The organism is Shewanella sp. SP1S1-7, from assembly GCF_031932105.1.
Classification (GTDB): domain Bacteria; phylum Pseudomonadota; class Gammaproteobacteria; order Enterobacterales; family Shewanellaceae; genus Shewanella; species Shewanella baltica.
This window is the reverse complement of the sequence record NZ_JAUOEU010000027.1, coordinates 1-57,671: the sequence shown is the minus strand read 5'-3', so window position 1 is coordinate 57,671 and position 57,671 is coordinate 1. Positions and strand designations below refer to the sequence as shown.

General features: G+C 46.7%; 48 protein-coding genes (1 of these 48 running past the window's edge). 25 read left to right on the top strand and 23 right to left on the bottom strand.

The window, feature by feature from the left end:
* Window positions 1–201, top strand: the end of a protein-coding gene (locus tag Q4Q49_RS17785; RefSeq protein ID WP_311999999.1) for a class I adenylate cyclase. Its footprint begins 2,211 nt before the window's first position; 201 of the gene's 2,412 nt are visible here — the last part of the coding sequence; its start codon lies off the left edge, out of view; its stop codon occupies window positions 199–201.
* Window positions 202–284: 83 nt separating this feature from the next.
* Here Q4Q49_RS17785 and cyaY read toward each other — a convergent pair whose 3' ends face one another.
* Window positions 285–614, bottom strand: coding sequence for an iron donor protein CyaY (gene cyaY / locus Q4Q49_RS17780; RefSeq protein ID WP_006083426.1), 330 nt, complete (start codon window positions 612–614; stop codon window positions 285–287).
* Window positions 615–693: 79 nt separating this feature from the next.
* Here cyaY and lptM point away from each other — a divergent pair, with 79 nt between their 5' ends.
* From lptM to Q4Q49_RS17745, 7 genes are all read left to right on the top strand, one after another.
* Complete coding sequence (lptM, locus tag Q4Q49_RS17775; protein ID WP_006083425.1) at window positions 694–885, top strand: LPS translocon maturation chaperone LptM; 192 nt, start codon at window positions 694–696, stop codon at window positions 883–885.
* 63 nt (window positions 886–948) lie between these two features.
* Window positions 949–2,193 (top strand): diaminopimelate decarboxylase, encoded by a 1,245-nt coding sequence (lysA, locus tag Q4Q49_RS17770; RefSeq protein ID WP_311999998.1) that lies wholly within the window; start codon window positions 949–951, stop codon window positions 2,191–2,193.
* 76 nt (window positions 2,194–2,269) lie between these two features.
* Entirely contained in the window at window positions 2,270–3,097 is an 828-nt protein-coding gene (gene dapF, locus Q4Q49_RS17765; RefSeq protein WP_107402801.1) for a diaminopimelate epimerase, read from the top strand.
* Window positions 3,094–3,723, top strand: coding sequence for a DUF484 family protein (locus tag Q4Q49_RS17760; RefSeq protein WP_011848049.1), 630 nt, complete (start codon window positions 3,094–3,096; stop codon window positions 3,721–3,723). The genes dapF and Q4Q49_RS17760 overlap by 4 nt, the downstream gene beginning before the upstream one ends.
* Window positions 3,724–3,780: 57 nt before the next feature.
* On the top strand, window positions 3,781–4,701 hold the full coding sequence (gene xerC / locus Q4Q49_RS17755) for a tyrosine recombinase XerC (RefSeq protein WP_311900583.1): 921 nt from the start codon (window positions 3,781–3,783) through the stop codon (window positions 4,699–4,701).
* Window positions 4,701–5,432 carry an HAD-IA family hydrolase gene (locus Q4Q49_RS17750; protein ID WP_012588728.1) on the top strand — a complete coding sequence of 244 codons (732 nt, stop codon included), beginning with the start codon at window positions 4,701–4,703 and terminating at the stop codon, window positions 5,430–5,432. Before xerC ends, Q4Q49_RS17750 begins: the two co-directional genes overlap by 1 nt.
* Window positions 5,433–5,555: 123 nt before the next feature.
* Window positions 5,556–6,134 carry a HupE/UreJ family protein gene (locus tag Q4Q49_RS17745; RefSeq protein ID WP_311900582.1) on the top strand — a complete coding sequence of 193 codons (579 nt, stop codon included), beginning with the start codon at window positions 5,556–5,558 and terminating at the stop codon, window positions 6,132–6,134.
* Between the two features lie 17 nt (window positions 6,135–6,151).
* On the opposite strand, the gene Q4Q49_RS17740 is transcribed toward Q4Q49_RS17745, so the two are convergent.
* From Q4Q49_RS17740 to prmA, 6 genes are all read right to left on the bottom strand, one after another.
* Window positions 6,152–6,655 carry a helix-turn-helix domain-containing protein gene (locus Q4Q49_RS17740; protein WP_012090404.1) on the bottom strand — a complete coding sequence of 168 codons (504 nt, stop codon included), beginning with the start codon at window positions 6,653–6,655 and terminating at the stop codon, window positions 6,152–6,154.
* 131 nt (window positions 6,656–6,786) lie between these two features.
* On the bottom strand, window positions 6,787–7,596 hold the full coding sequence (ric, locus tag Q4Q49_RS17735; protein ID WP_311999997.1) for an iron-sulfur cluster repair di-iron protein: 810 nt from the start codon (window positions 7,594–7,596) through the stop codon (window positions 6,787–6,789).
* A 228-nt stretch (window positions 7,597–7,824) separates the two neighbouring features.
* Entirely contained in the window at window positions 7,825–10,815 is a 2,991-nt protein-coding gene (locus tag Q4Q49_RS17730; RefSeq protein WP_311999995.1) for a UvrD-helicase domain-containing protein, read from the bottom strand.
* Between the two features lie 343 nt (window positions 10,816–11,158).
* Complete coding sequence (gene fis / locus Q4Q49_RS17725; protein WP_006083371.1) at window positions 11,159–11,464, bottom strand: DNA-binding transcriptional regulator Fis; 306 nt, start codon at window positions 11,462–11,464, stop codon at window positions 11,159–11,161.
* Between the two features lie 16 nt (window positions 11,465–11,480).
* The gene (gene dusB / locus Q4Q49_RS17720; RefSeq protein WP_312000004.1) at window positions 11,481–12,449 is read right to left on the bottom strand and encodes a tRNA dihydrouridine synthase DusB; all 969 of its coding nucleotides are present in this window, start codon (window positions 12,447–12,449) and stop codon (window positions 11,481–11,483) included.
* A gap of 174 nt (window positions 12,450–12,623) precedes the next feature.
* Window positions 12,624–13,505, bottom strand: a complete 882-nt coding sequence (gene prmA, locus Q4Q49_RS17715; RefSeq protein ID WP_311891999.1) for a 50S ribosomal protein L11 methyltransferase — start codon at window positions 13,503–13,505, stop codon at window positions 12,624–12,626.
* Window positions 13,506–13,889: 384 nt separating this feature from the next.
* On the opposite strand from prmA, the gene Q4Q49_RS17710 reads away from it, so the two are divergent.
* From Q4Q49_RS17710 to Q4Q49_RS17695, 4 genes are all read left to right on the top strand, one after another.
* Entirely contained in the window at window positions 13,890–14,612 is a 723-nt protein-coding gene (locus tag Q4Q49_RS17710; protein WP_311906481.1) for a fumarate reductase cytochrome b subunit, read from the top strand.
* 172 nt (window positions 14,613–14,784) lie between these two features.
* Window positions 14,785–15,456, top strand: a complete 672-nt coding sequence (locus Q4Q49_RS17705) for a fumarate reductase cytochrome b subunit (protein ID WP_311999994.1) — start codon at window positions 14,785–14,787, stop codon at window positions 15,454–15,456.
* A 108-nt stretch (window positions 15,457–15,564) separates the two neighbouring features.
* Window positions 15,565–17,571: a fumarate reductase flavoprotein subunit gene (locus tag Q4Q49_RS17700; RefSeq protein WP_311999993.1), complete on the top strand. Its 2,007-nt coding sequence runs from the start codon at window positions 15,565–15,567 to the stop codon at window positions 17,569–17,571.
* The gene (locus Q4Q49_RS17695; protein ID WP_311999992.1) at window positions 17,571–18,302 is read left to right on the top strand and encodes a fumarate reductase iron-sulfur subunit; all 732 of its coding nucleotides are present in this window, start codon (window positions 17,571–17,573) and stop codon (window positions 18,300–18,302) included. The genes Q4Q49_RS17700 and Q4Q49_RS17695 overlap by 1 nt, the downstream gene beginning before the upstream one ends.
* Window positions 18,303–18,352: 50 nt before the next feature.
* Here Q4Q49_RS17695 and Q4Q49_RS17690 read toward each other — a convergent pair whose 3' ends face one another.
* Together Q4Q49_RS17690 and Q4Q49_RS17685 are read right to left on the bottom strand one after the other, a co-directional pair.
* Window positions 18,353–18,637 (bottom strand): putative quinol monooxygenase, encoded by a 285-nt coding sequence (locus tag Q4Q49_RS17690; protein ID WP_006084381.1) that lies wholly within the window; start codon window positions 18,635–18,637, stop codon window positions 18,353–18,355.
* Entirely contained in the window at window positions 18,634–19,656 is a 1,023-nt protein-coding gene (locus Q4Q49_RS17685; protein WP_311999991.1) for a zinc-binding alcohol dehydrogenase family protein, read from the bottom strand. Before Q4Q49_RS17685 ends, Q4Q49_RS17690 begins: the two co-directional genes overlap by 4 nt.
* Window positions 19,657–19,790: 134 nt before the next feature.
* Here Q4Q49_RS17685 and Q4Q49_RS17680 point away from each other — a divergent pair, with 134 nt between their 5' ends.
* Window positions 19,791–20,717, top strand: coding sequence for a LysR family transcriptional regulator (locus Q4Q49_RS17680; protein ID WP_311999990.1), 927 nt, complete (start codon window positions 19,791–19,793; stop codon window positions 20,715–20,717).
* Window positions 20,718–20,770: 53 nt separating this feature from the next.
* Here Q4Q49_RS17680 and rho read toward each other — a convergent pair whose 3' ends face one another.
* Together rho and trxA are read right to left on the bottom strand one after the other, a co-directional pair.
* On the bottom strand, window positions 20,771–22,036 hold the full coding sequence (gene rho, locus Q4Q49_RS17675; RefSeq protein WP_006083361.1) for a transcription termination factor Rho: 1,266 nt from the start codon (window positions 22,034–22,036) through the stop codon (window positions 20,771–20,773).
* A gap of 209 nt (window positions 22,037–22,245) precedes the next feature.
* Window positions 22,246–22,572: a thioredoxin TrxA gene (trxA, locus tag Q4Q49_RS17670; protein ID WP_006083360.1), complete on the bottom strand. Its 327-nt coding sequence runs from the start codon at window positions 22,570–22,572 to the stop codon at window positions 22,246–22,248.
* A gap of 152 nt (window positions 22,573–22,724) precedes the next feature.
* On the opposite strand from trxA, the gene rhlB reads away from it, so the two are divergent.
* Window positions 22,725–24,041: an ATP-dependent RNA helicase RhlB gene (rhlB, locus tag Q4Q49_RS17665; RefSeq protein ID WP_311999989.1), complete on the top strand. Its 1,317-nt coding sequence runs from the start codon at window positions 22,725–22,727 to the stop codon at window positions 24,039–24,041.
* Window positions 24,042–24,968, top strand: a complete 927-nt coding sequence (locus Q4Q49_RS17660) for an exopolyphosphatase (RefSeq protein ID WP_006084375.1) — start codon at window positions 24,042–24,044, stop codon at window positions 24,966–24,968.
* A gap of 64 nt (window positions 24,969–25,032) precedes the next feature.
* Here Q4Q49_RS17660 and Q4Q49_RS17655 read toward each other — a convergent pair whose 3' ends face one another.
* The 10 genes from Q4Q49_RS17655 to nadC all read right to left on the bottom strand — a co-directional run bounded on the left by Q4Q49_RS17655 (window position 25,033) and on the right by nadC (window position 34,083).
* Window positions 25,033–25,569 carry a thioredoxin family protein gene (locus tag Q4Q49_RS17655; protein WP_311906475.1) on the bottom strand — a complete coding sequence of 179 codons (537 nt, stop codon included), beginning with the start codon at window positions 25,567–25,569 and terminating at the stop codon, window positions 25,033–25,035.
* A gap of 230 nt (window positions 25,570–25,799) precedes the next feature.
* On the bottom strand, window positions 25,800–26,192 hold the full coding sequence (gene mutT / locus Q4Q49_RS17650; protein WP_107402786.1) for an 8-oxo-dGTP diphosphatase MutT: 393 nt from the start codon (window positions 26,190–26,192) through the stop codon (window positions 25,800–25,802).
* 77 nt (window positions 26,193–26,269) lie between these two features.
* On the bottom strand, window positions 26,270–26,479 hold the full coding sequence (yacG, locus tag Q4Q49_RS17645) for a DNA gyrase inhibitor YacG (RefSeq protein ID WP_006083355.1): 210 nt from the start codon (window positions 26,477–26,479) through the stop codon (window positions 26,270–26,272).
* Between the two features lie 73 nt (window positions 26,480–26,552).
* Window positions 26,553–27,287 (bottom strand): cell division protein ZapD, encoded by a 735-nt coding sequence (gene zapD, locus Q4Q49_RS17640; RefSeq protein ID WP_311999988.1) that lies wholly within the window; start codon window positions 27,285–27,287, stop codon window positions 26,553–26,555.
* A complete protein-coding gene (gene coaE / locus Q4Q49_RS17635; RefSeq protein WP_311999987.1) occupies window positions 27,280–27,897 on the bottom strand; it encodes a dephospho-CoA kinase in 618 nt (205 codons plus the stop codon). The genes zapD and coaE overlap by 8 nt, the downstream gene beginning before the upstream one ends.
* A 39-nt stretch (window positions 27,898–27,936) precedes the next feature.
* Entirely contained in the window at window positions 27,937–28,863 is a 927-nt protein-coding gene (locus Q4Q49_RS17630) for an A24 family peptidase (RefSeq protein WP_311999986.1), read from the bottom strand.
* A gap of 27 nt (window positions 28,864–28,890) precedes the next feature.
* Window positions 28,891–30,159 (bottom strand): type II secretion system F family protein, encoded by a 1,269-nt coding sequence (locus Q4Q49_RS17625; RefSeq protein WP_311999985.1) that lies wholly within the window; start codon window positions 30,157–30,159, stop codon window positions 28,891–28,893.
* 150 nt (window positions 30,160–30,309) lie between these two features.
* Window positions 30,310–32,022: a type IV-A pilus assembly ATPase PilB gene (pilB, locus tag Q4Q49_RS17620; RefSeq protein ID WP_311999984.1), complete on the bottom strand. Its 1,713-nt coding sequence runs from the start codon at window positions 32,020–32,022 to the stop codon at window positions 30,310–30,312.
* 73 nt (window positions 32,023–32,095) lie between these two features.
* Complete coding sequence (locus tag Q4Q49_RS17615) at window positions 32,096–32,521, bottom strand: prepilin-type N-terminal cleavage/methylation domain-containing protein (RefSeq protein ID WP_311999983.1); 426 nt, start codon at window positions 32,519–32,521, stop codon at window positions 32,096–32,098.
* A 680-nt stretch (window positions 32,522–33,201) separates the two neighbouring features.
* Window positions 33,202–34,083: a carboxylating nicotinate-nucleotide diphosphorylase gene (gene nadC / locus Q4Q49_RS17610; protein ID WP_311999982.1), complete on the bottom strand. Its 882-nt coding sequence runs from the start codon at window positions 34,081–34,083 to the stop codon at window positions 33,202–33,204.
* A gap of 272 nt (window positions 34,084–34,355) precedes the next feature.
* Between nadC and ampD the strand changes: the two genes are divergently transcribed.
* The 9 genes from ampD to Q4Q49_RS17565 all read left to right on the top strand — a co-directional run bounded on the left by ampD (window position 34,356) and on the right by Q4Q49_RS17565 (window position 52,553).
* Window positions 34,356–34,904 (top strand): 1,6-anhydro-N-acetylmuramyl-L-alanine amidase AmpD, encoded by a 549-nt coding sequence (gene ampD / locus Q4Q49_RS17605; RefSeq protein WP_311999981.1) that lies wholly within the window; start codon window positions 34,356–34,358, stop codon window positions 34,902–34,904.
* Window positions 34,905–34,988: 84 nt separating this feature from the next.
* The gene (gene ampE / locus Q4Q49_RS17600) at window positions 34,989–35,840 is read left to right on the top strand and encodes a beta-lactamase regulator AmpE (RefSeq protein WP_311999980.1); all 852 of its coding nucleotides are present in this window, start codon (window positions 34,989–34,991) and stop codon (window positions 35,838–35,840) included.
* A 239-nt stretch (window positions 35,841–36,079) separates the two neighbouring features.
* Entirely contained in the window at window positions 36,080–36,832 is a 753-nt protein-coding gene (gene pdhR, locus Q4Q49_RS17595; protein ID WP_311991062.1) for a pyruvate dehydrogenase complex transcriptional repressor PdhR, read from the top strand.
* Between the two features lie 81 nt (window positions 36,833–36,913).
* A complete protein-coding gene (aceE, locus tag Q4Q49_RS17590; RefSeq protein WP_311999979.1) occupies window positions 36,914–39,580 on the top strand; it encodes a pyruvate dehydrogenase (acetyl-transferring), homodimeric type in 2,667 nt (888 codons plus the stop codon).
* Between the two features lie 12 nt (window positions 39,581–39,592).
* Window positions 39,593–41,590 (top strand): dihydrolipoyllysine-residue acetyltransferase, encoded by a 1,998-nt coding sequence (gene aceF, locus Q4Q49_RS17585; protein ID WP_107402777.1) that lies wholly within the window; start codon window positions 39,593–39,595, stop codon window positions 41,588–41,590.
* Window positions 41,591–41,737: 147 nt separating this feature from the next.
* Complete coding sequence (gene lpdA, locus Q4Q49_RS17580; RefSeq protein WP_006084361.1) at window positions 41,738–43,165, top strand: dihydrolipoyl dehydrogenase; 1,428 nt, start codon at window positions 41,738–41,740, stop codon at window positions 43,163–43,165.
* Between the two features lie 139 nt (window positions 43,166–43,304).
* Entirely contained in the window at window positions 43,305–47,777 is a 4,473-nt protein-coding gene (locus Q4Q49_RS17575; RefSeq protein WP_311999978.1) for an EAL domain-containing protein, read from the top strand.
* A gap of 297 nt (window positions 47,778–48,074) precedes the next feature.
* The gene (locus Q4Q49_RS17570) at window positions 48,075–50,291 is read left to right on the top strand and encodes a patatin-like phospholipase family protein (protein WP_311999977.1); all 2,217 of its coding nucleotides are present in this window, start codon (window positions 48,075–48,077) and stop codon (window positions 50,289–50,291) included.
* A gap of 219 nt (window positions 50,292–50,510) precedes the next feature.
* Window positions 50,511–52,553 (top strand): M13 family metallopeptidase, encoded by a 2,043-nt coding sequence (locus tag Q4Q49_RS17565; RefSeq protein WP_006084358.1) that lies wholly within the window; start codon window positions 50,511–50,513, stop codon window positions 52,551–52,553.
* A gap of 79 nt (window positions 52,554–52,632) precedes the next feature.
* Here Q4Q49_RS17565 and Q4Q49_RS17560 read toward each other — a convergent pair whose 3' ends face one another.
* Window positions 52,633–52,986, bottom strand: a complete 354-nt coding sequence (locus Q4Q49_RS17560; RefSeq protein WP_311999975.1) for a DUF2845 domain-containing protein — start codon at window positions 52,984–52,986, stop codon at window positions 52,633–52,635.
* Window positions 52,987–53,101: 115 nt separating this feature from the next.
* Window positions 53,102–53,761 (bottom strand): hexitol phosphatase HxpB, encoded by a 660-nt coding sequence (gene hxpB / locus Q4Q49_RS17555; protein ID WP_259528619.1) that lies wholly within the window; start codon window positions 53,759–53,761, stop codon window positions 53,102–53,104.
* 434 nt (window positions 53,762–54,195) lie between these two features.
* Between hxpB and acnB the strand changes: the two genes are divergently transcribed.
* On the top strand, window positions 54,196–56,793 hold the full coding sequence (acnB, locus tag Q4Q49_RS17550; protein WP_311999973.1) for a bifunctional aconitate hydratase 2/2-methylisocitrate dehydratase: 2,598 nt from the start codon (window positions 54,196–54,198) through the stop codon (window positions 56,791–56,793).
* The last annotated feature ends 878 nt before the right edge of the window (window positions 56,794–57,671 follow it).

Sequence of the window (57,671 nt, the reverse complement as noted above, 5' to 3'; positions counted from 1 at the left end):
CAGCTGAGTCACTATGTACAGGCGGGGTCAAACATGGCCGAGTTAGTGAATAAAGTCAGTCATCACTATGTGTTCGATGAGCATTATGCTTCACGGGCGCGATTCAATATTCCGCAGTTTTTCCATCTAGTACGAGTGGCGGGGGAGTTAACTGTGGCGCCGTTCGGCATCGATATGAGTGACCAAGACACTGAGTTTTAAGCTGTTTTTTAACATAAATAATGGGAGCCAAGGCTCCCATTATTGTTTTGCACTATTATGGCTTGCGCTACGATTCGCTTTGATTAAAAGCTAAGCTTAATTCCGCCTTGGCGCTCGATAGACTCTTGCACGAATGGCATAAACTCGCCGCCATTACGTCCGTCCATCCATTTACCTTCAACAAAACCAAAATGATATCCACCAAAACGTGTGGCTACCCAAATCTCATGCAAAGGTTCTTGCTTGTTGATCACTATCTTAGAGCCATCAACAAATTCTAATTGCAATACGTTGCCACTGGCATCGATATCAACATCGGCATCTTGCTCATCAATCGCAGTTTCAATCGCATTTTCTATGGCTTGGAACATATCATCGGCGAGCTGGTGAAATTCTGTATCTGTAATGGCCATGCATTTCTGTCCTTTGCTTTCGTCAAGATGGGTGCGATTATAAGGCCATTAGTCACCAGATGCACAGATGTTGAGAAAAATGAGACTGTTTTTATTGTTATTGCTTGGTAGCCTATTCATTACGGCATGCGGCCAGAAGGGCCCCCTCTATCGATCGCCCGCCACAGAGGTGAATCAACCTAAAAAAGTTGATGAAGCTAAAACTGTGCCTGAAGTGGAAGAGATTAAAACCGAAATTAGAGCCATCGAAGCACAAAAAACACAACAATAACAATCGCTATAACTAAAACGACCATCACTATCGCAGCGATAACGCGCAGTAAGGAATCAGACATTGGATCACTTTCTCTACCAACAAAATGCCCTGCACGCCGAAGGCTGCCAGGTTGCCGATTTAGCTCAAACCTATGGCACACCGCTGTATATCTATTCCCGCGCCACGCTAGAGCGCCATTGGCATGCCTTTAATAATGCCGTGGCAGATCATCCACATTTGATTTGTTACGCGGTTAAAGCCAATGCGAACTTGGCTGTACTGAATGTGCTGGCACGTTTAGGCAGTGGTTTTGATATCGTGTCGGGCGGTGAGTTAGCAAGAGTGATGGAAGCGGGCGGCGATCCCGCCAAAGTGGTGTTCTCTGGCGTGGGTAAAACTGCGGCTGAAATGGAACAGGCACTTAATCTGGGCATTTATTGCTTTAACGTTGAATCGAGTGCTGAGCTTGAGCAGTTAAATCTGGTCGCAGGGCGTTTAGGTAAAGTCGCGCCTGTGTCCCTGCGGATTAATCCCGATGTGGATGCGGGAACCCATCCCTACATTTCGACTGGCCTTAAAGAAAACAAATTCGGTATTGCTATGGATGAGGCTGAAATCGTTTTCGCTCGTGCCCATGCGTTGCCACATTTAAAAGTGAAAGGTGTCGATTGCCATATCGGCTCACAACTGACTGAAATCAAACCATTCCTCGATGCGATGGATCGTATGCTTGCGTTAATCGACCGTTTGGCCGAGCAGGGTATCGTTATTGAGCATTTCGATGTGGGTGGTGGTTTAGGGGTGACCTATGATGCCGAAACGCCGCCACATCCTGATGTGTATGCCGCTGCCATATTAGCGCGTTTGGGCGACCGTCAACTTAAGCTGATCTTCGAGCCGGGCCGTGCGATTGCCGCCAATGCGGGGATTTTTGTTACTCAAGTGCTGTATCTTAAAGAAAACAGCGACAAACGTTTTGCGATTGTCGATGGCGCGATGAATGACTTGATTCGTCCTGCACTTTACAGCGCATGGCAAAATATTATCCCAGTCGTGCCAAGGGACTCAGAGGTCTATGAGTTTGATATTGTTGGCCCAGTGTGCGAAACCGGAGACTTTTTAGGTAAAAATCGCCAGCTCGCGTTAGCAGCGGGTGATTTACTGGCGGTGCGTTCGAGTGGTGCCTATGGTTTTGCTATGGCCTCTAACTACAACACTCGTCCTCGTGCGGCTGAAGTGATGGTCGATGGTGAGCAGGCTTTCTTAGTGCGTGAGCGAGAAAAATTGTCTCAGCTCTGGCAAGGTGAGCAACTCCTGCCGTAAACTAGAAAAATTATATTGATTCAGGCGCTTGGTTTCATACTTTATGAGCGGCGCCTCGGCTTAAAGGATAAGTATCTTGATCCAATTCACTAAGATGCACGGACTGGGCAACGATTTTATGGTGGTCGATGGGGTCACGCAGAACGTGTTCTTTTCGCCTGAGCAGATCCGCCGTTTAGCCGACCGTAACTTTGGCATAGGTTTCGACCAACTACTCTTAGTTGAGCCGCCCTATGATCCCGATTTAGATTTTCATTATCGCATCTTCAATGCCGATGGCTCTGAAGTCGAACAATGCGGCAATGGCGCCCGCTGTTTCGCCCGTTTTGTGCGTAATAAAGGCCTGACAAATAAGAGTAAAATCCGTGTCAGTACTTCGTCTGGCAAGATGACTCTGCGCTTAGAGCGAGACGGTACTGTTACCGTGAATATGGGCGTGCCGATCCTCGAACCGAGCCAGATCCCCTTCAAAGCCAAAAAACCTGAAAAAACCTATTTACTGCAAACACCGATGCAAACCTTTTTGTGTGGCGCGGCTTCTATGGGTAATCCCCATTGCGTGCTCGACGTTGAAGATGTGGCGAGCGCTTCTGTTGCTGAAATTGGTGCCATGCTCACTAAGCATGAGCGTTTTCCACGCGGTGTGAATGTGGGGTTTATGCAGGTCGTAGACTCAGGCCACATTAAGCTGCGGGTGTATGAGCGCGGCGCGGCCGAAACCTTGGCCTGTGGCACAGGCGCATGTGCAGCTGTAGTTGTTGGTCAAGTGCAAGGAAAGCTCGGCCAGCAAGTGCGGGTGGATTTACCCGGCGGCACCTTAACCATCAACTGGGAAGGCGAGGGTAAACCTTTGTGGATGACGGGCCCCGCGCAGCACGTTTACGATGGACAAATTCAGTTATGACAGAGCCTTTGATGCCGCAGACGGATGTGCCTTTCGATGAGTTGATCATTCGCGAATATCTGCTGGATAATCCCGACTTTTTTAATCGCTATCCCGAGCTGCTGCTGGCGATGCGCTTGCCTCACATGGAACGCGGCGCCATCTCTTTGGTGGAACGTCGCCAAGAAATGCTGCGCCAGCGAGTGAGCCAGTTGGAAGAAGAAATCACCAGTCTGTTAACCATGGCGGCGCGTAACGAGAAGATTTACCAATTCAATACCGAGTTATCCTTTCAGTTATTAAATTGTGCCGATCTAGTGTCACTCAAAGAAGTGTTGGCCGACAGTTTGAAATTACAGTTTAATTTCAGCCATGTGCGTTTGATCAGCGTTCTCGATACCGATATGAAGGCAATATGGGATCAAAGGCTGCATAAAGGTCACTATTTTGGCCGACTCACGCAGCAAGAGGCTAAACGCCTATTTGGTAGCGAAGTGGGGTCGGTGGCACTGACGAAATTATCGGAAGACAACCCAGTCATTTTTGCTATTGCCAGCCAAGATGCCACCCATTTTCATCCCGATATGGATAACATGCTGCTGGAACAACTGCGGCGTTTGCTGGCGCACATGCTCGCTAAGCTGTAACGGCTATCGAGCGATTGTGCTCACTCAAGGCTTAGCAAAACCCATGAGGAAACCGATATGAGTACGCAAACAGCCGAAGTGTCGGCGCTTAATACTCAATGGTTACACACCTTTGAACGCTATCTGAGTACCGAGCGGCAGTTGTCGGCCCATACAGTACGTAATTACCTTTACGAGCTTAATCGCGGTAGTGATCTCTTGCCTGACGGCGTGCATCTACTCAATGTAAGTCGCGAGCATTGGCAGCAAGTATTGTCTAAATTGCACCGCAAAGGCTTAAGCCCGCGATCGCTTTCACTGTGCTTATCTGCGGTAAAACAATGGGGTGAATTTTTGCTGCGCGAAGGTGTGATCGAGCTTAATCCTGCCAAAGGCTTAAGTGCTCCCAAACAAGCCAAACCGCTGCCGAAGAATATCGATGTCGATGCCATCAGTCACTTGCTCGACATTGAAGGTACAGATCCGCTGAGTCTGCGGGATAAAGCCATGATGGAATTGTTTTATTCCAGTGGTTTACGTTTAGCGGAACTCGCCGCGCTTAATTTATCCAGTGTGCAATACGATTTGAAAGAAGTGCGAGTCTTAGGTAAAGGCAATAAGGAACGTATCGTCCCCGTCGGTCGTTTAGCGATTGCTGCTTTGCTGAATTGGCTCAATTGCCGAAAGCAGATCCCCTGTGAAGATAACGCCTTATTTGTAACCGAAAAAGGCAAGCGACTCTCCCATCGTAGTATTCAAGCGCGGATGGCGAAATGGGGGCAAGAACAGGCATTGTCGGTGCGCGTGCATCCGCATAAACTGCGCCATTCCTTTGCTACTCACATGTTAGAAGCGAGCGCCGATCTGCGGGCGGTGCAAGAATTATTGGGCCATGCGAACCTAGCGACCACGCAAATTTATACCAGTTTGGATTTCCAACACTTAGCTAAGGTGTATGATAACGCCCATCCTAGAGCGAAAAAAACACAGGATAAATAATGCGTTGCTATCTTAGACCTCAAAATATTCAAGCGATCAGTTTCGATCTCGACGATACCCTGTACGACAACCTACCGCATATTTTAAATGCCGAAGCTGAGCTAGCGACGTTTCTGTTGCAGACTTATCCATTGTCGCAGGCGTGGCAAACCCATGATTGGCGCAGGCTAAAACTGCAACTACTGCAGCAAAATCGCGAGCTAGCCCATGATACCAGCGCTGCCCGTTTGGCAACGCTTCGCCAAGGGCTAATACAGCTTGGGTATTCGGCCGTTGAAGCCGAACGCGGCGCCGAGCAAGGATTGGCGTGTTTTTATTTTCATCGCAGCCATTTTCAAGTATCTGACGAAGTGCTCTTATTACTCAAGCGCTTATCGCAGCATTTTAGATTAATCGGCATCACCAATGGCAATGTGGATGCCGAGCGAATTGGTTTAGGCGATGCCTTCGAGTTTGTGTTGCATCCAGGCAATGGCGTGCATATGAAACCCGCTAAAGACATGTTTGAATTGGCCTGCTCGCGACTAAATATTGCACCGCAACATTTACTGCATGTTGGCGATAGTATGAATGCCGATGTGCGCGGGGCGCGGTTGGCAGGATGCCAGTCTGTGTGGTTGAATCCGAGTTTTGGCCGAGTCGATTCCTTACCTATTGCGGCCTTGTTACCCCATTTAGAAATTAATGCTCTCGATGCATTAATCAAAGTGCTGGCTATCGACGCAAACTAACTCTGTGGGCAGCGTTGAATCTGCCTCTTTGCTAATCCAGAGTGATTGAGATCAAGGTTTGTTCCCAAAATTTGCACTAGAGTGAAGCCTAATATTACTGAAGTCACTGACTAAGGCTGTGTTATGGCGCGTATCGGGTTGTTATTACTGCTCACATTATGTTGGATCGCGCCGGTATCGGCCCATGAGATCCATTCGGGTGGCGGTTTCATGTCGGGTTTTAATCACCCCGTATTAGGCTTTGATCACTTGCTGGCTATGTTGAGTGTGGGCATGTTGAGCACCCAGCTCGGTGGCCGCGCAATTTGGACTGTCCCCTTAGCATTTGTCACCTTTATGTTGGTTGGCGGGATTTTAGGCTTATACGCCATTGCCGTTCCCTTCGTTGAAATGGGCATTGCCCTCTCGGTATTGTTACTCGGTCTTGCCATCGCTTTTGATCGTCAAATCCCATTGCTATTTGCCATGGCCTTTGTGGGCGTATTTGCGATTTTCCACGGACATGCCCACGGCGCCGAAATGCCAGCATTGGCAAGCCCGGTTTTGTATGCTCTAGGATTTTTATTTGGCACTGCGGTAATCCATTTAGGCGGCGTAATGATAGGCCTTGGAATGCAGCGGATGACAGGACAACGTAACCTAATGCGTGTCACGGGCGCAGCTATTGCGGCCATGGGCGGTTATTTGTTAGCTGGATTTTGACGTAATAACATGTCGGATTAACGCGCCTTGAGCTGCTTCATGCAAAGATGGGCGCGGCGTAACAGTAGATTGACCTGCCGACGGCTCGCATGCATGTCGGCATCTCCCACCCTAAAATAACTCCCAGTGTAAGGATCGCCGCCGACATAGATAGGTTTGAGCTGCTCTGGCGCCAGCGGTACACGGATGCGAATCAGCTTTTTATTCATAATTTCAATAATCTGTACATCTGAGATCGCCAAAATATTATGGCTAGTACGGCTAGGATTATCGAGTATCTCCCAGAACTCTTGTAAAACAGGAAGCGGATTGGGAATACCTTCAATACTGAAATGGCCACGTTCTTCGCGCACCCCTAGGATGATCTCGCCGCCTAAAGTGTTGGCAAAGGAGCTATAGGTAGCCCAAATATCTTCGGGTAATTGACCTTGGCCGTCGCGGCCACCTGCGAGTTTAAACTCTACTTGAGCCGATTCGTGTAAATCGGCAATGTCATCGAGTGCAAATGATTGAAATGTCATGGCAGCTTATCCGTCAGCGACACATGACTTGTTGTAGCACGTCAACAATTGAAAGGCCAGACTTAGGTCCGGCCTCAAGATTCTGCGGATGACCGTAATTCAGGGGCATCACAGCAGCAATATTTAATCGATTATTGAGCGAGACCTAATGCCTTAGGAAATAGAATATTGTTTTCTAAGTGGATATGCTGATGTAAGTCTGCCTCAAACTCCGCTAGCGTTGCATAACAAACACGCCATGTAGTGCAGGCATATTCAGGTGGCGTGAAATCGTTAGTGAGCTCGTGTAATTTTTGCAAGATCAAACCGACTTCTTCATGCTCATGTTGCATCGCATTGATGGGATTACCAATATGACCAAAGCAAGTTTCAACCTGCTCTGCTTGACTCAAGCCGCGGATCGCCGGAAACAGTATTTTTTCTTCTTTCATTAAATGCGGCATCAGGTCTTCAACTAAAGCACGTACCCAACCCGCAAAGGGAATAATTTCGGCATAGTGCTCACCATGGGCGCGGACCATTTTCTCAGAATATTCGACTAATAATGGCGCTTTTTCGCGCACGTATTGATGATGTGTCGACTCGATATAATCGACAAGTTGATCTAAGGGTAATTGATTCAACTCATCTTCTTTGCTACCGGTCAGTGTTACGGCATTCAGCGCAGCAACCACTTTTGCGGGATCTATGTCTGCGCGTTCACAGGCAACCGCCAGCGGTTTACCGCCTCCACAACAAAAATCGATACCAAATTGGCTAAACACATGGGCGCGGCGAAAATCTTCGGCAACTAACTCACCGACTTTTCGTGCTAGCCAGTGGCTATCTTGAGCGCTCTCACTGAGCTCTGAACCTTGACCAAGTTGTGAATCATGGCGAGGTTGATAACCCACACCATGAACTGAGGGTTGTGCATCTTGCGGGATAGAAGTAGCAGACATGAATAGCTCCAAAGCAGCAATAAATTTACATTCATATTATTTGCAGCTTTAATGCGTAGCAACTAAACCCGACTAAAATACTCAGGATTTGCTGATGGTGTCACAGTTAACCGAGCGAAATATCTCTTAAGGAGTAGGTCGCCTGACTTATTTGTAGCTGGCAAATTGGCTCTCGAAACGTTGAGATACTGAGTGACGATCACGCCAAAGCGTTTCATTTTTTATCACTTAATTCGGAAGCGACAACTTGGCCTTGTTTAGTGTATTCGTACAACTGGGTAGGTTTTGCCCGCGGTAATTGCGACAGGCCCAAAAGGGGCCGAATCGACCATCTTTCAACAGCATATCGCCGCCGCAGAGGTTACAAAGCGGTGATATATGTCCACAAGCCTCATTTAGGCACACCTTAAAGCCTGCAAAACGGTTACGCGTCATTGGGCTAGCGCAGAGTTCGCAGCCTTGCTCCTTGTGATCGCACAGGGGAAAGTGTGAGCAAGAATAAAACGATTTAAAATTCCCCGTTCTAGGCTTAAGCGTTCCCGTGCTACAACGCACGCATTTTACTTCTTTAAATAACCTTTGTACTAAAGAGGTGCTAAACTCATCTTGTTCAATTGGGTAGTTTTTTGTAAGCAGTTCAGTGACGAAAGGGCTCACATCTGTCATATCGGCAATCACATAGACACGGTGTTTTGCCCGCGTTAATGCGACATAAAATAGTCGGCGTTCTTCTGCAAATTCAAACGCTTCAGTTTTAGGTAAAAAAGCATCCAGTATCGGCGGCGTAATTTTCATCGACGGAAAGCCATGCATTCCCGTCTTCATCCCCATGATCACCACATAATCGGCTTCTTTCCCTTTCGAAGCGTGAAAAGATTGGTACTCAATCTTCACGTTGGGATATTTAGCTTTAAGTTGGTTAACTTGGGTTTTATCGGGTAACTGAAACCAGAAACGTGCCAGCAAATAGACGCTCGGTAAGCTGCTAAGTTTGTCACTTCCGGCGTTTATCCTTGCACTTATCGCCGTTAATGCTTGTTCCAATGCATTTGGGCTTGGTTCATCTTTACTGGGCGGTTCGTTTTCTCCGCGGCGTAATATTGAAACCGCGGGGGAGGTGACCTGAGTGATGGATCGAATATCCTTGCTCAATTGTGTGGGATTTTGGGTGACAAACTGGGTGGCGACTTCCCCAATACTGCTGTTAAACCTAAACGTAAGATCTAAGTCGTTTTGGGCGGTTGGGCCAAAATAGTGAGTAAATTGCGTGGTTAAACTCACATCTGCGCCGCTAAAGCGATAAATCGCCTGCCAGTCATCCCCGACACAAAATAAAGACGCCTGCGCTTTAGAATGGGGCGCACAGGAATCCCTCAAGGCACGCACTAAGCGGGCACGTGGTTCTGAAATATCTTGGAACTCATCCACCATAATAAAACGCCACGGGCTAATAAATTGCCCGCGTTGTAGATACGTCAGCGCTTTGCCAATCATGTCCTCAAAATCAATGTCGCCATTTATTGCTAAATGTTGCTCATAGCGCGTGAGTATGGGCTCAAGCAGTTCGAATGCCTTACGGGTCTGCTGAGCATCGGCGGCGCGGGCAAATATACCATCAAGGCCATGTTCATCAAGGCAAGCTGCTTTATATAGCCCAATCAGCTGACTAAACATTTTTGCCAATTCAGTCACGCGGCCTAGTTCATGCAGGGTGGCGAGTATGGCTTCATCGGGTAAAGGGGCGTATTGCACTTTAAAGGCCTGTAAAGCTTGCTCAAGCTTACCGATTAACAACCCGTTTTTATGTTGGTAATAAAATAGTTCAACACACTTAGTACCATGTTGTTTATGTAGCTGACGTTTCCATGCCATCGATTCCAAGTACTTATGGTTATCGATATAAGGGGCGGCATGCTGGTGTTCATCAATACCATAGTATTCAAGATAAACTTGGTATTCAGGCAGATAGAAATCGGGTTGATACTGACGAAAATCAATACTGCGCACATCATGCTCATACTTAGCTTCATAAACATATTCAATGCCATTGCTAAATAGCCAGTTGGCAATGTAGAGCTCACCAAAGCTTTTGACTCGCTCACCTTTAAGGGTGCGAATATCGTTATCATTCAAGTATTGAAAATACTCACCTTCCACCTCGAACTCGAATGGGCTTTTTTCAACATAATAGAAGCGGCTGAAGTACTCGAAAAGCTGCTTACGGTAAGCCTCATCTTCAATCAAAGTCTCAAGGGTATTGTGCACCCACAGCTCTTTGGCTTTGTCATCCTCTGCCCAAGGGGACAAACTGGGTTTAGCGCGCTCAACATCGGCGATAATTTTTAAGCCTAAACTGTGGAAAGTGCTCGCCTTGATATCCTCCGTGCCAAGCTTGTTTTTAATCCGTTCATCCATCTCGTCAGCTGCTTTACGGCCATAGGCTAATAGCAATATTTCATCGGCTTTTGCTTGACCACTCTTAAGCAAATATCCGGCTCGCCCGACCATCACACTGGTTTTGCCCGTGCCAGCACCTGCCAATAACAAGTTATTGTTATCATCGATAATACAAGCTCGGCGCTGTTTTTCAGTTAAGGGATTAGATTCTATATGCTCAAAATAGTCTGCAAATTTAACGAGTTGTGAAAGAACGTAATCTTCACGCAGCTGCTTTATATCGGCGCGAGTCCAGCGGTGGATTTGCTTAAGCCTCACTAACACTGTGTGTAGATTTGCCGCCAAGGGCAGGTTTTCACACCAAGGGAACCAACGCTGATATTCGCGCGCGACTCTGGCTTGTATCATTGCTAAACGTGATTCACGTAAATAAGTGTGTGCCAGTATTTTATCGACTTTCGCCACTAATTCAGCAATGCGCGCCCCATTAGCATTCGCCCAAAGCAGTGCGATTTCGTTGCCAAATTGATGCTGCGCAAAATAGCTTAGAAACGGCAGTTGATAGGCTTTACCAGATACAGTGAAACTGAGCAAGTATCCGAGCGGACTTAAGGTAAAAACCGGCGGGGAGTCGAGCTGCTGCCAAGTAAAATGTTCGTCAGCGGCAACTTCATTAGCGCTGCGAGAGTGAGCAAAAAAGCCGCCTTTAGTGCGATTAATGCTAATACCACTGGCGCTGAGTTTTACCGCATCAGCTTTGCCAATAAAGAAATGGCCAAACCAACTGTGCTTGATATCTTGTTCAGAGTGAGTCAATGACAATGTAAAACCTACGGCTAAAAAGTTTTAGAATTAACAGGCTGATTTTTAAATGCATTATAACTTAAAACCTGATAGCTCGTGTCAAGGTTGTGCTATGGGTCGGTATGGATTGTCTATTGATTTTGGTCACCAGACGCAGCCAAGCTCATAGTGTTGGTGAATGATGTCTTAGTTGGCGTGAGAGACGTGGCAAACCAAGCATGATGGTGACTGTGTAACTATGTGTATAAGAAGGGCGCACATTAGAAAGGCATACATTAGAAAACCGTATATCAGAAAGCAAAAAAGCCTGAATTTCTTCAGGCTTTTTCTTTTCTCAATACAACAGCTTAACCCTTGTGGATTAGTTCATGCCGTATTTTTTCAATTTTTTACGCAGAGTACCACGGTTGATACCTAGCATGTTTGCTGCGCGGGTTTGGTTGCCACGAGTGTGTTGCATGATGATGTCAAGCAGAGGCGCTTCAACTTCGCTTAGCACCATTTCATAAACTTCTTGTGCTTCCTGACCGTCCAACTGTGCGAAGAAGTTAGTTACGGCACGCTTTACTGCGTCACGTAATAACTGGGGCTTGATAGTGCCGTTTGCGGTTTCGATTTTGCCAACGGTAAGCTGGTGAACTTCTGTGTTAGTTGTCTGATCAAACATTCTATTCTGCTCTTTATTAATTCTGTACTAATTCATCAAAATAACATTCCACGAGGGAATACTGTTCTGCAGCGGTTTCCAGCCGATTAAAGTCAGCCCTAAATTGGCGCTGAGCTTCTTGGTCTAGGTACCATCCCATATGTTTTCTGGCGAAGCGGATACCCTTGTATTCACCATATAAGTCATACAGTTTGGTGAGGTGTTCCAGCATCACTTGACGCTGTTCGGCAACCTCAATGGGCGCTAGCTTATTACCCGTTTCCAAGTAGTGCTGGATTTCTCTGAAAATCCAAGGCCGTCCTTGAGCACCCCGTCCTATCATCAAGGCATCGGCACCGGTGTATTCCAGCACAAAGCGGGCTTTCTCCGGACTGTCGATGTCCCCATTGGCGACGACAGGAATCGAGACATTCTGTTTGATTGCTTTGATCGTGTCGTACTCAGCATCGCCTCTGTACATACATTGTCTCGTGCGGCCGTGAACGGCGAGCGAGGCTATGCCACAATCCTCTGCAATCTGGGCGATTTGAACACCATTCTTGTGTTCTGGCTCCCAGCCGGTGCGAATCTTTAACGTGACGGGCACATTCACTGCGGCGACCACGGCTTGTAAAATCTCTTTTACCAGCGGCGGGTTTTGCATCAGCGCTGAGCCAGCCAGCTTTTTATTCACTTTTTTCGCGGGGCAACCCATATTGATATCAATGATGTGAGCGCCTTGTTCAACATTGAACAACGCGGCTTGCGCCATTAAATCAGGATCGGCTCCTGCAATTTGCACTGAGCGGATGCCTTCCTCGCCAGAATGCGTCATGCGCTGGCGGCTTTTATCTGTATCCCAAACTTCAGGATTGGATGAAAGCATCTCGGAAACCGCTAGGGCTGCGCCATAACGAAGACAAAGATTACGGAAAGCTCGATCGGTGACACCTGCCATTGGTGCCACGATCAGCTGATTGTTCAGTTGATAGGGTCCAATCTGCATTTTATGTTTCACCTTAGCTCTTCAAAGGGGCGCTATAGTAGCCCTTTTTGTTGGCCGTGAAAAGGTCAATAAATGACCTAGAGGTAATTTTTTTTCTTGACTTTTAATCGGCGAGAAGTCAGAGGCTAAATAGTTGGAAGCCAGCGGTGGCGCATGTTGCGCCACCCTTTAGCGCTATTTACGCTTGCCTGTCAAGCGGCTCCAATCTTCTTTGTGAGCCGCTGCGTCCATATCGAACCATTGGCTATAAAAGTCAGAGATTTCTTGGGCTTGTTCTTTGAGGAGACCGGAAAGGGCAAGTTTGCCACCGGTTTTTACGCGTTCTGCGATCAAAGGCGCTAATTCACGCAGTGGGCCGGCAAGAATGTTGGCGACCAGTACGTCGGCTTTGAGATTGGCGGGTTGATCTTCTGGTAAGTACAAGGCTAGCTTGTCGGCGACATCATTGCGCTCGGCATTAGCACGTGAAGCGTCGATGGCTTGATAGTCGATATCGATACCTGTGACGTTTTTCGCGCCCAGTTTCAGTGCGGCTACGGCTAAGATGCCAGAGCCACAGCCAAAGTCGATCACTTCCTCATTGCTTAAATCTAAGCTGTCTAACCATTCTAAACACAATGCAGTCGTAGGGTGAGTGCCTGTGCCGAAGGCAAGACCGGGATCGAGGATCACATTGACTGCGGTTGGATCGGGGATCTCGCGCCAGCTTGGGCAGATCCACAGACGCGTGCCGAATTGGATGGGGTGGAAGTTATCCATCCATTCGCGTACCCAGTCTTTATCTTCAATTTGTTCGACTTTATGGCTGAAGTTCTCACCGAGAAAAGGCAAGGTTTTCAGCATGGCGATGGTCGGTGTCAGATCGGTTTCTGCATCGAATAAGGCAACGACAACGGTATCGCGCCACAGTGGGGTTTCGCCCAGTTTAGGTTCAAAAATAGGGGTGTCTTTACCATCTTCAAAGGTGATAGAGACTGAGCCTTCTTCCATGAGCAAGTCGCTGATGGTTTCAGCGTCATCGCTATTGGTGTTGATTCGGAGTTGGATCCAAGGCATGGGGGCATCCTGTGGCTGAGTGTGCAAACGCTAAGGGTTCAAAATATCGCGCTATTGTAAACCATGGCTTAAGGTTCTGCGACTGACTATCGCGGTGTAGCGTTTTTGTCTGCGTAGACAAAGTGTTAGCGAACACGCATCGATTGGTGCTGGAAAGCGAATTGTCAGTTTTAATTTTTTGTATAACACCATGAAATATATTGGTTAATTGGTTTTACCTTTGTTTGGTTTGGTGCGTTTTTTGTGATCTTGTTCTAAGAGTTGCACTCAATCAGGTGAGTTGGCTCACGCTTTAAATCTGTGATGCTGAAGCCGGATCTGCGTTACTGCTATGGTGTAGTTTGCCAAGAGGTGCCAACGACAAACGACATAGGTGAATCCAAGATGACAAGCATAACTCGAGTTCACAATAGGGTGAGTACATCGCAAGGTCATCCTTGGTCAGCAAAGGCTGATAGGCTACAGAGTGCGACTGGGATTATGCTCGGCAGCTTTTTATTGCTGCATATGCATTTTGAGTCGAGCATTTTGCTGGGAAAAGAGGCCTTTTATCGTGTGGTGCAGTTGCTTGAAGGTGGCATGTTCAGCAGCACAGGACACGGTTTCCCCATAGTTACTAAAGTGTTTTCAGTGTTTATGCTATTGGTGGTGATAGTGCATGCGGCGGTAGCACTGCGGCGTTTTCCCGCGCAGCTCGGGCAATGGCGCGCCCTGCGCTTGCACATGGGTAGTATCAACCACAAGGACACCCATGCGTGGTTTTGGCAACTGATCACCGGCTTTATTTTATTTTTCCTCGTCCCAGTTCACCTCTTCACTATGATTTTGAATCCTGAAATTGGCCCGCATTTATCGGCTGAGCGGGTGTATCACGATAATGCTTGGTTGCTGTATGTGCTGTTGCTGCCTGCTGTGGTTGTGCACGCCATGATTGGCCTGTATCGCGTCGCGGTAAAGTGGGGCATAACCACCAAACGCTCAGGCCTGCGAAAATTCGCCAAGGTGCTGATTATTTACTTGCTATGCCTTGGTACTGCGAGCCTAGTTTCATATCTATTTATCGGCAGTGAGCTGGGTATTCCTGTACAGCCTTTCGTGCCTGAGTAGGTTTTGAGCCGGCAGCAGGATTTTGTTTCACTGCTATTATTTAAGCGTTAGGTTAATTATTCAGCACTCAATTGATCTGGCTCACGTTTTCGTGTGGATATGTGAGCGATATTAATTTGCAGTAAGACTTAATGAGATTGGCTCGATAAGGTCAACGGTATGAGGCGAGAGGATGGCGATCAAACTAACTATTAAAAAATGGAGTGCTTGGCTGGATTTAAGTCAGAGCTTGTCTGGCGTCATCCTCGCGGTTTTTCTGTGGACCCACTTAGTCTTAGTGTCATCGATTTTACTGGGTAGCGATGCTATGAATTGGGTGGCGCGCACTATGGAGCTGAGTTTTCTTTCCGACGATGGCCACGGTTATCCCTGGGTGGTGACGGGTATTGCAATGGGCATCGCGGCTCTTGCGTTAGTGCATGTATTAGTTGCGCTGCAAAAGTTACCCATGAGTTTGCGCCAGCAAAGGGCATTGCGGCAGCAAATGCAAGTGATCAACCACAGTGATACGCGTCTGTGGCGCTGGCAAGCCATTACCGGTGTGGTGATTTTACTGCTGTTGCCAGTACATCTGTGGTTTATTGGCTCGGCTCCCGAAACCATTGGCCCCCAAGGGAGCGCCGACCGTATTTGGAACCAAGGTGTGTGGATGGTTTACCTGCCGTTGCTGCTCACGGTGGAGTTACATGCGGCGATTGGTATTTACCGTGTGGCTTTGAAATGGGGCGCGGCGCGGGATCTCAATAGCCGCGGTCGATTACGTAAGATCAAAACCATTGTGAGCGTGCTATTTATCACAGTAGGCATAGCTTCACTGCTGGCATTTTTACCCCATGCGAGTTAATTCCGCCGGCAATTAATGAATAAGTAAATCAATGAATAAGCTAATCGTGAATAGAATGTCGAACATCGCAAACTACATAAGAATAAATGACCCGATTAAGGAGCAGGCGTGAAACTGATTTATACCGATTCATTAGTGGTAGGCGCCGGACTTGCTGGCTTAAGGGTCGCCATCGCGTCAAAAGAGCGTGGACTCGATACCTTAGTCCTGTCACTCATTCCTGCAAAACGTTCCCACTCTGCAGCTGCCCAAGGCGGCATGCAGGCGAGCTTAGGCAATGCCGTAAAAGGCATGGGCGATGATGAAGACGTGCATTTTCAAGATACAGTAAAAGGTTCCGATTGGGGCTGCGATCAAGATGTGGCGCGGATGTTTGCTCACTGTGCACCCAAGGCTGTGCGTGAATTGGCGACGTGGGGCGTACCTTGGTCGAGGGTGAGTGCTGGCCCAAGAGATGTGATAGTTAACGCGCAAAAAGTGACTTTGCATGAGGCGCAGGAAGCCCATGGACTAATTAACGCCCGTGACTTTGGCGGCACAAAAAAATGGCGCACTTGCTACACGGCCGACGGTACGGGTCACTCGCTGTTGTATGCTATGGATAACAAAGCGATTTCTATGGATATTCCCGTCCATGAACGTATCGAAGCTTTGGCACTTATTCACGATGGTAAGCGCTGCCATGGGGTAATCGCTCGCTGTTTGATTTCGGGTGAACTCAGGGCTTATGTGGCTAAGTCCACCACCATCGCCACTGGCGGATATGGCCGAATTTATGAAGTGTCGACCAATGCGATTATCTGCGAAGGTATTGGCCAAGCGCTCGTGCTAGAAACCGGCGTTGCCACCCTTGGCAATATGGAGGCGGTGCAATTCCATCCCACCGCTATCGTGCCCGTGGGCATTTTAACCACAGAAGGCTGCCGTGGAGATGGCGGTTTATTGCGTGATAAAGACGGTTACCGCTTTATGCCAGACTATGAGCCCGATAAAAAAGAGTTGGCATCGCGGGATGTGGTATCGCGCCGCATGACAGAACACATACGGAAAGGGAAGGGCGTTGATAGCCCCTATGGACCGCATTTGTGGCTGGATATTACCCTTCTGGGTCGCAAGCACATCGAAACCAACCTAAGGGAAGTGCAGGAAATTTGTGAGAACTTCCTCGGTATCGATCCCGCAAAAGATTGGATCCCTGTACGTCCAACGCAGCATTATTCCATGGGCGGCATTCGAACCAATGCCACGGGTGAAAGCCCGCAGCTCAAAGGCTTGTTTAGCGTCGGCGAAGCGGCGTGTTGGGACATGCATGGTTTTAACCGTTTAGGCGGTAATTCGCTGGCCGAGACCGTGGTTGGCGGCATGATTATTGGTAAATATGTCGCCGATTTTTGTGAGAACAATAGCCTAGAGATAGACACTCAGCTTGCTGAACGGTTTATGCAGCAAGTGCAGAGTGAAATAGATTTGCTGATCGAAGGTGATGGCCACGAGAGCGCCTTTGCCCTCAAACGTGAAATGCAGCGCATCATGATGGATTATGTGGGGATTTTCCGTAATGGCCCCGAGCTTGATAAGGCTGTTGCCGAGCTTAAAGTGTTGCTGGAACGTTCGCGTAAACTCGGACTTAAGTGTAAAAAGCGTCACGCCAATCCTGAGCTGGTCGAAGCCCTGCGGGTCAAGCGTATGCTAAAAGTGGCGCTGACTGTGGCCTGCGGCGCAGCGGCACGAACAGAGAGCCGTGGTGCCCATGCTCGTGAGGATTTTCCGCAGCGTAATGACCGCGATTGGCTAAATCGCACCTTGGCCAGTTGGCCTGATGCCGATGCGCTCGAACCTGTGCTGAATTACGAAGCGCTCGATGTAATGAAGATGGAACTCCCGCCGGGCTATCGTGGCTATGGCATCAACAACGCCATAGTGCATCCCGACACCGAAAAACGTGAGCAGCAGATTGCCAATATTTTAGCTGAGCTAGGTGACGATGCTGACCGTTATCAACGCCAGCGGGCGCTTATGCCCTTTGAATTACCCGAGAGCTTACAACCCAATAATGAACGTTTGAGTGATACCTTAAAAAGCCCGTCCGCCAATGCGTTAGGAGAAAAATCATAATGAGCCAAGGTCGTCAGTTAACCTTTAATATCTTTCGTTATGATCCGCAGGAGCCAAACGATAAGCCCAAAATGGTGCGATATCAGCTCACTGAAACGCCGGGTATGACGGTCTTTATCGCCCTCAATAAACTCAGGGAAGAACAAGATACCTCGATGCAGTTCGACTTTGTTTGTCGTGCGGGCATTTGTGGCAGTTGCGCTATGGTGATTAACGGTTTCCCAACGCTGGCCTGTCGCACTTTAACCGCTAAATATCCCAAGGGCGAAATCACCTTAATGCCGCTGCCTGGCTTTGAGTTGATTGGCGATCTCTCGGTCAATACCGGTAAATTTATGCGTGAACTCGCCGAACGCTTAAAGCTGTGGTTGCATCCAAAATCTAACGATATCAGCGTGCATCGCCTCGAAGATCCAATGGACCCAGACGAAGCTGCGCGCCTGTATGAGCTTGAGCGCTGCGTTGAGTGCGGCGTGTGTGTTTCAGCTTGCGCGACTAAGCAAATGCGTGAAACCTTTGTCGGCGCCGTCGGTATGATGAAAATTGCCCGTTTCGAGATGGATAGCCGTGATGCGCGCACAGCGGAGGATTTTTACCATGTGATTGGTAATCAGGATGGGGTGTTTGGTTGTATGACTTTACTCGGCTGCCAAGACAACTGTCCTAAGGATTTACCACACATGCAGCAAATCGCTTATTTACGCCGTAAGATGGCCATGACTTTGATTTGATAAGTGATAAATGATGAAAAGCGCCAACTCGTTTGGCGCTTTTTTATTGATTAACAGGCGTAGCTTTTATGGATGTCAGCTCGACTGATTAAGTCTGCCGTTTGGGCGACAAATGCTTGGAAATGCGCACTCGCCATATGCTCATCCAATGCCGCTTGGGATTGCCAAATCTCATACATCCAGAAGATATTTTCATCATCTAATGAGTGATGCAGTTTGTATTCGATGCAGCCAGCCTCGGTATGCGTGTCCGTCACGAGTTGCTTGAGTATCTTAAATAGCGCGTCGCTCTGGCCTTGATTCGCTATGATTTGGGCAAATACCGTTATTTTCATTGGCTAAAACCTTCCAAAACAATTTTACCTATAGCTTTGCCTGACTCTATCTGAGCGTGGGCCTTGATTAAGTTTTGCGCATTAATGGTGCCGTAGTGCTCACCGAACGTACTCTGTAACTCGCCTGTATCGATAAGGGCACTTAAGCGATTGAGCAAGTGATGTTGGGCTACCATATCCTCGGTTTGATAAAGACTACGGGTAAACATCAGCTCCCAATGCAGTGACAGGCTCTTACGCTTGAGTTTCATCACATCTAATGGGCCTTTAGGATCATCGATAAGCGCTAGTTTTCCTTGCGGCTTAAGCACTCGTACTATTTCATCAAAATGTTGGTCGGTTTGGGTCAAGCTAATCACATGGGTCACATCAGTAATGCCAATATTGGCAAGTTCGCCCGAGAGCGATTTAGTGTGGTCTATGACCGCATCGGCGCCGAGTTTTTGCACCCAAGCGGCAGATTCAGAGCGAGAAGCTGTGCCAATCACCTCTGCCCCTGTGAGTTTTACCGCCAGTTGAGTGATGATAGAGCCCACACCACCGGCCGCGCCGATAATTAAAATACGGGCGTCAGTTGCCGAATCATCTTGGGGTAAACCTAGGCGGTCGAATAAAATCTCCCATGCGGTAATCCCGGTTAAGGGTAATGCCGCCGCTTGGGCATAGGTTAAACTCTTAGGTTTATGGCCGACAATTCGTTCATCAACCAATTGATATTCTGCATAACTTCCGCTGCGACTAATATCGCCCGCGTACCACACTTCATCACCGACGTTGAAAAGGCTGACGTTTTCGCCAACTGCTTTGACGACGCCGACGGCGTCCCAGCCGATGATCTTATATTCGCCCGCTGGCGCCGAGCTGGATGCGCGGATTTTAGTATCAACCGGATTGACGGAAATTGCTTTGACTTCCACCAAGAGGTCAAAACCCGTTGCCGTCGGTTCGGCTAACGTGATGTCTTCTAATGCATTGGGTGCTGTGATTGCACCTGCAGTTTGGTAACCAATGGCTTTCATGTTAATTCCTCTGGGTGTACTGGCTTGAGTCTATTTGCTTGAGTCTACTTGTATCGAGTAGCCATTGTGTGGAATATTAGCCAAGAGATAAACAGGGTAAAGTTTGTAATTTTTTCAAAGGATTTTTGATAATCATGTTGATTAATGATTTAGCTTTGTTCGTGCGGGTCGCCGATTGTGGCAATATTTCTGCCGCTGCGGCCGAGATGGATATCTCCGCGGCATCTGCCAGCGCCGCAATAAAACGGCTTGAAAAACAGCTTGATACTAGCTTATTTATCCGCACGACCCGCAGCTTACGTTTGACTGTACAAGGTGAGCGTTATCTTATTCATTGTCGACGTGCGCTAAGCGATTTAGCGCTCGGCGAACAGGCCATCGCCAGTGATAAAGGTAAAATATCTGGCACCTTAAGCCTGTCGGTTTCTTCAGACTTTGGCCGTAATCTGTTTGTGCCTTGGCTCGATGAATTTTTGCTCGATTTCCCGCAGCTGCAAGTGCGTTTGCACCTTGGCGACAACATCAGCAGTTTTTACCACGATAAAATTGATGTCGCAGTGCGTTACGGCAAACCGCAGGACTCAAACCAAGTGGCATTTCCGCTCTGTAGTGCTGATCGTGTCCTGTGCGCCTCGCCTGAATATCTGGCCGAGTTTGGTGTACCTGATTCACTAGAACAATTAGTTGAGCATAATTGCTTGTTTTATAAGTTAGATGAGCGAACGCACGATCAATGGCAATTTAGGCGTGATGGCCAAGAATTCAAAGTGCGTGTCACGGGCAATCGTAGTGCTAACGATGCGGAAATTGCTCGCCGTTGGGCTGTGGCTGGCAAAGGGTTGGTCTTTAAGTCGAGTCTAGATCTGGCCGATGACTTAATCTCAGGGCGATTAGTGCGTTTGTTGCCTGAGTATCAAGGTGAGCCCGTCGATTTGTATTTAGTGTGCCCAGGGCGCGAGCATGTCACGCCTGTCGTCTTATTGCTGCGGGAAATGCTGCGGCAGCGCACACAGGCTTTGAGTAAAAGCTTAGGTAAAATACTGGCTGTGCAAAAACCTTAGGATTCAAAAAACAAAAAAGCCGCATGATGCGGCTTTTTAGCGACTCGCTGAGATTAAGACTTAGCGCGTTTCATCGCAGTAAAGAATTCTTCGTTAGTCTTGGTCATAGCCAATTTGTCGATTAAGAATTCCATTGCGCTGACTTCATCCATAGGATTTAAAATCTTACGCAGGATCCACATTTTTTGCAGTTCTTCTTGAGTCGTGAGTTTTTCTTCACGACGCGTACCGCTGCGGTTGAAGTCAATGGCTGGGAACACACGCTTTTCTGCCGCTTTACGTGACAGATGTAGCTCTTGGTTACCTGTACCTTTAAATTCTTCGTAGATCACTTCGTCCATCTTAGAACCGGTATCAACCAAGGCTGTGGCGATAATGGTTAAGCTGCCGCCGTGTTCGATGTTACGTGCTGCACCGAAGAAGCGTTTTGGACGGTGCAGGGCGTTCGCATCCACACCACCGGTTAACACTTTGCCCGATGACGGGATAACAGTGTTATAGGCACGGGCTAGACGAGTAATAGAATCGAGTAGGATAACCACGTCTTTCTTGTGCTCAACCAAGCGTTTGGCTTTTTCAATCACCATTTCGGCAACTTGAACGTGACGGCTGGCTGGCTCATCGAAGGTTGATGCGATTACTTCGCCTTTAACGAGGCGTTGCATCTCGGTCACTTCTTCTGGGCGTTCGTCGATCAACAATACCATCAACACCACTTCTGGGTTGTTGTAGCTGATACTCTGAGCAATACCTTGAAGTAATAGCGTTTTACCGGCTTTGGGTGGTGCAACGATCAAACCACGTTGACCTTTACCAATCGGTGAGCATAAATCCAGAATACGTGCGGTAATATCTTCAGTTGAGCCGTTGCCACGCTCCATACGCATACGTTCTTCTGCGTGGAGTGGGGTTAAGTTTTCAAAGAGGATTTTATTACGGGAGTTTTCTGGTTTATCGAAGTTAACTTCGTTGACTTTCAATAGGGCAAAATAACGCTCGCCTTCTTTCGGTGGGCGAATTTTACCAAAAATGGTATCACCCGTTCGCATGTTGAAGCGGCGAATTTGGCTTGGTGAGACATAGATGTCATCTGGACCAGCTAAATAAGAACCGTCTGAGCTGCGTAAGAAGCCGAAACCGTCTTGGAGTATTTCTAATACCCCACCGCCGAAAATGTCTTCTCCACTTTTGGCGTGGGCTTTAAGGATTGAGAAAATAATGTCCTGCTTGCGAGCGCGGGCCATATTTTCGAGCTTCATATTTTCAGCTAGCGAGACTAGGTCAGAAATCGGCGTGTCTTTTAATTCAGTTAAGTTCATTTTGGGGGTCTTGTGTTACGCGACAAAGCTTACCGCGATCAATCAGTAAGGATGTAATTCAGGATAGTGATTGACGAGCGAGAAGAGGTTATTAGAAAGAATCTGGTTATTAAAGTAGCACTAACAAAGCGGGGCGTCCAGAAATTTAGGGAAATTCCGGCACAATTAATTTATAGCTTGTGCCGGAGGTCACTCATTACGACATCAAATTAGATTTGCGCGTCGATAAACTCTTTTAATTGCGTTTTTGATAGTGCGCCAACTTTAGTTGCGGCTAATTCGCCGTTCTTGAATAACAGTAAAGTTGGGATGCCACGAACGCCATATTTCGCTGGAGAAACATTGTTTTGGTCAACGTTTAATTTAGCGATAGTTACGCGGCCTGCATATTCTTCAGACACATCGTCTAAAATTGGAGCGATCATTTTACAAGGGCCACACCACTCGGCCCAGAAGTCTACCAATACTGGCAAATCAGACTTTAATACGTCGTTTTCGAAGCTGTCGTCACTCAGGTATATAATTTTATCGCTCATGATGTTCTCCAGTTTGGGTGCCATTGCTGGTTTGTTAATGGCTTACCATGTATATTGGGGCTGAAAAATAGCTTTTCAAGTTACCTTTTTACAATGTGGCTATTTCAAACGATCGAGTATCTTATTGCAACCTCAACAGGTAAGCTTGCGCTATGAGCGAAACACATCTATCTACCCAAAGGTTTGCCGACCTACCTCTACATCCTGAGGTTAAACAGGCCCTTGCCGAGAATGGCTTCGAATTTTGTACGCCGATCCAGGCGTTATCACTGCCTGTATTACTTCAATCAAAAGATATCGCTGGTCAAGCACAAACGGGCACTGGCAAGACAATGGCCTTTTTGGTCGCCACTTTTAATCACTTATTATCGACTCCCGTACCTGAAGGTCGACTGATTAATCAGCCCCGCGCCATCATTATGGCTCCGACTCGCGAACTGGCGATTCAGATTGCTAAAGATGCGATTTTACTCGCTAAACACACTCACTTAAAGGTGGGTATTGTTTATGGCGGCGAAAGTTACGATGTACAGCGTAAAGTATTAGATCAAGGTGTTGATATCTTGATTGGTACTACGGGTCGAATTATCGACTACGTTCGCCAGGGCATTATCGGCTTGAATGTGATTCAGGCTGTAGTATTAGATGAAGCCGATCGTATGTTCGATCTTGGTTTTATCAAAGATATCCGCTTCTTGTTTAGACGTATGCCTGAGGCAAATCAACGTCTTAATATGCTATTTTCGGCAACCTTGTCGATGAAAGTGCAAGAGCTGGCTTATGATCATATGAACGAGCCAGTTAAAGTCGAAATCGCCCCTGAAGAAAAAACCTCTAAAAACATCAAAGAAGAAATCTTCTATCCTTCGCAAGAAGAGAAGATGCGTTTGTTGCTGACCTTGATTGAAGAAGATTGGCCAGAAAAAGCCATCGTTTTCTCCAACACTAAGCACAGTTGCGAAACGCTTTGGTCTTGGCTTGAAGGTGACGGACATCGTGTGGGTTTATTAACGGGTGATGTGCCACAGAAAAAGCGTATTCGTATCCTTGAGCAATTTACCAGTGGCCAGCTAGATATATTGGTTGCTACTGATGTTGCGGCTCGTGGTTTACATATTTCTGACGTTTCACACGTGTATAACTATGATTTACCAGATGATTGCGAAGACTATGTTCACCGAATCGGTCGTACGGGTCGTGCGGGTAACAAAGGCATGTCGATAAGCTTTGCCTGTGAAGAGTACGCACTGAACTTGCCGGCAATCGAAAGCTACATCAATCATTCGATTCCAGTGAGTAATTACGACAGTGAAGCTTTACTGGCCGATATTCCTACGCCAGCGAAGATCCACCGTAAACACCCTAGCGGCACTCGAAACTTGCGTGATCGTTCAGGGGCAAGCCGCCCAGGTGCGCAACGCAGTGGTGCTCGCCCTCCTCGTCATGATAGGACACGTAGACATTCGTAAATGCCAACACCCGCTTATGCCGCTATAACATTAGGCTCAAACAGTTTTAATATGCTGATCGCCAAAACTCGTGGTGGTCAGCCGCATATTATTGCGAAATATAAACGCAAGGTGAGGCTCGCCGAAGGTATAGGCGACGATGGCAACTTAAGCCATGACGTGATGCAGCGCGGCCTCGACTGTTTGAGTATGTTTGCCCAAATGTTGGTGCAACATAAGATTGAAGCAAATCATGTTGCTGTGATTGCTACTGCAACCCTTCGCAGTATCAGTAATGCCGATGAGTTTAATCGGCGTGCATTGCCACTCCTTGGTCATCCAATTGAAATCATCTCAGGCATGCGTGAAGCTGAGCTTATCTATCAAGGCATGGTAGCAACCACCTGTGGTCAAGGGCGCCGTTTAGTGATAGATATCGGCGGGGCGAGTACTGAGTTTATTATCGGTGATGGGCATCAAGTGTTGTTCAAAACCAGTTTGCCCTTTGGTAGCGTGACTTATAATCGCCAATTTTTTAGTAGCTTACCGCTGCAGCAGTTAGATTTTGATGATGCTAAGCAGCAAGTGCTAACCGCATTAGCTGAGCATAGACAAACGCTACGCGATCTAGGCTGGCATTGTGTTGTTGGCGCATCTGGCGCGGTGCAATCTGTGGTTGAAGTCCTGCTTCACCGTGGCTTATCTGAAACGATAACGCTCGATGTGCTTACTCTGCTGAAGGCTGAAATTCTCGCACAAGAAGACATTGGCTTAACGGGGATCGCTGGGCTTTGTAGCGAGCGAGCACCGACTTTTGCAGCGGGTGTCGCTATTTTATTGGCTTTGTTTGAGTTGCTGGGGATAGAGCATTTAGCCTTATCTGGCGGCGCATTACGTGAAGGTGTTTTAGTGATGCTCGCGCAGCGAATTATTGACGAAGCGAGCTAATATTTTATTGAAACATGATAAAAACCAAAGGCCGCTATGCGGCCTTTATTGTGTACTGCGTCGCTTATTTCAATAAATCGGCGAGATCTTTCTCTAAGGAAACGGTTGGGCGCTCTACGATACGGCCAACTTCTTTACCTTGCTGTAGCACAATAAAGGTTGGAATACGGGTAAAGTCGTATTTGGCAGCTAAGCCTTCGGGATCTTTCTTCGTCCGGTCGACACCAATATAGGTCACTTTGATATTGGGATTGGCGACTTCTTCCATGATACGGATAAAGCGCGGTGTTTCACGGTGACAATCTGGACACCAAGTACCAATGATCACAATAATTTCAGTTGGTTCGGTGACGCTTTTAAGCGGAGTGATTGCCGCAGTGTCGACCTGGTAGCTTTTATACCCTTCGGCAAACTCATTGAGATCTGTGACTAAATGTTGTGCTTCTACTATGCCAGTTAAAATCACTTCTTGTTTCTCCTCGCTGCAGGTCGCAATTAAGCCCTGTTGTTGTTCTTCAAATCCACAGCCACCATTGGCTAGTACCTGACAACTAAAAAATAAGGCAGTAGTGGCTATTAATGCCTTAACGTTATTGTGCATGATGCGCCCTTAAAATCGAAGAGAAAGAATGAAGCTTGATTCAAACATTATTCTTGATGCGATTAAAGCGGATCATTGATTTGCTGCAAGCTAGATCACGCATTGCTAATATCTATAAGCTTAACGATCACAGGATTGCATAGTTTTCGGAGTTAAGGCATTGAAAAAGTTCATCCCCGAATTGCGATTCGGGGATAGAGCGCATTGAAATAATGAGGTAGATGGCTCGATTACTGAGCGAGAATTTTTTCTAAAATAGGCTTGTTAGCCTCGGGGAAGTCATAATTAATTAAATCGGCTTTAGTGACCCAAGCGATAAGCTGACCTTCGAGGCCTTGGGCTGTGCCGTTAAACTCAGTGACCGAATGGATATCGAGTAGCACTTGTTTATCGGGATAATCGAAACTCAGCGCCATAAATGGCTGACTATCGGTGACATCGAGTGCAACTTCCTCTTTGAGTTCACGGATCAGCGCTTGAGTGACCGTTTCGCCCGCCTCAACTTTGCCGCCAGGAAATTCCCATTTCCCACCTTGATGTAAATGATCAGGGCGTTTTGCTAGTAGAATTTCACCGGCCGAGTTAGTAATAATGCCGACGGCAACATGGATGCGTTTAGTCATAATATTTATCTATTGAGTAGAGAGTTGAGCAAATTAATCGCTGTGATGGGCGTAATTTCAGCGGTTAGCGCTTCTGATTATTCTTTAAAAAAGTCGCCTTCATCGAGATCAAATTCATCAAATGCTTCGGGATCAAATTCGGCTTTCACTGGGATGACATGCTTTTCTGACGCCCAATCGCCGAGGTCGATGAGCTTACAGCGCTCGCTGCAAAAAGGTTTAAATGCAGATTGTGGCACCCACTCGACAGGGGCTTTGCAGATAGGGCAGTTAACGGTCAATGGCATAATTGTTCTCTTGGTTAACGGCGATACAGCGGCCGCCAATACTAATGTCTTTCAGGCCATTAGTGTAAAGGCTTCATGCACAGGTAGCCAGTAAGAAATCAATCGAACGGTCGGAGTGGCGTTGTTGTTCAAACTGCACAAAATGGATTGCAAAACGGTTTTTATGGCCGCTAATCGTAGGATAACACCCGTGGGAGGCATCGACTTTGACTCGCACCAAAGCAAGTGCTTGAGCACTGTCACCCTGATAAAAACCTGCATGGGCAACGGTATTGTCGTAATGGGCTGTGCTGCGGGTGAGTTGGAGCAATAGGGTGATGGGGGTGAGCAAAGGTTCGAAGTGTGCTATCCAAGAGCGGTAGTCTTGTTGTTTTTCTTCCCAAGGTTTAGCTAGCCAATAATGCAGTTGCGGCAGATCGAAGTTACAGCAGGCGCCCGGCATGCCAAAGCGTTGTCGTAGCGCGGAAATAAATCTGTCTTGTTTTAGTTGGCTGCCGAAGCGGTCGGGCTTTTGCAACGGTTCGCGGGCTTGGGTGAGGGCATTGATAAAAAGGTCGATTTGCTGGTGGTCGACGTGATCTAATTCTTGCCATTTGCTGAGTTGCAGCAAGTGCCGTTCAATGTCTTTTAATACTTCATTACGATAATCACAGCGTTCGGACAATTCACAGAGGGAAAACAGCGGATAAAAACATCTATGTTGGTGGTCATGGCTTAGGTTACTTTGCAGCTGTTTATCGAGGTATTCGAGCCGCAAGTAGCTGCGAATTTTCTCGTTTAGGGGCTGTTCGTAAACTAATTCAGTCATGGGCGTTATCAGTACCAGAAAGTTGTAAATATCGCTGGTGCAATGCTAGCACCTCTCGTTTTAAGGTTGATATCTCTCCTTGATTATCAATAATGTCGTCGGCTCTGGCGAGTTTTTCGCTGCGACTACATTGGCTACTAATGATGTTATTAACTTGAGATGCATCAACATTGTCACGTTTTACGGTGCGATTTATTTGCAACTCAGGTGAAATATCCACCACTAAAGTCCGATTGACTAACCTATCTAACCCGTTCTCAAATAGCAAGGGCACGACCATAATTACATAGGCAGAGGTCGCTTTTTCTACCTGCGCTAGCATTTCTTGGCGGATCATGGGGTGTAATAGTTGGTTTAGCCATTCGCGCTCTTCTGGATGGCTAAATATCCGCTGCCGCAACTTGGCGCGATCGAGTTCACCCTCTGGTGTTAATATCTCAGTACCAAAATGAGTTACGATCGCTTCCAATCCTTTTGAACCCGGAGCGACGACCTCGCGGGCAATGATATCAGCGTCGACTAAGGTTATTCCTTCGGCGGCGAACAAATTGGCAACAGTCGTCTTACCGCTGCCGATACCGCCAGTAAGACCAACAACATACTTTGACATCACATACTCCGGATAGCTTTGTGCTTAATTTGCTAGATCTTACAGTGTTGAGAGGTACCAATCGACAATCTGTTGCCCAAATAGCAAGGCTATCCAGCCTGCGGCGGCAATATAAGGGCCAAATGGGATTGGATTCCCTTGTTTCAGGCGTTTACTAACAATCATAGTAATGCCAACGACTGCGCCAACGAGGGACGAAAGTAAAATCACCAGCGGCAGCATTTGCCAGCCAAGCCAAGCACCGAACACGGCGAGTAATTTAAAGTCGCCATAACCCATGCCTTCCTTGCCGGTGAGGATTTTAAACAACCAGAAAATGGACCATAGACTCAAATAGCCTGCCGCCGCGCCGATAATGGCATCGGTTGGGCTCGCAAAGGTATGATTTAGGTTGATTATCAAGCCTAGCCAAAGCAATGGTAGCGTCATTTGGTCGGGGAGCAACATCTCATCAAGATCGATACCCGCCAGTGCTACAAGCACAAAGGTGAGTACGCTCGCAAAAACAAACTGCCAGCTTGGACCAAAATGCCATGCCAAAGTCGCGATAAGTAGCCCTGTGATGAATTCAATAATAGGGTAGCGAGCAGAAATAGGGGCGTGACAGGCGGCGCATTTTCCCTTGAGCATTAACCAGCCTAATAGGGGTAAATTATGCCAAGGCTTAATCGACGTTTTACATTTAGGGCAGGCTGAGCCCGGCACAACAAGATTATACTTTTCAGGGAAGGCATCTATAGGTTTATTGAGTTGTTCTATACCGATTTTTTTGACTATGTCTTCGTGGTATTCCTGCAAATACTGATTACATTCTTGCTGCCATTCCCGTTTCATGATCACAGGAAATCTGTGGATCACCACGTTTAAAAAACTACCAATGGTAGCGGCAAAAATAAAGCTTAATGCAATAAACAGCCAAGGATTCTGATCTAGAGACTGGCCCAAAAGCGATATGAATTCTGACATTTAGTTTTCTTATTTGAATCGAATGAATTAGCTGACGATTTTACCCATTTGGAAGATAGGAAGATACATAGCGACAATTAACCCGCCGACGACAGTGCCGATTACCACCATCATAATTGGTTCTATCAGGCTTGATAAACCATCAACCGCATCATCTACTTGCATTTCGTAGATGGTTGATACTTTATTGAGCATGTTATCCAGTGAACCTGATTCTTCACCTATCATCACCATTTGCACTAACATGTCGGGGAAAAGTCCAGTGGTCTGCATAGCCACATTCATCTGCATCCCCGCCATCACCTCTTGACGAATTTTTAAAATCGCTTTGCGGTATACCGCGTTACCCGATGCGCCAGCAGCGGATTCTAAGCCATCAATTAACGGCACACCTGCTGCAAATGTGGTTGCTAAAGTCCGGGCGAATCGTGCCATGGCACCTTTGTGTAATATAGGCCCAATGGCTGGGATTTTAAGCACAGCTTCGTCTACTCTATCTCGCACCATTTGTGAGTTTCGGTGCGCCCGCACAAACAAAAATACTCCGCCAACAATGGCGGCTAGAAAGATGTACCAAGAGGATTGTAAGCCGCGGGAAATATGCAGCACTAATTGAGTAAAGGCAGGCAGTTCAGCACCAAAGCCTTTAAAAATCTCCTCAAATTGAGGCACGACAAAGAGTAATAATAATGTTGTTACTAAAACAGCTACTATGACAACGGCAGCCGGATAGAACATGGCCTTCTTAATTTTTGATTTGAGTGCTTCCGTTTTTTCTCTGTATGTCGCCACGCGATCGAAAACTAAGTCTAGTGAACCAGAATGTTCACCGGCTGCAACTAGGTCAACATAAAGTTCGTCGAAGTAACGTCTATGGGGACGCATAGCATCGGATAAAGGAATACCCGATTGAATTTCGCTAAGGATATTTCCTAATAGTTCTCGCATTTTAGCTTTTTCGTGACCGCGGCCGAGTAGCTCAATAGTTGTCACTAAAGGCACGCCCGCCGCTAGCATAGTTGCAACTTGGCGAGTCATCATAGCAATATCCATAGGGGTGATTTTCGGATCCCCTAGTTTAAATAGCGCAGAAGACTGTTTACGTACGCTTTTTGGATTTACGCCTTGGGATTTCAATTGGCTACGGATTTCGGCGGCGGTTGCTCCCCTGAGTTCACCTGCGGTTTTCTTGCCGTCGCGATTTACACCTTTCCATTCGAAGGTATAGATTTTTGGTTGGCTCTTTTGCTCGGCTTTCTTGGTGCGAGGCTTTCTTGTTGTCGTTGCCGTAGCCATAAATGATTCCTGTAAATAAATCGTTCTAGATTTTTAGTTAACTGAACGCTGTGCTTGTGAAATAGTTTGGACTCTAAGATTCAAATATGCGAGTAATGATGCGCTATTGCCTGCATTTTAGATTTAGCTTTAGATATATAAAGATTGGATTTAGCCAAAACTGGTTACACGATTGACTTCTGCAATGCTAGTGACGCCATGCATCACTTTCAATAACCCTGATTGCCGTAAATCTCGCATTCCTTGGGCTTTAGCTTGGGAGGCAATTTGCAAAGAATTACCGCCCTCCATGATAGTACGGGCTATTTCATCGGACATTTTCATGACTTCATAAATACCGACTCGGCCTTTGTAGCCCGCAGAGCAGTGCTCGCAGCCAACAGGTTTAAAGGTGGTAAAGCCTTGAGTAATTTGTGCTTGGGCAAAGCCTAAACGCAATAATTCATGTTCGGGGATCACTTCAGCTTGTTTGCATTCAGGGCATAGGCGACGCGCTAAGCGCTGGGCAATAATCAGGTTCACTGAGCTGGCTATGTTGTAACCAGGTACACCCATGTTGATTAAACGGGTTAAGGTTTCGGCTGCTGAGTTTGTGTGCAAGGTCGATAAGACTAAGTGACCCGTTTGTGCCGCTTTAATGGCAATTTCGGCGGTTTCAAGATCGCGAATTTCACCCACCATCACCACATCGGGGTCTTGGCGTAGGAATGAACGTAAAGCAGAGGCGAAGGTGAGGCCTGCCTTTAAATTAATGTGAACTTGGTTTACACCTTCGAGGTTAATTTCCACTGGGTCTTCTGCGGTAGAAATATTACGCTCTTCGGTATTGAGAATATTTAACCCTGTATAGAGAGAGACTGTTTTACCTGAACCGGTTGGGCCTGTCACTAGAATCATGCCTTGGGGTTTTGCTAGCATTTCAAGGTAGAGCTTTTCTTGGTCGGGCTCGTAGCCAAGCTTTTCAATACCTAATTGTGCGGAGGATGAGTCCAAAATCCGCATTACAATTTTTTCGCCCCAGAGCGTCGGCAAGGTGCTTACCCGAAAGTCGATGGACTTAGTACGGGATAGTTTCATCTTAATTCGACCATCCTGCGGCACTCGCCGTTCGGCGATATCGAGTTTCGACATTACCTTTAGTCGTGCCGATAAACGACCAGCGAGGCTAATCGGCGGTTCAGAGACTTCGTGGAGAATACCATCTATACGGAAACGAATACGGTAGCGTTTCTCATAGGGTTCAAAGTGTAAATCCGACGCGCCTTTGCGAATTGCATCGGTTAAAATTTTATTGATATAAATGACAATGGGCGCATCGTCACTACTCTCACCAGTAGATTCTTCGCTACGTCTGTCGGTATCAGTAATTTCTATCGCTGCCAGCGCTGCTTCGTCCATACCGCCTAAATCGAGACCGCTGATATCTTCTTCGAGAATTTTCTCCAGTGCTTTGGCTAGTTTATCTTCTTCAACTAGAATCGCTTCGGCGTGCAGGCCTGCACTAAATTGGAAATCTTCGAGGGCGGCAATATTGGTCGGGTCGGATGTGCCTATATAGAGGCGATTTCCCCGTTTAAACAGCGGTAAGCAGCGGTGCTTTTCAATGAGTTTTTTATTGAGGAAGTCCTCCGGAATGGAAGCAAGATCAAACTCATTGAGGTCGAGTAGTGGCGTGCCATATTCCTCATAGCACAGTTCAGCAATAGCACGTGCTGAAACCAGTTTACTTTGTACTAAAGTACTGACTAACGCTTGCTTATTTTGGCGGGATTTTGTGATGGCATTAGCCATCTGCTCTTCATTAAGCAGGCCCTTACGAATAAACAGGGTCGATAAACCTAAATGAAGGCCAGTTGTGGGCATCTTTAAAACCTAAATGTATTAAAGGTTAAATGGCAGCTGCGCTGCCATTTATGAAGTAAATATACTTACTAAACTATAAACCTGCCCCTGCAGTACATTGGGCGGCTGTGGCTCCAGTGCCTACGTTAACAATTCCGTATGTAACTCTACCTTCAGGAGATATAGTTGCTGTAAGTGTACATGAACCTTCTGCAAACACTAGTGTTCCACCAGCTCCTTCTGCAGCAAGTCCAGTTAATGACATTCCAGGGGCTGCAGCAACATCTGCTGGTAAAGTATCGCAACTAATACCTGATTGAGTACATGTCACAGCTTTAGTCGTATATGATGCAATTGCTTTCATGGCTGCACCACCATGGGCTGAACCAACATAATCACGGTATGCTGGTAAAGCAACAGCTGCCAAAATACCGATAATGGCGACTACGATCATTAGTTCGATCAGAGTAAAACCCTGAGCTTTTTTATTTAATGCTTTGTTTAAATTCATGGCCTTCATTTTTCTCTCCAGCTAACTATTTAGTGACTTACTGTGGTTGAATAAAGTGTTAAAACTAAACGCTGTTTTACACTATAAATTGTTTTGACTCGTCAAACTTTTTTACTCATTTATGCTAATAAAATCATTTATATGATCTATGTAACATTAACAGTACACCGATGATCTTGAATGACCCATGTGTAATGACTCATGCTGATTTATTCAACGCCACTTACTGAGCTAATGTCTGTTTGAATAAATCCTTTCGGTAACCGCACCTTAGGCTAATGTCCCTCAAAATGTGCTCCTCAAAAACGCAGATTAGAGCATTTTGACAGACATTCCAGTGCTGACCTTAGGTGAGGTTGACCAAACGGCCATCTCGCCTTTGTAAAAGTTAGTACAAAGTTGCATAAAATGAAACAACTTTTACTCATAAAGTACTAATAAAATGATTCATTTGTCTAAGAAATAGGAGATTAAACACATTGTGTTATAACAAAATTTTGACAATGTCAGTTTGATTGACTGGTATTAGCGCTAGAGTCAAGGTGATGGCGGATTTTCGATTGATTTTTGAAGGAGTTTAGCCATTGCTGATATTCGTATCATAAGGGCAAAACGCTTTGCTTTTTGAGTCTGGTACATGCAAAGCGTTTTATGATTTAACAAATGTTACGGTTTACTTTAAGTCGGTTTTAAGCTTTCAATCTAAGCGACAAGTCTAGGGCGCGAACATGCTTAGTGAGCGCACCAACTGAGATATAGTCGACACCGGTTTTGGCAAATTCGGCTAAGGTGTCTAAGGTGACATTACCGGAGACTTCAAGCTTAGCGCCGGCGCCTTTCGCTTTATATTGATTGTTCATTTCAACCGCTTCGACCATCTTAGTGATATCGAAGTTATCTAACATGATGATATCTGTGCCAGAGTCGAGTGCTAAGGCGAGTTCTTCGAGTGATTCCACTTCGACTTCAACGGGTTTGTTCGGGTGCAAGTTGCGGGCGGTATCTACGGCTTGGCGAATGCCACCACAGGCCATAATGTGGTTTTCTTTAATCAAAAATGCATCATATAAGCCAATGCGGTGGTTTTTGCCGCCGCCGCAGGTGACGGCATATTTCTGGGCAGTGCGCAGGCCTGGAATGGTTTTGCGAGTATCTAATAGGCGAGTGTGAGTGCCCACCAGTTTATCGACATAATGCTTAGTTAAGGTCGCAACGCCAGACAGGGTTTGGATAAAATTCATTGCCGTGCGTTCGCCAGTGAGAATAGCGCGCGCTGGTCCCGAGAGTTCACACAGTAACTGGTTGGGTAATACTAAATCGCCATCATCCACATGCCAATGCAGTGCGACTTCCCCACCGAGTTGATTAAAAACCTGCTCTGCCCATGCTTTACCGCAAAAAACGCCTTCTTCACGGGTGATAAGGGTGGCTTCAGCGTACTTATCAGCAGGGATCAACATTGCTGTGATATCACCATAAGCGATAGCCTTCGTTTGATCGTTGATTTCGGTGCCACCTAAGTCTTCACTGAGGGCGGATTTTACTGATTGGCGAATATCGTTTTCTAACATGAGCGGGGTCCTTGCATTCTTTAATTACTGACGACCTACTTGCATCTTAGGTTAAGATTACCACGGCCTTAGGCCTCACGGAACAGCTTGGAAGATTGTGCCTGCAGAGACTCAACCTCTGACTTATTTAAGTTGGGAGTGAATGGCTTACTCCGTGAGCTCAATATTAAAAGATGATGAAGTCAGTCTGTTCCGTGCGCTGGGTTTCTTCTTTGCTTGGCTGAATACTGTTAGAGTAACCCAGTTTATGTGGTATAGAGGATAAGCTCATAATGCGGTTTGATTCGGGTTGGTGTGAGGGTGCAAGGCGTTGTGAGTCACCACATTTTAATCAACGTCCCTTGGGTGAAGTGAGTTTGTTGGTGATCCACAATATTAGCCTGCCAGCAGGTTGCTTTGGATTACCTTATATTGATCAATTATTTCAAGGGTGCTTAGATACCAATGCCGATGCCAGTTTTGCACAGCTGCAGGGCTTGGAAGTCTCGGCGCACTTTTTGATCCGCCGTAATGGCGAGCGTGTGCAGTACGTGAGTTGTAACGACAGGGCTTGGCATGCTGGGGTGTCTCGTTATGGCGAGAGAGAGAATTGTAATGATTTCTCCATTGGTATTGAGCTGGAAGGCACAGATACTGAACCTTACACGCCTGAGCAATATCAGTCACTGGTAGCGTTGACGCAAGCACTGTTGGCGGAGTATCCATCGCTGAGTACCGAACGAATTGTGGGTCATTGTGATATTGCGCCAATGCGCAAAACAGACCCTGGGCAAAGTTTTGATTGGGAAAGATATTTAGGGAAGCTAAAGGAATATACTTAGGCGTTGCGCTCTTAGGTTTTTGGATTTTAGACGTATTTCACACAAACCTAGACTATTTATGGACAAATTATAGAGGTACAGCCCATGGCATTATTTTCACTCTTGGTCGCCATTTTAGTGGAGCGACTTAAATTTCTTCCTTCATCATGGCAATTTGATCGTTTATTGCAATCCTACCAAACGACGTTTTTTGGTGATAAAGCCTCACTGACGAGCGTTATGATGGCGCTGGCGTTAGTGCTGCCAGCCTTGTTGGTGTATGTATTGTCTTGGTTAGTGGCGGGGATGTTTTGGGGCTTATTAAGCTTAGCGCTATGGATTGTCGTGGCGGTGGTTTGTTTTAACCATCAGAAACAGCGTGATATTTTCAAGAAATATATGCAAGCGGCTTGTCGTTCTGACGTCCAAGCTTGTTACCATTATGCCGCTGAGCTCGATTGTAGCGAGTGTTTGGATGCGGTATCCGAGAAAGACCTTGGCGCCAAAGTGGGTCAAAGTGTCGCTTGGATTAACTATCGTTATTACGGCGCCGTTGCTTTGTTCTTCATTTTTCTGGGGCCAGTCGGTGCTGTGTTGTATTGCACTGTGCGTTTTTATGCAGAAGAAAATGCCCGTAAATCCCTTGAGCTGCCATTAGTCAACGAAGTGATTAGCGTGTTGGATTGGTTACCTAGCCGCATCTTTGCTTTTGGTTATGCGTTAAGTGGCCAATTTAGCGAAGGGGTAGCCGCGTGGCGCCATCATGGTTTGACCATAAATACCAGTGCTCGCACTGTCGTTGTTGAGACGGCATTAGCAGCGCAACCTTTACCTGAGGTCGCGAGTGCACCTATATGTGTACAGTCAACCTTGGCATTATTAGTACTGAGTAAACGCAACTTTACACTTATCGTCGCGGTACTGTCACTGCTGACCATTTTTGGATTGGTGAGTTAAGCAATATCAGCGTCACAGCGATAGCTGAATTTGGCAGTCTGAGCTGAGATAGCTCAGCACTGTCAAATGGTCTGACCCCATAGACATTTTTTTCCGCTATGCTCTCTCTTCGTGAGTGCTTTCGATCGAGATCGCTTTTAAGGAGTGATCTTCAATCTGGACATCAAAACGCTGATTTGATAAAGTGCGCTCACTCAAAAAAATTGGTAAGACCAATTTACAACGGAGCTGAGCGCCTGATGGCCTATAGTAAAATTAATCAGCCAAAAATTTCTGATGTGATCATGGCTCAATTAGAGCAGATGATCTTAGAGGGCAGTTTGCAGCCCGGTCAGAAGTTACCGCCTGAACGCGAACTGGCGATCCAGTTTGAAGTGTCTCGACCTTCTTTGCGTGAAGCTATCCAAAAGCTTGAGGCAAAAGGACTGTTAATGCGCCGCCAAGGCGGTGGTACTTATGTCAAAGAGCAACTCTGGCAGAGCCTTGCCGATCCTATCGTTGAACTTATGAATTCTGATCCAGAGAGTCAATACGACTTGCTGGAGTTTCGTCATGCTACAGAAGGCATGATGGCTTATTTTGCGGCGCTGCGTGGTACTGACGCCGATATGCAAAATATCAAACGTATGATCCTCGAGGTGGAAGCCGCCACCGATATTGAACAACAAGCCGCCGCCATTGTGCGTTTTTATCGTGCCGTTGCCGAAGCGTCACATAACGTGGCTATGTTACACCTCGTTCTCAGTTTAACCCCTGTGCTGCATCAAAATGTGGCGCAAAACTTGGAGCTTTTAAGCCGCCGCGAAGAAGCTTCTACTATGGCTAACGATCACAGACGGGCCTTGCTCGCTGCCATCGTTCGTCGTGATCCCGAAGCCGCCAGAGAAGCCTCGAATGAACACTTAAGTTACATCGAAGAGGTGATGTTATCTGTGCGGGAAGAAGATAGCCGGTTGCAGCGAAGCTTGCGCCGTTTAAAGAGTGGCGCTTAAGTTCTGTAGTTTAGCTGCCTGCTAAATCGGAATATGCCGCAAACACCATTCATTATCATGTATATAGAGAAGGACAGTGTCATGTCTGAAGATATGCTACAAGACGTAGATCCATTAGAGACTCAGGAATGGGTTGATGCCCTGCAAGCCGTGTTGGAACAGGAAGGCCCAGAGCGCGCGCATTTTTTACTAGAGAAGCTGATCGATAAAGCGCGTCGTAATGGCACTCACTTGCCTTACAATGCCACAACGGCTTACTTGAACACTATCCCAGCGGGTCAAGAGCCTCACATGCCTGGCAACCAAGAGATGGAACGTCGCATTCGCGCCATCATCCGTTGGAACGCTTTGGCTATGGTTCTGCGTGGTTCTAAGAAAGATTTAGAGTTGGGCGGCCATATCTCAAGTTTCGCTTCAAGCGCGACTATCTATGACGTATGTTTTAACCACTTCTTCCGTGCACCGAATGAAAAAGACGGTGGCGATCTCGTGTATTTCCAAGGCCATATCGCCCCTGGTATTTATGCGCGTTCATTCCTAGAAGGTCGTTTAAGCGAAGAGCAACTGGCTAACTTCCGTCAAGAAGTGGATGGCAAGGGTCTGTCTTCATACCCACATCCAAAATTGATGCCGGATTACTGGCAGTTCCCAACGGTTTCTATGGGCTTAGGTCCAATCCAAGCCATCTATCAAGCCCGTTTCCTGAAATATCTGACTGACCGTGGTCTGAAAGATTGTTCAGCACAAACTGTTTACTGTTTCTTAGGTGACGGTGAGTGTGACGAGCCAGAAGCCTTAGGCGCGATCGGTTTAGCAGCCCGTGAAGAATTAGATAACTTAGTCTTCATCGTTAACTGTAACTTACAGCGTCTTGATGGCCCTGTACGTGGTAACGGTAAGATCATCCAAGAACTTGAAGGCGAATTCCGCGGCGCAGGCTGGGAAGTTGTTAAAGTGATTTGGGGTCGTTACTGGGATCCATTATTGGCCCGTGACACCAGCGGTAAACTGCTGCAGTTGATGGAAGAAACCGTTGACGGTGAATACCAAAACTGTAAAGCCAAAGGTGGCGCTTATACGCGCGAACACTTCTTTGGTAAGTATCCTGAAACGGCCGAAATGGTTGCTAACATGTCAGATGATGACATTTGGCGCTTAAACCGCGGCGGTCATGATCCAGTTAAAGTTTACGCTGCACTGGAACATGCACAAAAAACCAAAGGCCGTCCAACAGTCATCCTAGCGAAAACCGTTAAAGGTTACGGCTTAGGTGATGCGGGTGAAGGTAAAAACATTGCTCACAACGTGAAGAAGATGGGCGTTGAGTCTATCCGTTACTTCCGCGATCGTTTCAATATCCCGATCCCTGATGACCAGTTAGAAGATCTGCCTTTCTATCATCCTGGTCCAGATTCTGAAGAAGTGAAGTACATGATGAGCCGTCGTGAAGCGCTGCATGGTAGCGTGCCACAACGTCGTCAAAAGTTCACTGAAGAGATGGAAGTGCCGTCACTGAAGATTTTCGATTCGATTTTACAGGGCTCAAACGGCCGTGAAATTTCATCGACTATGGCATTCGTTCGCGTGCTGACAGCATTGCTGAAAGACAAGAAAATTGGCAAAAATATTGTGCCAATTATTCCTGATGAAGCCCGTACTTTCGGTATGGAAGGTCTGTTCCGTCAAGTGGGTATTTATGCTCACGAAGGCCAAAAATACGTACCGCAAGACTCTGACCAAGTGGCTTATTATCGTGAAGATAAAACCGGTCAAGTATTGCAAGAAGGGATTAACGAACTCGGTGCTATGTCTTCATGGGTATCGGCAGCGACAAGCTACTCTGTCAACGATACACCTATGATCCCGTTCTACATCTACTACTCAATGTTCGGTTTCCAACGTATTGGCGACATGGCTTGGGCTGCGGGTGACATGCGTGCGCGTGGTTTCTTAGTCGGTGGTACTTCAGGTCGTACAACGCTTAACGGCGAAGGTCTGCAGCATCAAGATGGTCACAGCCACGTATTGGCGAACACTATCCCTAACTGTATTACTTATGATCCAACTTACGGCTACGAAATCGCCGTTGTGGTACAAGATGGTATCCGTCGTATGTACGGCGAGAATCAAGAAGATATCTTCTACTACTTGACCACGATGAACGAAAACTATGAGCAACCAGCCATGCCAGAAGGCGCGGAAGTGGGCATAGTCAAAGGTATCTATAAGTTAGAAACGGTTGCGGGCTCAGGTAAAGGCAAAGTTCAGTTAATGAGCTGTGGCACTATCCTTGAACAAACCCGTAAAGCGGCGCAAGCACTGGCGAAAGATTTCGGTATCACAGCCGACGTATTTAGCGTAACTAGCTTCAACGAATTGACTCGCGATGGTCAAGCCGCTGAACGTTGGAACATGCTGCACCCAACCGAAACGCCAAAACAAGCCTATATCAGCCAAGTGATTTCAAGTGATGCACCTGCAATCGTCGCGACTGACTATATGAAGATTTACGGCGAACAGTTACGTGCTTATATTCCTACCGATTACAAAGTGTTAGGTACTGACGGTTTCGGTCGTTCAGACAGCCGCGAGAATCTGCGTCACCACTTTGAAGTGGACGCTAAGTTCATCGTTATTGCGGCACTGAAATCACTGGTTGATCGCAAAGAGCTGCCTGTCGATGTGTTAGCAAAAGCCATTAAAGAATATGGTATCGACGCTGACAAGATCAATCCACAGTACGCGTAAGAGGCAATAAAAATGGCTGAATTAAAAGAAGTTTTTGTTCCTGATATCGGCGGCGATGAAGTGCAAGTGATCGAAATCTGTGTGGCTGTGGGTGATACCCTAGCGGCAGAAGAATCGATTCTTACCGTCGAAAGCGACAAGGCGACTATGGATATTCCAGCGCCTTTCGCCGGTGTTTTAGCCGAATTGAAAGTGGCTGTGGGCGATAAAGTATCTGAAGGTACTTTGATTGCTATGATGCAAGCAGCGGGCGCGGCAGCTGCTGCTCCGGCTCCAGTTGCTGCACCCGCTCAGGCGGCACCAGCATCTGCACCAGTTCAAGCGGCTCCTGCCCCTGTGGCTGCTGCTCCTGCGACGGGCGCAACCAAAGTGGTTGAAGTGACTGTGCCTGATATCGGTGGCGACACAGATGTATCGGTTATCGAAGTCCTGGTTGCTGTCGGTGACAAGATTGAAGTGGATAGCGGTTTAATTACCCTAGAAACAGACAAAGCGACCATGGACGTACCATCACCTTTCGCGGGTGTGGTTAAAGACGTTAAAGTCGCAGTTGGCGATAAAGTGTCGCAAGGCTCTTTAGTTATCATGCTTGAAGTGGGCGGCGCTGCACCTGCAGCCGCGCCAACTGTTGCTGCCCAAGCGGCTCCTGCCGCTACGGTAGCGCCAGTGGCCGCAGCACCTGCTGCACCAGCGGCAAGTGTGGTTGCGGTAAAAGAAATTCAAGTGCCGGATATTGGCGATGCCAGCAATGTCGATGTGATCGAAGTGCTCGTGTCTGTCGGTGATGAAATTACTGCAGACCAAGGTTTGATTACCCTTGAAACTGACAAAGCCACCATGGAAGTGCCTGCGCCATTCGCCGGTAAACTGCTGTCTTTGACGGTTAAAGTGGGCGACAAGGTTTCTCAAGGTAGCGTTATTGCAACGATTGAAACTGTCACAGTGGGTGCAGCTCCTGCAGCGGTTGCTCAAGCGGCAGCTCCTGCTCCAGTGAGCGCGGCGCCCGTTGCAGCCCCAACACCTGCAAGCCGTCCTCCAGTACCACACCACCCAAGTGCAGGTACACCTGTGTCTACCGGTGCGGTACATGCGTCTCCTGCGGTACGTCGTTTAGCCCGTGAGTTTGGTGTCGATTTGACCCAAGTGACAGGTTCTGGCCGTAAAGGTCGCATTATGAAAGAAGACGTTCAGGCGTATGTGAAATACGAACTGTCTCGTCCGAAAGCGACTGCGGCAACCTCTGTGGGTTCAGGTAACGGCGGCGGTCTGCAAGTGATTGCAGCACCTAAAGTTGATTTCAGTAAGTTTGGTGAAGTGGAAGAAATTCCATTAAGCCGTATCCAGAAGATTTCTGGCCCTAACTTACACCGCAACTGGGTAACTATCCCTCACGTGACTCAGTTCGATGAAGCTGATATCACTGAAATGGAAGAGTTCCGTAAGCAGCAAAACGATGTAGCGGCGAAGAAAAAAGCCGATTACAAGATCACGCCTTTAGTGTTTATGCTAAAAGCTGTGGCTAAAACGTTGCAACAGTTCCCAGTGTTCAACTCAAGCTTAAGTAGCGATGGCGAATCACTGATCCAGAAGAAGTATTTCCATATCGGTGTGGCGGTTGATACGCCAAACGGTTTGGTTGTGCCAGTCGTGCGTGACGTGGATAAGAAAGGCATTATCGAGTTATCTCGTGAACTGGCTGATATCTCTATCCGTGCCCGTGATGGCAAGCTGAAATCTGCTGACATGCAAGGTAGCTGTTTTACTATTTCAAGTTTAGGTGGCATTGGCGGTACGGCGTTTACGCCTATCGTTAACTACCCAGACGTGGCGATTTTAGGTGTGTCTAAATCTGAAATTAAGCCTAAGTGGAATGGTAAAGAGTTCGAACCTAAATTGATGTTGCCACTGTCGCTGTCATACGATCACCGTGTGATTGATGGTGCTATGGCTGCACGCTTTAGTGTGACGCTGTCAGGAATTCTGTCCGATATTCGTACTTTGGTTCTGTAAGCATATAAGGCTGCTCATCTTGAGTGGCCTTTTGTTTATTGTGATCAGTATCAAACACAGGTTAAAATGCGCCCACCTTACGCGCTGGCGCATTTTCGGTTGGCAGGATAGCTCCTCCAACGGATTGAATGAGAATTAGAGGAAAACATGAGTAACGAAATCAAAACTCAGGTAGTGGTATTAGGTGCAGGTCCTGCAGGTTATTCTGCGGCTTTCCGTGCAGCGGACTTAGGTCTAGAAACCATTATCGTTGAACGTTTTAGCACTTTAGGTGGCGTGTGTCTTAACGTGGGTTGTATCCCATCTAAAGCCCTATTACATGTTGCTAAAGTTATCGAAGAAGCCAAAGCCGTTGCTGCTCACGGTGTGGTTTTCGGCGAGCCAACTATCGATTTAGATAAGTTACGTGGCTTTAAAGAAAAAGTCATTGGCCAATTAACTGGCGGATTGGGCGGTATGTCCAAAATGCGTAAAGTTAACGTGGTTAACGGTTTTGGTAAATTCACTGGCCCTAACACGTTAGAAGTGACTGCTGAAGATGGCACTGTCAAAGTGGTTCAATTCGAGCAAGCTATCATTGCTGCGGGTTCTCGCCCAATCAAACTGCCATTCATTCCGCATGAAGATCCACGTATTTGGGATTCGACTGACGCATTAGAACTGAAAGAAGTTCCTGGCAAGCTGTTAGTGATGGGCGGCGGTATTATCGGCCTAGAAATGGGTACTGTGTACGCTTCTTTAGGCAGTGAAATCGACGTGGTTGAAATGTTCGACCAAGTGATCCCTGCAGCTGATAAAGATGTGGTTCGCGTATTCACTAAGCAAATCAAGAAGAAATTCAACCTGATCCTTGAAACTAAAGTCACAGCGGTAGAAGCCCGTGAAGACGGTATCTATGTTTCTATGGAAGGTAAGAGCGCACCAACTGAAGCTGTCCGTTACGATGCGGTATTAGTAGCAATTGGCCGTGCACCTAATGGTAAGTCGTTAGATGCTGAAAAAGCAGGTGTTAACGTTGATGAGCGTGGCTTTATCAAGGTTGATAAGCAACTGCGTACTAACGTACCGCACATCTATGCAATTGGTGACATCGTTGGTCAACCAATGCTCGCTCACAAAGGCGTGCACGAAGGCCACGTAGCGGCAGAAGTGATCGCTGGCATGAAGCACTACTTCGATCCAAAAGTGATCCCATCAATTGCTTACACTGACCCAGAAGTAGCTTGGGTTGGTTTAACTGAGAAAGAAGCGAAAGAGCAAGGTATTGCTTACGAAACCGCAACTTTCCCATGGGCAGCAAGTGGCCGCGCTATCGCATCTGATGCGAGCGAAGGCATGACTAAGCTGATTTTCGACAAAGACACTCATCGCGTAATCGGTGGTGCGATTGTTGGCGTTAACGGTGGCGAGCTGTTAGGCGAAATCGGTTTAGCGATTGAAATGGGTTGTGATGCTGAAGATTTAGCATTAACCATTCACGCTCACCCAACACTGCACGAATCAGTGGGCTTAGCCGCTGAAATGTACGAAGGTTCTATTACTGATTTGCCAAACCCAAAGGCAAAGAAAAAGTAATTTAGCTGTCGATTAAAAAAGCGCTCATTTGAGCGCTTTTTTATTGCCTGTATTTTTTTGTAACTTTTATGTAAACAAGCGGATGAATTGATAGGATTGAGCTGCTACAGTACAACTATGGTATGAAGTAAGCCGTCACATGCAAACAAAAATAATTAGAACAATTCTGACATGTTTCATCCTTTTACTGACTGGCGTCCACTCGGCTTGGGCGGGCGGCTTTGTGCAGCGAGTGTTTACTGATAGGGATGGTTTAGCGGTCACCAGTATCCGCGGTTTGGCCTTAGATGATTACGGTTTTGTATGGGCCGCGACTGAGCAGGGCTTGTATCGAGTCAGTAATTCTAAGGTGCGGCGTATCGATAAAATCGGCACCGAATCGCGACTGTCAGATGACTTTTTAACCTCAGTAGTAAACATCGACCGTGACAAACTATTGGTCAGCACCAACGCCGCGATTTACCTCTACGATATTGTCCAAAATCAATTTACCGCCTTTGGTTCACCCTATTTATTCCCGCAGTTTCCCGGTGGTGCGCTGGTCTCGGCAGCCCGAAAGAATAGTAAAACATGGCGATTGTTAATTGATAATGGCCAGATATATGAATTCTCCCCTTCAAAGTCCGAACTGCGCCTCATTACTCAGTTGCCGGTTAATCGCGATCTTCCTTGGCGTAAATTGCTGGTCATGCCGAATGGTCAAATGCTGGTCGCGGGAACCTTGCAATTAGAGTTGCTAGAGCAAAATGGCGAGCGGGTATTCCAATACTCTTGGACCGAATCTATGGGCAGTATTCTCGATATGTTAGAGGATTCTCAGCATAGGATCTGGATTGCGACTGGCCGCGGCGTTTATCAATTAGATCAAGTTTCTAGGCAGATTATCCCCGTGCCAGAATTGCCCGATTGGAGCACAGCGATCGTTGAAGATGCGAAAGGATATTTATGGTTTTCCAGTCGTATCGGTTTATTGAAATGGTCGCCCGAAACACGCCAGATTGAAAACTATCAAAAGGAGTTGAAGGTTGAGGCCGACATGGAAACGCTAAAAGCCATGTTGTTTGATGATGCGGGTTTGATGTGGGTCGGAGGTTCAGGCGATGGATTGGCGTTATTGGCGTCGCAGCCTGATTTTATCCTCGACACTTATACCGGCGATGAACCCTATCAATTGAGTGATGCCATGACTTGGTCAGTGCATGCCAGTGATGAAGGCGTTTGGCTAGGTTCTTCCAATTTGGATTTTATTGCTAAAGGCAGTAGTAAGGCATTTAACGTGCCGATTGAGGGATTTAATCCCCATGAAAGCATTTATGATATCAGTGAGTTTGAGGGACATTATTTACTATTATCGACAACTAGCGGTCTCTTTGTTGTCGATAAAGACACTTTGCAAGGCAGCAGTTTTGCTAAGTGGACCCACGGTAATGATGGCTTTAAAAATAAGCTCATTTATAAAACCTACCTCGACCCTAAACTGAAAGGACGCATTTGGATTGCGACCACATCAGGGCTGTATTTTTGGGAAATGGGACTTTACGAACCTCAGCCCTTTGATATTGATAAATCATCGGACAAATTTGATGGCCCCAAGCGACCCGTTATCCGCACGATTTATCGTACGTCTGACGGTCGTCTGTGGGTTAGCGGTAAAAAAGTCTTTGGCTATATCGACAGCCAAAACGAGTTTCATGATCAGCGGCAGTTATTTAACGCCTTTGCGGCACAGCCAACGGTCAGTCATATTGAAGAAATGTCACCTGGGGTGATCTGGTTTGGCTCCTATGAAAAAGGTTTATTCGAATACCATCAGCAAACGGGATCGTTAATTTCACTGACTTCCGAATGGCAATTAAATTGCAGCTCAGTGTTTTTTATTCAAAAAACGCTTAAGTCTAATCTTGTGGGCTGCTCGGATTCTTTGATTCGTCAGGATATTCAAACAGGCAATATCGCAATGTTTAATCAACTCGATGGTTTAATTTCCGATGAGATGAACGAAGGCGCCTATTTTTACTCACCTAAAACAGGCTTTTACTTAGGCACGCCCGAGGGCGTGATGCGACTGGATGTCGATAGGCTGGCTAACCGCATTACCGATGACCATGTGATGCTTGAATCTGTCTCTGTTTACTATAACAACACGACAGAAGTTTCCTTGTTGCCGCGTAACCTGATGACCATTAAACCCGAAGCCAATATGGTTAGTTTTCAAATCACTAACTTAGATTATCTCGATGATTCGCCCATCCAATTTAAATATCGCTTACGTCATCAAGATGAGGAGAGTCGTTATGTGCTGCTTCAGGGGGAGGCGCAGATTAACCTCGCAGGTTTAGCTGCGGGTGGTTATGTATTAGATATTTTGAGTCAGGTGAATGGCATATGGTCAGACAAACCTTTTACCTATCCCTTTTATGTTGAGCAGCATTGGTGGTTATCCCAAGGTTTTAAGGGCATTTTACTGCTGTTATTTTCCATTATTGCTTTAAGTCTTGCTTGGTACCGACAACGTCAGATCAATACCTTTAAACAAATGAATCAGGCATTAACTGAGAGTGATGACAGACTAAGGCAATCTTTACGCGGCAGTGACTCAGATCTCTGGGAATGGCATAAGAATACGCAGGCATTTCACCTCGATAATCGCGGTTCTGTGCTTGGTACCCATGCCAATGAGATTGTGGTGAGTTTAGAGGATTTGCCCGTGCATCCACAGGATAGGGAAAAAGTGATCGATCAGTGGAATAGCATGATATCGGGGGAGAACGATAGATTCGAAGCCGAATATCGTTATCAGCGCAAGGAGGGTAATTGGGGCTGGTTAAGGGTAAAAGGGCGACCCGTTGCGCGTAATAAACACTCCAATGAGGTTGAGCGGGTCGCGGGTATTTATAGTGATATTACCGTGCAACGCCAGTTAGAAGATGAAGTGAATTTGCTGGCAAAAGCCTTTGGTAACACCTCTGAAGGTGTACTGATTTTAGATGTCGAAGGCAGTATTCGCGTGGCGAATTACGCTGCACAACAAATTATCGGCATCGATTCTGCTGATTTAGTTGGCCAATCTTTTACCCAATTTGTACAGATGAATGACGGTTTAGCATCGGAAATCAAGCAACTCCTCAGTGATAGCCAGTCTTGGACGGGCGAGCGTGAGTTAATCAACGCCAGTCAGCAACCTTGCCCTGTATGGCTAAACGTATCTGTGATGCAAAGTGCCAATGGGAAAGTGACCCATTATGTGGTGGTATTCTCGGATATTACCGAACGTAAACGAACCGAAGCCGATTTACGCCGCCTAGCCAATTACGATGTACTTACGGGATTGCCAAACCGCTCCTTATTTTCTAGTCGCCTATTACAGTCTATTCAGGCCGCGCAGCAAACGGGCGAGAAATTGGCGCTATTGTTCTTGGATCTCGATAGATTTAAGCATGTTAATGACTCCTATGGTCATAGCATGGGCGATGCCTTACTGGTCGAAGCCTCAAGCCGACTACAGTCCTGTGTTGCTAGCGAGCATATGCTCTGCCGTTTTGGCGGCGATGAATTTGTGATTTTACTCAGAAATGCCAACAGCATTGATGATATCAACCACATTGCCGAGCGGCTGCTGGAACAAATCGTGGCGCCTTTTAAGTTATATGGCCGTGAGTTTTATATTTCGACCAGCATTGGCATCAGTATTTGGCCCGATGATGCGGTGCAGCCCGAGGCCTTTATCAAGAATGCCGATCTTGCTATGTATCACGCCAAAGAAGAAGGACGGGGGAATTTCCAATATTATTCCTCTGAGCGTAATGCCCAAGCCCTCTATCATTTACGGCTTGAGGCCGATTTACGTAAAGCCATAGAGCGGCAAGAGTTCGAGCTTTATTACCAGCCGCAAATTGATATTTTGCGTAACGATAAGCTCATAGGAATGGAAGCATTAATTCGCTGGAAACATCCGCAGGATGGTTTTATTCGTCCCGATATTTTCATCAAAGTCGCCGAGGCCTGCGGTTTAATTGTCGATATTGACCGCTGGGTGTTAAGGCAAGCCTGTGTGCAGGGAGCATATTGGGTAAAGCGTTATGGCGCTACCTTTAAGTTGTCGGTTAATATTTCGGCGGTGCATTTCAGACAGCCAGATTTTATTGAAGACATACAAAGCATTCTGCATGAAACCCAAATGCCGACAGCGTCTTTAGGCTTAGAAATCACTGAAGGCGTATTGATGAAAGAGCTGCACGTCGCTAAAGATCATCTCTCGCGATTGAAATCCTTGGGGATTGAAGTTGCTATTGATGACTTTGGGACGGGTTATTCTTCTCTGGCTTATTTACGCCATTTTGAGGTGAATACCTTAAAAATCGATCGCTCCTTCTTGATTGATATCGCCACCAATAAGGCCGATCAGGCGATTGTGAGCAGTATTATTGAATTAGCCCGTAACCTTAAATTAAATGTGGTTGCCGAAGGGATTGAGACGGTTGAGCAGTTAGAGCAAGTATTTAGCCGCGGCTGTTATATTATTCAAGGGTATTATTTTGCTAAGCCTATGTGCGTGGCTGATTTTGAACGCTATTTAGAAACAGATAACAGAATCGTTGCTATTGAGCATTAAGTAAGATCATATAGCCTATTATCGGCTCGTTTATGTTTGATCATGCGTCCTTGATATTTGTATTGGCGATAGGCCATACGAGCAAGATATAAACCAGCGTCCTTAAAATTTAAATGACAAAATATTCAGCTATGATTGATATTTTGTTTCGTCATTTATTCAATTAAACTGCATCTGTTTGTGTAAATAGTACACAGTCTTATCACTAGTCGGTCCAGATAAAATATGACTGACGGTTAAATCGATAAGTTTGGTAATATAACTCGGATTTTTATCCCATAAAAAAGTAACCTCACCATGATGCGTCAACTACTCGCTTCTATTATTTTGTGTTTGTGCATGACTCCGTCGATGGCGGCAGAGCGCCTTAAAATTGGTGTCGTACTCAGTGGCGGCGGTGCTAAAGGCGCTGCCCATGTGGGGGTGCTCAAAATATTAGAAGAACATAACATCCCAGTCGATTACATCGCGGGCACCAGTATCGGTGCCTATGTCGCAGGCATGTACTCCTTGGGTTACAGCGCCAGCGAAGTCGAAGCGATCATGATGGGCGTTGATTGGGACAGTGGCTACTCGGATACTATCCCGCGCAATATTTTGAGTTATAGGGATAAACAGTTACGCGATCGATACAACATTCCGCTGAACATTGGTTATAACGAAGGCCAAGTAAGGGCGCCAAGTGGGTTGCTGCGTGGTCAGACTATGTCGCAGCTTCTACGTCAGTCTACCGATCTAGTACAGCAATTTGGTAATTTCGATGATTTAGCCATTCCCTACCGTGCAGTGGCGACCGATTTAGAAACTAGCTTACCTGTGGTGATCAGTCACGGCAGCATGGTCAAAGCCATGCAAGCCTCTGCGACGGTTCCCGGTGCGCTGCAGCCCGCTCAAATTGAAGGTAAGTTATTGGTCGATGGCGGTATTGCCAACAATATGCCTGTCGATGTCGTTAAGGCCATGGGCGCCGATATTATTATTGCCGTCGATATTGGTTCACCTCTGGTCAAAAAAGATAAATTAGACAGCACTATTGCCGTGCTCGATCAGCTCTCCAACTTTTTAACCAATGCCAGCACCGAAAAACAAAAACTGCTGCTGACTGATAAAGACGTGTTGATCCGTCCCGCGATCGACGCCCTCAGCACCACTGATTTCACTATCATGCCCTTGGCATTAACGCTCGGCAAAGAAGCCGCTAATGGACAGCTTGATAAGCTGAGCAGCATGAGCGTGAGCCCTGAGGAATATGCCGCCTATGTCGAGGCCAAAAAAGCCAAAGGTAAGTTGTTAATGGCGGATGTGCGTCATTCTGTTAATGAAATTGTCTTCGATAACCAATCTAAGGTGAGTCTGAATCTCTTAACGGAAACCTTGAACATTAAGCCTGGGCAAGCTGTGTCTAAGGACGAGCTCAATGAGGCGTTAAAGCGTATTTACTCCCTCAATAAGTTTGAGCGTGTCGATGCTGAGTTTGTCGAGGGTGAAGACGGCCGCGTACTGACTGTGACCACTAAAGCTAAGTCTTGGGGGCCAAATTATTTCCAATTGGGCTTTAACTGGGAGGATGATTTTAACTCTGAATCTGCCATCAGTTTTGACATGGCCTATACCATGACGGATTTGACCTTCAATGGCGGCGAGTGGCGCAATGAAATCAAACTCGGTATGGAAAAGTTGTTTGCGACTGAGTTCTATCAGCCCTTAGATAGAGACCAACAATTCTTTAGCCGCGCTCGTTATCAATACGATACCCGTAATTGGGACTTATACGATAATAACAATCGTCTGCTAACCTTCGACAAGAAAACCCACACCATAGAACTGGGTATCGGCTACAACTACACCTCACAGGGCACGATTGAACTGGGTTTAGTGGCGGAGAAGGGCGCGATAATTAATGATGCCTGGCTGTTACGGGACTTGGATTTTAGCTCCTATGGGGCTTACTTTAGATTCGGCTACGACAGCTTAGACAGTATTAGTTTCCCGACATCGGGTAATCGCGTGACCTTAAACGTCTATGTGCGCAATGAAGATTTCGATGACATTATCGACGATAACCAAAACGAATACAGTGTGCAGATAGAGGCCGACTGGAAGGGCGCCTTGAGTGTCGGCAATCATGCTTTTGTGGGTAAGGCATCGATTTCAACCAACGATAATGATGGGATGAATACACTGCATCTATCTGAACTGGGTGGATTTTTAAATCTATCTGGCTACCATAAAGACTCACTGACTGGGGCGCATAAAGTCTTTGGCGCCTTTGTTTATCAATATGATCTCGGGCGTGATGCGCTCGGAATGACAGATTATCCTTTGTATCTAGGTTGGAGTTTGGAAGCGGGCAATGTCTGGGATGAACGCTCTGAAGTCACGCTCACCGATTTGATTTATGCATCGAGTCTCTACATTGGTACTGATACTTCCATGGGACCTGCGGCAATCGGCTTTGGGATCACAGATCTTGGCGATAAGTCCTTCTATTTATTTGTGGGTAAAAACTTCTAGCGAGTGATGCGTGTGAAGATCTTAAGGGCATGACTGAGGTTGTGCCCTTACTTTTTGTGCGATGAAAATCCTAAACGACTTTGATGTCATCTTATCTAAATCAGTTCGCGCGTCGCTAAAGTGTCATATCCTTTTACAAAATCTTGCTACTGTGGGGCGTAGCAAGATGCTAAGGTTTTGCGGGAAAAATAATAACTCTTAAGGAAGCTGGGGAAAACAATGAAGAAGATAAGCACACTGGCACTGGGTATCGCCCTGAGTTTAGGTTTAGCCGCTTGTAGTACTGAGCCTAAAACTGAAGTCGCCGCGGTTTCTGGCATTGAATTGCAAAACTTTGATGCCTCAGTTCGCCATCAAGACGATTTCTATTATAGCGTTAACGGTAAATGGTTGGCGAATACGCCTATACCTGCCGACAAGTCTAACTACGGCGCATTTTCTGTGCTGTACGATCAAAGCCAAGATGCATTGAAAAAGATAATCGATGAAGCGGCTGCTAAAAAGAATCCCGCGGCAGGTTCGAATGAGCAGAAGATTGGTGATTTCAATGCCAGCTTTATGAATACCGATTTGCTTGAAACCTTAGGCGTTACTCCGCTTAAGCCATTGCTGGCCGATATCGCTGGCGCAAAAACACACGCTGATTTACCTGCCGTTATGGGTAAATTACTGACGACTGGCTCTGGTATTCCCTTTGGTTTTTACGTCAATAATGACGCTAAAAACTCAACCCAGTACGCCGTGTATTTAAGCCAGTCGGGCCTTACGCTGCCAGACCGCGATTATTACCTGAAAGATGATCCTAAGTTTGCCGCTAATCGCCAAGCCATGGCCAAGTATGTGACAGACATACTGACCGAAGCGGGTTACAAGGACGCTAAACGCGCGGCTAAAAACGTTGCCGATATTGAAATGATGATCGCCAAAAGTCAGTGGAGCCGAGTGGAATCCCGCGACGCCAATAAGGCTTATAACAAGTTAGATCGCGCTGAACTGCAAAAGTTAACGGGTCAATTTGATTTCAATGCCTTCGCGACCAGCGCAGGTTTAGGCGACAAAGTCACTGACATCATAGTGCGCCAACCTTCTTACTTCGAAAAACTCGGTGCAGGTTTCGAGACATTCCCAGTATCGGCTTGGCAGGATTATCTCGCGTTCCACTTAGTAGATAGCTACGCCGAGTTACTGAGCAAAAACTTTGTTGATTTGAACTTCGCCTTTAAGAGCAAAACCTTAATGGGTATCGAAGAGCAACAACCACGCTGGAAAAAAGCCGTTGATGGCGCTGACCAAGTGATTGGTGAGTTAGTGGGCGAAGAGTACGTTAAGCAATACTTCAAGCCAGAAGCTAAAGCGCGTATGGAAACTATGATCAAAAACTTGATCAAAGGTTTTGAGGTCAGCATCAATGAACTTGAGTGGATGACGCCAGAAACCAAAGTCGCCGCCCAAGAAAAACTGGCTAAGTTTACCTATAAAATCGGTTATCCAGATAAGTGGAAAGATTACTCAGGTTTAGATATCAAGGCTGACGAGTTAGTGGGTAACTATATGCGTTACGCTCAGTTTGAATATCAAGATATGATCAACAAGCTTGGCAAGCCAATCGATCGTACCGAATGGGGCATGACGCCACAAACGGTAAACGCTTATTACAGCCCAGTGAAAAACGAAATCGTATTCCCAGCTGCGATTCTGCAACCACCATTCTTCAATATGGATGCCGATGATGCAGTGAACTACGGTGGTATTGGTGCAGTGATCGGCCATGAAATCAGCCATGGTTTCGATGACCAAGGCGCTAAGTACGATGGCGACGGTAACCTGCGTGATTGGTGGTCAGATAAAGACCGCGAAGAATTCCAAAAACGCGGTAAACAACTGTCAGCGCAATACTCAGGTTATGAAGCACTGCCCGGCAAGTTTGTTAACGGTGATCTGACCTTAGGGGAAAACATCGGCGACTTAGGCGGTTTAACCGTAGCGGCACGCTCGTATCTAATGAGCCTTAACGGCAAACCCGCGCCAGTGCTTGATGGATTAACGGGTGAGCAACGCTTCTTTGTGGGCTGGTCGCAAGTATGGCGTCGTAACTACCGTGATGAAGAGCTGAGCCGTCGTTTGCTGACAGATCCGCATTCACCGAGTCACTACCGCGCTATGGGTACGCCGCGTAACGTGGAAGCCTTCTATAAAGCCTTCGAGATGAAAGAAGGCGATAAAATGTATTTAACACCAGATGAACGTGTAAAGATTTGGTAATACATTCAGTTGATTGAAACAAGAAAGCCAGACAATGTCTGGCTTTTTTATTGACGACCATAATCTAGGATGCTGCTGATTAATGTCCGTAACCTAAGGATTCAATTTTTGTGACTTTATTGTCCGTGGCATAAAGCCGGCGCATTAAGCGTGTTGGTCCAAAGTCATAGGTCCATTCTTGATACTCAGTCGGCAACTTGCTGGGATCGATCACTCGGTCGCCATCTGAGTTGAGATAAGTCGCTGGCAGACTGTACTCACGAATATCACTGGGCGAACCGCACTTCTCCAGCACAGCGGTTAAGGTATCGCCAGTGTTGACCACTTGTTGCTTGCAGTGCATGGCACCACCCGCATTAGCGGACAAGCTGACGGACATGAGTATTAAGCCCATGGGTAATAATACGGGTGATAATAAAGACAGGTACTTCATTGGCTCCCCTCTCGTGCATACAGCATTCTGCTATTCATCTATCTGGTAAAAACTCATTATCCATATAGCTAAAACTAAGCTTATCCGCCCAGCAGAGACTAGGCGTGTTATGGCGTTATTGAGCTAAGAGTGTCGGCAAGGCCAATAAGTTCTCAGCCTGATGGTGGGCGATAACCCACTTAGCATCGCCTCTTTGCTCTGGCGCGGGGATCGCAAGCGTTTGCATATTGGCCGCTCGGGCTGCAATTAAGCCATTAAAAGAATCTTCGATCGCAAGACAATAGCGGGGATCGACATCTAACGCCTTAGCACAATTCAAATACACTTCAGGGTGGGGCTTGCCGTAGGTGAGGCCCTCGGCAGATTGCACCGCCATAAATTTATCGCTGAGCCCTAACTTAGAGAGCACCGCCTCGATAATAGTGTAAAACGAAGAGGTGGCTAAGCCGATTTTAAGACCCAGTGCTTGGCAGTGATCAATCGCTTCGTGAACGCCCAGCATAGCTTCGCCGCTAACCAGAATTTCACTGGCGACCTTATCGACAATCGCTTGGCTGACCTTGGCATTATCGTAGTGAGGCCAAGGAGCTTTGTGGTACCAATAATCGACGCACTGATCGATACGTAAACCTGTGGTTTGTTGAATCGTTTCTATGGTCACGGGTACGCCAAGTGCGGATAACACTTCATACTCGACCTGCTGCCATAGGGGTTCTGAATCGATTAAAACGCCATCCATATCAAAAATAACGGCTTGAATGCTAAGGGATGTCATTGGTACTCCGATGGACTGGGGAAATAACTGAGATATGCAGTAAATTAAGCCTGAGTGTAAGTTCTCGCACCGCATCTTAAAAGCCAAAATGCCGCAAGATGAGAAAAATTTACACATATTTGATCTAGGGCGCTGAAAATTGCCTGTTCGATTTAAAATTAATAAAATATTGTTAACTATTTGTAGTGTATGGTTTTTTGTCTGTTTTCAAACTATTGTCTAATTTCACTTGTTTTAATATTCCCGTAAGTTGGCATTCGCCGCCGGATTTAGTCCTTATTTCGCTTTTTGCCGAGTGTGACCTGATTCATACTTTTGCAAAGCTGTAGTATACTGCAGGCCGGAAATACGGGTCGATCATGTCGGACTGTCAGCTTCAATTAAGAAGACGTGCAGTTTCGTTGTTAGAGCGCCAAACAAAGAGGAATGTTGCCGTGCTAGAAGCATATCGTAAACACGTCGCAGAACGTGCTGCAGAGGGCGTAGTCCCTAAGCCATTAGATGCACATCAAGTGGCTGAACTGGTTAAGTTAGTTCAAAATCCACCCGCAGGTGAAGAGGCTTTCGTTCTCGACCTGCTTGAAAATCGAATTCCCCCAGGTGTTGATGAAGCCGCTTATGTTAAAGCTGCTTTCTTAGATGCGGTTGCCAAAGGCACTGAAAAATCACCGATTCTATCTGCTGAGCGTGCTACTGAGTTGTTAGGCACAATGCAAGGCGGCTACAACATCGAACCTCTGATCGCGCAGCTGGATAACCCAGCGTTAGCACCTTTAGCTGTTAAAGCCTTATCTCACACTTTGCTGATGTTCGATTCTTTCCACGATGTGGTTGAGAAGATGGAAGCGGGCAATGAGTTTGCTAAGCAAGTAGTTGAAGCATGGGCAAATGCAGATTGGTATTTAAGCCGTCCCAAACTGGCCGACAAAGTCACTCTGACAGTATTTAAAGTTTCTGGTGAAACCAACACCGATGACTTGTCGCCAGCACCCGATGCATGGTCACGTCCTGATATCCCATTGCACGCGTTAGCTATGTTGAAAAACGCCCGTGATGGTATCGAGCCTGACGTTGCTGGCGCCGTTGGCCCAGTGAAAAAAATCGAAGCGTTAAAAGCACAAGGTTTCCCATTAGTGTATGTGGGTGACGTTGTCGGTACGGGTTCATCACGTAAATCTGCGACTAACTCAGTACTGTGGTTTATGGGCGATGACATTCCATTTGTCCCTAACAAGCGCGCTGGCGGTTTCTGCCTTGGCGGTAAAATTGCACCGATTTTCTTCAACACTATGGAAGATGCGGGCGCACTGCCAATCGAGCTTGACGTAAACAAAATGGAAATGGGCGATGTGATTGACATCTACCCATACGCCGGTGTGGTTAAGCGTCACGACAGCGACGAAGTGATTTCAGAATTCAGCTTAAAAACTGAAGTGCTGTTAGACGAGGTTCGTGCTGGTGGTCGTATTCCACTGATCATTGGTCGTGGTTTAACTGACAAAGCCCGTGAAGTATTAGGTTTAGGCGTATCTGACGTATTCGTGCGTTCACAAGACGTGGCTGATACGGGTAAAGGTTATACGCTTGCACAGAAAATGGTTGGTAAAGCATGCGGCGTAGCTGGCGTGCGTCCTGGCCAATACTGCGAACCTAAGATGACCTCCGTTGGTTCACAAGATACCACTGGTCCTATGACCCGTGACGAGCTGAAAGATTTAGCTTGTTTAGGTTTCAGTGCTGATTTGACTATGCAGTCATTCTGTCACACTGCGGCTTATCCAAAGCCTGTTGATGTGAACACACATCATACTCTGCCAGATTTCATCATGAACCGCGGCGGTGTATCACTGCGTCCAGGCGATGGTGTTATCCACTCATGGTTAAACCGTATGCTGCTGCCAGATACCGTTGGTACGGGTGGTGACTCACATACGCGTTTCCCAATCGGTATTTCATTCCCAGCAGGTTCTGGCTTAGTGGCGTTTGCTGCGGCGACTGGTGTTATGCCGCTCGACATGCCGGAATCAGTATTAGTGCGCTTCAAGGGCAAAATGCAACCCGGTATCACACTGCGTGATCTGGTACATGCTATCCCATTAAAAGCCATTGAACTGGGCATGCTGACCGTTGAGAAGAAAGGTAAAGTCAACATCTTCTCTGGTCGCGTACTGGAAATCGAAGGTCTTGAAACCTTGAAAGTTGAACAAGCTTTCGAACTGTCTGATGCTTCAGCTGAGCGCTCTGCTGCCGGTTGTACTATCAAGTTAGACAAAGAACCTATCATCGAATACCTGAACTCAAACATCATCATGCTGAAGTGGATGATCGCTGAAGGTTACGGCGATCGTCGTACCATTGAACGTCGTATCAAAGGTATGGAAGAGTGGTTAGCGAATCCTGAACTGATGAGCGCCGATAAAGATGCTGAGTACGCTGCGGTAATCGAAATCGATTTGAACGACATCAAAGAGCCAATCCTGTGTGCGCCGAACGATCCTGATGATGCCGTTCTGCTGTCATCTGTTGCGCAAACTAAGATTGACGAAGTGTTCGTTGGTTCTTGTATGACCAACATAGGTCACTTCCGCGCAACCGGTAAGATGCTAGATAAGTTTGCTAAAACTCTGCCAACCCGTCTGTGGATTGCACCACCGACTAAGATGGATAGAGATCAGTTGACTGAAGAAGGTTACTATGCGATTTTCGGTCGTGTAGGTGCGCGTATCGAGATCCCAGGTTGTTCACTGTGTATGGGTAACCAAGCACGTGTGGCTGAAGGTTCGACTGTGGTATCGACGTCGACTCGTAACTTCCCTAACCGTTTAGGTACAGGTGCTAATGTATACTTAGCCTCTGCTGAACTGGCTGCGGTAGCTGCACTGTTAGGTCGTCTGCCATCACCTGAAGAATATCAAGAATACGCAAAAGAGTTAGACGCCACTGCGGCTGACACTTACCGTTACTTGAACTTCGATCAAATCGAGTCTTATACTAAGAAAGCCTCTGAAGTGATCTTCCAGTCAGCCGTATAATCGATTACCGTTAAGCTAACTTGATGTCAAAAGCCAGCGTAAGCTGGCTTTTTTGTGGGTAAATTTCTCTCTGCGCATACGCATATATGTACAAATAGCTCATCTAAATAGTGATGCTTCGTCTCTTCCATATAACAGGCTAGGATTCCATAAATAACGAAGCATTAATAAATAAGCATAAATAGCCAAGTACATCTGTCTTTAGGTTGTTCACTAAAGGCGCTATCCCAATCAGTGTCCGGCTTCACCTCACTGAATCTAGTTTTTGAAAGACTGAACCCTTCTATTTTCATATTTACCAACAGATCATTCCATGGGCTTTTGCTATGAAAAATGCAGAGTAAAGGCATTGTTTTGACTAAAATGTGGATAACTTTGGGGGTAAGTGGTGGGTATGGTGTGGTTAGATTAGATAATTAGAATTAACTGCAAATTTCCTTAAAATAGGGGTTGCACAAAATCTCCTGCTCCCTATAATGCGCATCCACTGACACGGCAGACAGCGAAAGCCAGCTGACGAGTTAGGTTGAATTGAGTCGCTTTTAAGCATTTAATTCAAGCACGGCAAGAAGTTGAAAAATACTCCTTGACGCGAAACGGGAAATGCGTAGAATACGCAGCCCTAGCCAACTGGAAGCGTTCGGCGCTCAGTGTGGTACTCAAGTTCTATTACGAATATTGAGTTGCTCTTTAACAAGATAAAACAAGAAATCTGTGTGGACACTCACAGGTGTTGAGTTAATCGAAACTGCTTAACCTTAGGGTTGGCAGTCAAAGAATTAAATCAATGATGAAGAGTGTTCATAGCAATATGTACATAATTTTGGTTTCGCTTTTTTCTCTTTATGAAGAGAGGGCAAAAACAAATGACAGAATTC

Bases quoted from the DNA above. Each gene is read 5' to 3' on its own strand.
- cyaY (WP_006083426.1), bottom strand. From the start codon at position 614: ATGGCCATTACAGATACAGAATTTCACCAGCTCGCCGATGATATGTTC.
- lptM (WP_006083425.1), top strand. From the start codon at position 694: ATGAGACTGTTTTTATTGTTATTGCTTGGTAGCCTATTCATTACGGCA.
- Q4Q49_RS17760 (WP_011848049.1), top strand. From the start codon at position 3,094: ATGACAGAGCCTTTGATGCCGCAGACGGATGTGCCTTTCGATGAGTTG.
- xerC (WP_311900583.1), top strand. From the start codon at position 3,781: ATGAGTACGCAAACAGCCGAAGTGTCGGCGCTTAATACTCAATGGTTA.
- Q4Q49_RS17750 (WP_012588728.1), top strand. From the start codon at position 4,701: ATGCGTTGCTATCTTAGACCTCAAAATATTCAAGCGATCAGTTTCGAT.
- Q4Q49_RS17745 (WP_311900582.1), top strand. From the start codon at position 5,556: ATGGCGCGTATCGGGTTGTTATTACTGCTCACATTATGTTGGATCGCG.
- Q4Q49_RS17740 (WP_012090404.1), bottom strand. From the start codon at position 6,655: ATGACATTTCAATCATTTGCACTCGATGACATTGCCGATTTACACGAA.
- ric (WP_311999997.1), bottom strand. From the start codon at position 7,596: ATGTCTGCTACTTCTATCCCGCAAGATGCACAACCCTCAGTTCATGGT.
- fis (WP_006083371.1), bottom strand. From the start codon at position 11,464: ATGTTTGATCAGACAACTAACACAGAAGTTCACCAGCTTACCGTTGGC.
- dusB (WP_312000004.1), bottom strand. From the start codon at position 12,449: ATGCAGATTGGACCCTATCAACTGAACAATCAGCTGATCGTGGCACCA.
- prmA (WP_311891999.1), bottom strand. From the start codon at position 13,505: ATGCCTTGGATCCAACTCCGAATCAACACCAATAGCGATGACGCTGAA.
- Q4Q49_RS17710 (WP_311906481.1), top strand. From the start codon at position 13,890: ATGACAAGCATAACTCGAGTTCACAATAGGGTGAGTACATCGCAAGGT.
- Q4Q49_RS17705 (WP_311999994.1), top strand. From the start codon at position 14,785: ATGGCGATCAAACTAACTATTAAAAAATGGAGTGCTTGGCTGGATTTA.
- Q4Q49_RS17695 (WP_311999992.1), top strand. From the start codon at position 17,571: ATGAGCCAAGGTCGTCAGTTAACCTTTAATATCTTTCGTTATGATCCG.
- Q4Q49_RS17690 (WP_006084381.1), bottom strand. From the start codon at position 18,637: ATGAAAATAACGGTATTTGCCCAAATCATAGCGAATCAAGGCCAGAGC.
- Q4Q49_RS17685 (WP_311999991.1), bottom strand. From the start codon at position 19,656: ATGAAAGCCATTGGTTACCAAACTGCAGGTGCAATCACAGCACCCAAT.
- Q4Q49_RS17680 (WP_311999990.1), top strand. From the start codon at position 19,791: ATGTTGATTAATGATTTAGCTTTGTTCGTGCGGGTCGCCGATTGTGGC.
- rho (WP_006083361.1), bottom strand. From the start codon at position 22,036: ATGAACTTAACTGAATTAAAAGACACGCCGATTTCTGACCTAGTCTCG.
- trxA (WP_006083360.1), bottom strand. From the start codon at position 22,572: ATGAGCGATAAAATTATATACCTGAGTGACGACAGCTTCGAAAACGAC.
- rhlB (WP_311999989.1), top strand. From the start codon at position 22,725: ATGAGCGAAACACATCTATCTACCCAAAGGTTTGCCGACCTACCTCTA.
- Q4Q49_RS17660 (WP_006084375.1), top strand. From the start codon at position 24,042: ATGCCAACACCCGCTTATGCCGCTATAACATTAGGCTCAAACAGTTTT.
- Q4Q49_RS17655 (WP_311906475.1), bottom strand. From the start codon at position 25,569: ATGCACAATAACGTTAAGGCATTAATAGCCACTACTGCCTTATTTTTT.
- mutT (WP_107402786.1), bottom strand. From the start codon at position 26,192: ATGACTAAACGCATCCATGTTGCCGTCGGCATTATTACTAACTCGGCC.
- yacG (WP_006083355.1), bottom strand. From the start codon at position 26,479: ATGCCATTGACCGTTAACTGCCCTATCTGCAAAGCCCCTGTCGAGTGG.
- zapD (WP_311999988.1), bottom strand. From the start codon at position 27,287: ATGACTGAATTAGTTTACGAACAGCCCCTAAACGAGAAAATTCGCAGC.
- coaE (WP_311999987.1), bottom strand. From the start codon at position 27,897: ATGTCAAAGTATGTTGTTGGTCTTACTGGCGGTATCGGCAGCGGTAAG.
- Q4Q49_RS17630 (WP_311999986.1), bottom strand. From the start codon at position 28,863: ATGTCAGAATTCATATCGCTTTTGGGCCAGTCTCTAGATCAGAATCCT.
- Q4Q49_RS17625 (WP_311999985.1), bottom strand. From the start codon at position 30,159: ATGGCTACGGCAACGACAACAAGAAAGCCTCGCACCAAGAAAGCCGAG.
- pilB (WP_311999984.1), bottom strand. From the start codon at position 32,022: ATGCCCACAACTGGCCTTCATTTAGGTTTATCGACCCTGTTTATTCGT.
- Q4Q49_RS17615 (WP_311999983.1), bottom strand. From the start codon at position 32,521: ATGAAGGCCATGAATTTAAACAAAGCATTAAATAAAAAAGCTCAGGGT.
- nadC (WP_311999982.1), bottom strand. From the start codon at position 34,083: ATGTTAGAAAACGATATTCGCCAATCAGTAAAATCCGCCCTCAGTGAA.
- ampD (WP_311999981.1), top strand. From the start codon at position 34,356: ATGCGGTTTGATTCGGGTTGGTGTGAGGGTGCAAGGCGTTGTGAGTCA.
- ampE (WP_311999980.1), top strand. From the start codon at position 34,989: ATGGCATTATTTTCACTCTTGGTCGCCATTTTAGTGGAGCGACTTAAA.
- pdhR (WP_311991062.1), top strand. From the start codon at position 36,080: ATGGCCTATAGTAAAATTAATCAGCCAAAAATTTCTGATGTGATCATG.
- aceE (WP_311999979.1), top strand. From the start codon at position 36,914: ATGTCTGAAGATATGCTACAAGACGTAGATCCATTAGAGACTCAGGAA.
- aceF (WP_107402777.1), top strand. From the start codon at position 39,593: ATGGCTGAATTAAAAGAAGTTTTTGTTCCTGATATCGGCGGCGATGAA.
- lpdA (WP_006084361.1), top strand. From the start codon at position 41,738: ATGAGTAACGAAATCAAAACTCAGGTAGTGGTATTAGGTGCAGGTCCT.
- Q4Q49_RS17575 (WP_311999978.1), top strand. From the start codon at position 43,305: ATGCAAACAAAAATAATTAGAACAATTCTGACATGTTTCATCCTTTTA.
- Q4Q49_RS17570 (WP_311999977.1), top strand. From the start codon at position 48,075: ATGATGCGTCAACTACTCGCTTCTATTATTTTGTGTTTGTGCATGACT.
- Q4Q49_RS17565 (WP_006084358.1), top strand. From the start codon at position 50,511: ATGAAGAAGATAAGCACACTGGCACTGGGTATCGCCCTGAGTTTAGGT.
- Q4Q49_RS17560 (WP_311999975.1), bottom strand. From the start codon at position 52,986: ATGAAGTACCTGTCTTTATTATCACCCGTATTATTACCCATGGGCTTA.
- hxpB (WP_259528619.1), bottom strand. From the start codon at position 53,761: ATGACATCCCTTAGCATTCAAGCCGTTATTTTTGATATGGATGGCGTT.